General features: G+C 73.7%; 47 protein-coding genes and 2 pseudogenes. 31 read left to right on the top strand and 18 right to left on the bottom strand.

From position 1 onward, the window contains the following. Window positions 1-98: 98 nt before the first annotated feature. The gene (locus tag ACVJO7_RS31320; RefSeq protein WP_491675946.1) at window positions 99-596 is read left to right on the top strand and encodes an ATP-binding protein; all 498 of its coding nucleotides are present in this window, start codon (window positions 99-101) and stop codon (window positions 594-596) included. Window positions 597-707: 111 nt separating this feature from the next. On the opposite strand, the gene ACVJO7_RS31315 is transcribed toward ACVJO7_RS31320, so the two are convergent. Beyond that, window positions 708-998 (bottom strand): transposase, encoded by a 291-nt coding sequence (locus ACVJO7_RS31315; RefSeq protein ID WP_210036866.1) that lies wholly within the window; start codon window positions 996-998, stop codon window positions 708-710. A gap of 80 nt (window positions 999-1,078) precedes the next feature. On the opposite strand from ACVJO7_RS31315, the gene ACVJO7_RS31310 reads away from it, so the two are divergent. From ACVJO7_RS31310 to ACVJO7_RS31280, 7 genes are all read left to right on the top strand, one after another. Beyond that, entirely contained in the window at window positions 1,079-1,345 is a 267-nt protein-coding gene (locus ACVJO7_RS31310) for a metal-sensitive transcriptional regulator (RefSeq protein ID WP_210036863.1), read from the top strand. Window positions 1,346-1,468: 123 nt separating this feature from the next. Next, complete coding sequence (locus ACVJO7_RS31305) at window positions 1,469-2,875, top strand: MBL fold metallo-hydrolase (RefSeq protein ID WP_210036862.1); 1,407 nt, start codon at window positions 1,469-1,471, stop codon at window positions 2,873-2,875. A 128-nt stretch (window positions 2,876-3,003) separates the two neighbouring features. Next, complete coding sequence (locus ACVJO7_RS31300) at window positions 3,004-3,660, top strand: rhodanese-like domain-containing protein (RefSeq protein ID WP_210036861.1); 657 nt, start codon at window positions 3,004-3,006, stop codon at window positions 3,658-3,660. Further along, window positions 3,657-4,439, top strand: a complete 783-nt coding sequence (locus ACVJO7_RS31295; RefSeq protein WP_210036860.1) for a sulfite exporter TauE/SafE family protein — start codon at window positions 3,657-3,659, stop codon at window positions 4,437-4,439. Before ACVJO7_RS31300 ends, ACVJO7_RS31295 begins: the two co-directional genes overlap by 4 nt. Before the next feature lie 58 nt (window positions 4,440-4,497). Then, the gene (locus ACVJO7_RS31290; protein ID WP_210036859.1) at window positions 4,498-4,821 is read left to right on the top strand and encodes a rhodanese-like domain-containing protein; all 324 of its coding nucleotides are present in this window, start codon (window positions 4,498-4,500) and stop codon (window positions 4,819-4,821) included. An 84-nt stretch (window positions 4,822-4,905) separates the two neighbouring features. Continuing rightward, window positions 4,906-5,175 carry an SHOCT domain-containing protein gene (locus tag ACVJO7_RS31285; protein WP_210036858.1) on the top strand — a complete coding sequence of 90 codons (270 nt, stop codon included), beginning with the start codon at window positions 4,906-4,908 and terminating at the stop codon, window positions 5,173-5,175. Further along, window positions 5,172-6,650 (top strand): multicopper oxidase family protein, encoded by a 1,479-nt coding sequence (locus ACVJO7_RS31280; protein ID WP_210036857.1) that lies wholly within the window; start codon window positions 5,172-5,174, stop codon window positions 6,648-6,650. The genes ACVJO7_RS31285 and ACVJO7_RS31280 overlap by 4 nt, the downstream gene beginning before the upstream one ends. 249 nt (window positions 6,651-6,899) lie before the next feature. On the opposite strand, the gene ACVJO7_RS31275 is transcribed toward ACVJO7_RS31280, so the two are convergent. Then, window positions 6,900-7,100 carry a hypothetical protein gene (locus tag ACVJO7_RS31275; RefSeq protein ID WP_210036856.1) on the bottom strand — a complete coding sequence of 67 codons (201 nt, stop codon included), beginning with the start codon at window positions 7,098-7,100 and terminating at the stop codon, window positions 6,900-6,902. 201 nt (window positions 7,101-7,301) lie between these two features. On the opposite strand from ACVJO7_RS31275, the gene ACVJO7_RS31270 reads away from it, so the two are divergent. From ACVJO7_RS31270 to ACVJO7_RS31240, 7 genes and pseudogenes are all read left to right on the top strand, one after another. Beyond that, a complete protein-coding gene (locus ACVJO7_RS31270) occupies window positions 7,302-7,886 on the top strand; it encodes a recombinase family protein (RefSeq protein WP_210036855.1) in 585 nt (194 codons plus the stop codon). Next, window positions 7,883-9,400 (top strand): TnsB C-terminal domain-containing protein, encoded by a 1,518-nt coding sequence (locus ACVJO7_RS31265; protein ID WP_210036854.1) that lies wholly within the window; start codon window positions 7,883-7,885, stop codon window positions 9,398-9,400. The genes ACVJO7_RS31270 and ACVJO7_RS31265 overlap by 4 nt, the downstream gene beginning before the upstream one ends. A 2-nt stretch (window positions 9,401-9,402) precedes the next feature. Continuing rightward, the gene (locus tag ACVJO7_RS31260) at window positions 9,403-10,293 is read left to right on the top strand and encodes an AAA family ATPase (protein ID WP_210036853.1); all 891 of its coding nucleotides are present in this window, start codon (window positions 9,403-9,405) and stop codon (window positions 10,291-10,293) included. Between the two features lie 124 nt (window positions 10,294-10,417). Further along, window positions 10,418-11,002 (top strand): recombinase family protein, encoded by a 585-nt coding sequence (locus ACVJO7_RS31255; protein ID WP_491675945.1) that lies wholly within the window; start codon window positions 10,418-10,420, stop codon window positions 11,000-11,002. A 140-nt stretch (window positions 11,003-11,142) separates the two neighbouring features. Next, the gene (locus ACVJO7_RS31250) at window positions 11,143-13,098 is read left to right on the top strand and encodes a S9 family peptidase (protein WP_491675944.1); all 1,956 of its coding nucleotides are present in this window, start codon (window positions 11,143-11,145) and stop codon (window positions 13,096-13,098) included. Further along, window positions 13,095-13,424 (top strand): annotated as a pseudogene (locus ACVJO7_RS31245) (glutamine amidotransferase-related protein); the annotation flags it as partial. The gene ACVJO7_RS31250 and the pseudogene ACVJO7_RS31245, both read left to right, overlap by 4 nt. A 196-nt stretch (window positions 13,425-13,620) precedes the next feature. Then, the gene (locus ACVJO7_RS31240; RefSeq protein WP_491675950.1) at window positions 13,621-13,803 is read left to right on the top strand and encodes a hypothetical protein; all 183 of its coding nucleotides are present in this window, start codon (window positions 13,621-13,623) and stop codon (window positions 13,801-13,803) included. On the opposite strand, the gene ACVJO7_RS31235 is transcribed toward ACVJO7_RS31240, so the two are convergent. Further along, window positions 13,790-14,572: a hypothetical protein gene (locus tag ACVJO7_RS31235; protein WP_491675949.1), complete on the bottom strand. Its 783-nt coding sequence runs from the start codon at window positions 14,570-14,572 to the stop codon at window positions 13,790-13,792. The two genes, ACVJO7_RS31240 and ACVJO7_RS31235, sit on opposite strands and share 14 nt — an antisense overlap. Before the next feature lie 102 nt (window positions 14,573-14,674). On the opposite strand from ACVJO7_RS31235, the gene ACVJO7_RS31230 reads away from it, so the two are divergent. Further along, entirely contained in the window at window positions 14,675-15,394 is a 720-nt protein-coding gene (locus ACVJO7_RS31230; RefSeq protein WP_491675943.1) for an Rv1476 family membrane protein, read from the top strand. A 180-nt stretch (window positions 15,395-15,574) separates the two neighbouring features. Here the strand turns inward: ACVJO7_RS31230 and ACVJO7_RS31225 are convergent, their stop codons facing one another. Then, the gene (locus ACVJO7_RS31225) at window positions 15,575-17,077 is read right to left on the bottom strand and encodes a PucR family transcriptional regulator (RefSeq protein WP_491675942.1); all 1,503 of its coding nucleotides are present in this window, start codon (window positions 17,075-17,077) and stop codon (window positions 15,575-15,577) included. Window positions 17,078-17,213: 136 nt separating this feature from the next. On the opposite strand from ACVJO7_RS31225, the gene ACVJO7_RS31220 reads away from it, so the two are divergent. The 6 genes from ACVJO7_RS31220 (at window position 17,214) to ACVJO7_RS31195 (ending at window position 24,282) form a co-directional block, all read left to right on the top strand. Next, window positions 17,214-18,074, top strand: coding sequence for an FAD binding domain-containing protein (locus tag ACVJO7_RS31220; RefSeq protein WP_358488706.1), 861 nt, complete (start codon window positions 17,214-17,216; stop codon window positions 18,072-18,074). Then, window positions 18,071-18,559, top strand: coding sequence for a (2Fe-2S)-binding protein (locus ACVJO7_RS31215; RefSeq protein ID WP_491675941.1), 489 nt, complete (start codon window positions 18,071-18,073; stop codon window positions 18,557-18,559). The genes ACVJO7_RS31220 and ACVJO7_RS31215 overlap by 4 nt, the downstream gene beginning before the upstream one ends. Continuing rightward, on the top strand, window positions 18,556-20,907 hold the full coding sequence (locus ACVJO7_RS31210) for a xanthine dehydrogenase family protein molybdopterin-binding subunit (protein WP_491675940.1): 2,352 nt from the start codon (window positions 18,556-18,558) through the stop codon (window positions 20,905-20,907). Before ACVJO7_RS31215 ends, ACVJO7_RS31210 begins: the two co-directional genes overlap by 4 nt. Continuing rightward, entirely contained in the window at window positions 20,904-22,322 is a 1,419-nt protein-coding gene (locus tag ACVJO7_RS31205) for an amidohydrolase family protein (RefSeq protein WP_491675939.1), read from the top strand. The genes ACVJO7_RS31210 and ACVJO7_RS31205 overlap by 4 nt, the downstream gene beginning before the upstream one ends. 53 nt (window positions 22,323-22,375) lie before the next feature. Next, window positions 22,376-22,540 carry a hypothetical protein gene (locus ACVJO7_RS31200; RefSeq protein ID WP_491675938.1) on the top strand — a complete coding sequence of 55 codons (165 nt, stop codon included), beginning with the start codon at window positions 22,376-22,378 and terminating at the stop codon, window positions 22,538-22,540. A 542-nt stretch (window positions 22,541-23,082) separates the two neighbouring features. Further along, entirely contained in the window at window positions 23,083-24,282 is a 1,200-nt protein-coding gene (locus tag ACVJO7_RS31195; RefSeq protein WP_491675937.1) for a tyrosine-type recombinase/integrase, read from the top strand. 45 nt (window positions 24,283-24,327) lie between these two features. Here ACVJO7_RS31195 and ACVJO7_RS31190 read toward each other — a convergent pair whose 3' ends face one another. After that, a complete protein-coding gene (locus ACVJO7_RS31190) occupies window positions 24,328-25,932 on the bottom strand; it encodes an alanine/glycine:cation symporter family protein (RefSeq protein WP_491675936.1) in 1,605 nt (534 codons plus the stop codon). A gap of 139 nt (window positions 25,933-26,071) precedes the next feature. Here ACVJO7_RS31190 and ACVJO7_RS31185 point away from each other — a divergent pair, with 139 nt between their 5' ends. Continuing rightward, a complete protein-coding gene (locus ACVJO7_RS31185) occupies window positions 26,072-26,710 on the top strand; it encodes a class I SAM-dependent methyltransferase (RefSeq protein ID WP_491675935.1) in 639 nt (212 codons plus the stop codon). Window positions 26,711-26,720: 10 nt separating this feature from the next. Here ACVJO7_RS31185 and ACVJO7_RS31180 read toward each other — a convergent pair whose 3' ends face one another. The 6 genes from ACVJO7_RS31180 to ACVJO7_RS31155 all read right to left on the bottom strand — a co-directional run bounded on the left by ACVJO7_RS31180 (window position 26,721) and on the right by ACVJO7_RS31155 (window position 32,368). After that, window positions 26,721-27,740 carry a ferrochelatase gene (locus tag ACVJO7_RS31180; RefSeq protein ID WP_491675948.1) on the bottom strand — a complete coding sequence of 340 codons (1,020 nt, stop codon included), beginning with the start codon at window positions 27,738-27,740 and terminating at the stop codon, window positions 26,721-26,723. 106 nt (window positions 27,741-27,846) lie between these two features. Further along, entirely contained in the window at window positions 27,847-28,623 is a 777-nt protein-coding gene (gene fabI, locus ACVJO7_RS31175; protein ID WP_491675934.1) for an enoyl-ACP reductase FabI, read from the bottom strand. Window positions 28,624-28,646: 23 nt separating this feature from the next. Next, window positions 28,647-29,357, bottom strand: coding sequence for a 3-oxoacyl-ACP reductase FabG (gene fabG, locus ACVJO7_RS31170; RefSeq protein WP_344017403.1), 711 nt, complete (start codon window positions 29,355-29,357; stop codon window positions 28,647-28,649). Between the two features lie 58 nt (window positions 29,358-29,415). Next, on the bottom strand, window positions 29,416-30,405 hold the full coding sequence (locus ACVJO7_RS31165) for a VWA domain-containing protein (protein ID WP_491675933.1): 990 nt from the start codon (window positions 30,403-30,405) through the stop codon (window positions 29,416-29,418). Beyond that, window positions 30,402-31,325, bottom strand: coding sequence for a DUF58 domain-containing protein (locus tag ACVJO7_RS31160; protein ID WP_491675932.1), 924 nt, complete (start codon window positions 31,323-31,325; stop codon window positions 30,402-30,404). Before ACVJO7_RS31160 ends, ACVJO7_RS31165 begins: the two co-directional genes overlap by 4 nt. Beyond that, a complete protein-coding gene (locus ACVJO7_RS31155) occupies window positions 31,322-32,368 on the bottom strand; it encodes an AAA family ATPase (protein ID WP_344017400.1) in 1,047 nt (348 codons plus the stop codon). The genes ACVJO7_RS31160 and ACVJO7_RS31155 overlap by 4 nt, the downstream gene beginning before the upstream one ends. Before the next feature lie 120 nt (window positions 32,369-32,488). On the opposite strand from ACVJO7_RS31155, the gene ACVJO7_RS31150 reads away from it, so the two are divergent. The 6 genes from ACVJO7_RS31150 (at window position 32,489) to ACVJO7_RS31125 (ending at window position 38,463) form a co-directional block, all read left to right on the top strand. After that, complete coding sequence (locus tag ACVJO7_RS31150; protein ID WP_491675931.1) at window positions 32,489-34,216, top strand: dihydroxyacetone kinase family protein; 1,728 nt, start codon at window positions 32,489-32,491, stop codon at window positions 34,214-34,216. Continuing rightward, complete coding sequence (locus tag ACVJO7_RS31145) at window positions 34,210-34,977, top strand: triose-phosphate isomerase family protein (RefSeq protein WP_491675930.1); 768 nt, start codon at window positions 34,210-34,212, stop codon at window positions 34,975-34,977. Before ACVJO7_RS31150 ends, ACVJO7_RS31145 begins: the two co-directional genes overlap by 7 nt. Next, entirely contained in the window at window positions 34,974-35,684 is a 711-nt protein-coding gene (locus tag ACVJO7_RS31140) for a GntR family transcriptional regulator (protein WP_491675929.1), read from the top strand. The genes ACVJO7_RS31145 and ACVJO7_RS31140 overlap by 4 nt, the downstream gene beginning before the upstream one ends. A 96-nt stretch (window positions 35,685-35,780) precedes the next feature. Beyond that, on the top strand, window positions 35,781-36,716 hold the full coding sequence (locus ACVJO7_RS31135; RefSeq protein ID WP_491675928.1) for a sugar phosphate isomerase/epimerase family protein: 936 nt from the start codon (window positions 35,781-35,783) through the stop codon (window positions 36,714-36,716). A gap of 11 nt (window positions 36,717-36,727) precedes the next feature. Further along, window positions 36,728-37,696: a 3-hydroxyacyl-CoA dehydrogenase family protein gene (locus tag ACVJO7_RS31130; protein WP_491675927.1), complete on the top strand. Its 969-nt coding sequence runs from the start codon at window positions 36,728-36,730 to the stop codon at window positions 37,694-37,696. After that, window positions 37,693-38,463: an SDR family NAD(P)-dependent oxidoreductase gene (locus ACVJO7_RS31125; RefSeq protein WP_491675926.1), complete on the top strand. Its 771-nt coding sequence runs from the start codon at window positions 37,693-37,695 to the stop codon at window positions 38,461-38,463. Before ACVJO7_RS31130 ends, ACVJO7_RS31125 begins: the two co-directional genes overlap by 4 nt. A gap of 82 nt (window positions 38,464-38,545) precedes the next feature. Here ACVJO7_RS31125 and ACVJO7_RS31120 read toward each other — a convergent pair whose 3' ends face one another. Continuing rightward, on the bottom strand, window positions 38,546-39,691 hold the full coding sequence (locus ACVJO7_RS31120; RefSeq protein WP_491675925.1) for a M20 family metallopeptidase: 1,146 nt from the start codon (window positions 39,689-39,691) through the stop codon (window positions 38,546-38,548). Between the two features lie 87 nt (window positions 39,692-39,778). On the opposite strand from ACVJO7_RS31120, the gene ACVJO7_RS31115 reads away from it, so the two are divergent. Next, the gene (locus ACVJO7_RS31115) at window positions 39,779-40,015 is read left to right on the top strand and encodes a PLDc N-terminal domain-containing protein (protein ID WP_491675924.1); all 237 of its coding nucleotides are present in this window, start codon (window positions 39,779-39,781) and stop codon (window positions 40,013-40,015) included. 16 nt (window positions 40,016-40,031) lie between these two features. Here ACVJO7_RS31115 and ACVJO7_RS31110 read toward each other — a convergent pair whose 3' ends face one another. Both ACVJO7_RS31110 and ACVJO7_RS31105 read right to left on the bottom strand, forming a co-directional pair. Continuing rightward, window positions 40,032-40,259 (bottom strand): hypothetical protein, encoded by a 228-nt coding sequence (locus ACVJO7_RS31110; RefSeq protein ID WP_344017390.1) that lies wholly within the window; start codon window positions 40,257-40,259, stop codon window positions 40,032-40,034. Window positions 40,260-40,299: 40 nt separating this feature from the next. Beyond that, a complete protein-coding gene (locus tag ACVJO7_RS31105; RefSeq protein WP_344017389.1) occupies window positions 40,300-41,052 on the bottom strand; it encodes a sulfite exporter TauE/SafE family protein in 753 nt (250 codons plus the stop codon). Window positions 41,053-41,158: 106 nt separating this feature from the next. On the opposite strand from ACVJO7_RS31105, the gene ACVJO7_RS31100 reads away from it, so the two are divergent. Beyond that, window positions 41,159-41,809 (top strand): TetR/AcrR family transcriptional regulator, encoded by a 651-nt coding sequence (locus tag ACVJO7_RS31100; protein ID WP_491675923.1) that lies wholly within the window; start codon window positions 41,159-41,161, stop codon window positions 41,807-41,809. Here the strand turns inward: ACVJO7_RS31100 and ACVJO7_RS31095 are convergent. The 4 genes and pseudogenes from ACVJO7_RS31095 to ACVJO7_RS31080 form a co-directional block, all read right to left on the bottom strand. Continuing rightward, window positions 41,806-43,080, bottom strand: coding sequence for an RNA polymerase sigma factor (locus ACVJO7_RS31095; protein WP_491675922.1), 1,275 nt, complete (start codon window positions 43,078-43,080; stop codon window positions 41,806-41,808). The two genes, ACVJO7_RS31100 and ACVJO7_RS31095, sit on opposite strands and share 4 nt — an antisense overlap. A gap of 89 nt (window positions 43,081-43,169) precedes the next feature. Further along, window positions 43,170-43,541 (bottom strand): YciI family protein, encoded by a 372-nt coding sequence (locus tag ACVJO7_RS31090; protein ID WP_491675921.1) that lies wholly within the window; start codon window positions 43,539-43,541, stop codon window positions 43,170-43,172. Between the two features lie 290 nt (window positions 43,542-43,831). Next, window positions 43,832-45,427 (bottom strand): ATP-binding cassette domain-containing protein, encoded by a 1,596-nt coding sequence (locus tag ACVJO7_RS31085; RefSeq protein ID WP_491675947.1) that lies wholly within the window; start codon window positions 45,425-45,427, stop codon window positions 43,832-43,834. A 796-nt stretch (window positions 45,428-46,223) separates the two neighbouring features. Continuing rightward, window positions 46,224-46,453: pseudogene (locus tag ACVJO7_RS31080) on the bottom strand (hypothetical protein); the annotation flags it as partial.

Genomic DNA, 46,453 nt, shown 5'->3' with positions numbered 1-46,453 from the left:
CCGCCGCAACGCCCTCGGCTTCCGCAACCTGATCAACTACCGCATCAGATCGCTGCTGCACTGCGGAGCCCTTGCACTCTAGATCCGGAAGAGCCGGATTGGATCGTCACGTTCTTGCTCAGCTGGGCACGTGCTCGTTCATCGAGCGTCAGCAGAACGTGGTCTTCCAAGGCTTCACCGGTTCCGGAAAGTCCTATCTGGGCTGCGCGCTGGCGAAGCAGGCCTGTCAGCATCGGATTCGAGCTCATTACATTCGTATGCCGGATCTTGAAGAGGCGTGGGCGCAGGCGTTGGACAAGCCGCAGGGCACGACGAAGTTCCTTCGCAAGTACGCGGCCTTCACTCTTCTGGTCATCGATGAGTGGTTGCTCGATCATCCGGATGAGTCGATGCGCAGCATGCTGCCGGAGTTGCTCGAGCGTCGCTACGACAGCACGTCGACGGTGTTCTGTACCCAGTACGCGAAGAAGGATTGGCATCAACGACTCGGGTCCGGGGTCCATGCTGATGCGATCATGGACCGCATCGTGCACAACACCATCTGGGTCGATACCGGCACCCACAATATGCGCGAACAAGCGCTACTGAACCAGTAGGAAGGCTGTCGGCGGGGGCCGGTGGCCCCCACCGACACCACCCCTGGTCCCCGAGGGCAATATCGCTGGTCCCGGGAGGCGATATCGAGTGGCCTTCAAGCCTTCAAATACTCATCCCGGCAGGTTCGCCTGGGAGAGGTAGGCCGCGGCACGGCGGAGGACCTCGTTCTCCTGCTCGAGCAGCCGGATCCGCTTGCGCGCATCGCGCAGCTCGACCGAGTCCTCCCGGGTCTTGCCGGGCCTGTTGCCGTCCTCGACGTCGGCTTGACGCATCCAGTTCGTCAGGCACGACTCGGATATTCCGAAGTCACGCGCGATCTGGGAGAGCTTCTGGCCAGGTTCGCGGTTCCTCGCGACGCGGACGACGTCGTCACGGAACTCCTGGGGGTAGGGAGCAGGCATGATGCACATCCTTCCCTGCAACGCTCCTCAGCGCCGCAGATCATGTGACGCCTACCCGCGCATCAGTCCCGGAGACGGCGATGCAGGTTCAGGTCAGTGAGTTGAGCGAAGTGGTGAGTCGCCTGCGCCGCGTGGAGGGCCAGATCAGCGGGATCATCCGCATGATCGAGGACGGGCGTGAGTGCAAGGACGTGGTCACCCAGCTCGCCGCTGCCGCCCGGGCACTGGACAAGGCCGGCTTCAAAATCATCGCGACCGGTCTGCGGCACTGCATGACCGAGAACGACGAGGGAGTGCGGGCGGTCGACGTGGCCGAGATGGAACGACTGTTCCTGTCCCTGGCCTGACGGGGCCGATCCGCGGCGGTTCGAGGGACCGGCGTCGGAAGTAGGGCACGCCATCGCCGACTACTGACCAAGCACGACGATCGAGCAAACGGTAGGAGATACCCTACCGGGTAGGGAACTATGATGATCGACATTCAGACGATCGCGACGTCCGGGCTGGGTGATCGCAGCTACCTGGTAACCGACGGCGAGGTGGCGGTGGTGATCGACCCGCAGCGCGATATCGACCGGGTTCTGGATCTGGCCGCTGATCTGGGTGTGCGGGTCGCCCTGGTCGCCGAGACCCATATCCACAACGACTATGTGACCGGGGGGCTCGACCTCGCGCAGCGCACCGGTGCGGCGTACCTGGTCAACGCCGCGGACGAGGTCGGATTCGACCGCACACCGATCGCCGACGGCGACGAGGTCACGGCCGGGTCGATGCGTCTGCGGGCGATCGCGACACCCGGGCACACCCACCATCACCTGTCCTACGCCCTGCTCGACACCTCCACCGGCGAGGCCCCCGGTGGAGCTGTGGTGGCGGTGTTCACCGGTGGGTCGATGCTCTACGGCACCACCGGGCGAACCGACCTCGTGTCGCCGGCGGACACCGTCGAGCTGAGCCACGCCCAGTTCCACTCGGTGCGTCGGCTGGTCGACCAGCTGCCCGCCGAGGCCGCGGTCTACCCGACCCACGGGTTCGGCAGCTTCTGCGCCAGCACCCCGGCCAGCGGCGCCGATGGCTCCACCGTCGGCCAGGAGGCCAGCACCAACCCCGCGCTGACCCAGGACGAGCAGGACTACGTCGACGCGTTGATCGCCGGGCTGGGGGCGTTTCCGACCTACTACGCCCGCATGGGGCCGGCGAACGCCGCCGGCCCCGCCCCGGTCGACCTGTCGGCCCCGGAGCCGGTCGATCCTGCTGAGCTGCGGCGCCGCCTCGAGGCCGGGCAGTGGGTGGTCGACCTGCGCGGACGCACCGCGTTCGCCGCTGGGCACCTGCCCGGCTCGCTGGGATACGAGCTCTCGACACCGTTTGTCACCTACTTCGGGTGGACGTTCGACTTCGACGCCGAGGTGACCCTGATCGGCGACGATGCGCGGCAGGTCGCCGACGCCCAGCGTGAACTGGTCCGCATCGGCATCGACCGCTTCGCCGGCGCCGCCACCGGCCCGATCGAGTCCCTCACGGCCGGACAGGGCCTGCGCTCCTACCCGGTCTCTGACTTCACCGGCCTGGCTGCGGCCCGAGCGCAGCGCGGCCAGGACGGGCCCTTCGTCGTCGATGCCCGCCGCGACGAGGAGCGCGCCGCCGGTGGGGTGGCGGGTTCGGTGCACATCGCGCTGCACGAGCTGCCCGCCCGCCGCGACGAGGTCCCCGACGGCGAGGTCTGGGTCTACTGCGGCTCGGGCTACCGCGCCTCGATCGCCGCCTCGATGCTCGACCGCCCCGGCCGTGACGTCGTCCTGATCAACGACGACTGGCCCCGGGCCGCCGACGCCGGGCTGGCCATGACCGACGAGCCTGCCACCACCGGCAGCTGACCCGCGCTCGCCAGCGACCCCCATCGCGGTGCTGCCCACCCGCGATGCGGCGGTGCAGCACCGCGCACACCCAGGCGAATCCGCTCGGGCAACGAGCGAGACGTCGATCGAGAGAGGACCTTCCCCGCATGACCGCGACCCCCGCCCCCGAGCTCGCGACCTCTGAACTCGAGATCCCGGAGGTCGGGCGCGCCGTCGATGCCCGCGTTGTCGTCGCCTGGCAGAGGGCGCACGACGGCGACGAAAGCGGCGCGCCGATGGTCGTCGACGTCCGCAGCGCCGCCGAGTACGAGGCCACGCACGTCCGCGGCTCCTACCACGTGCCGCTGGCCACGCTGGCCGAGCACACCAGCGACCTCGCCACCCACCTCGAAGGCCCCGTGGTCCTGGTGTGCCAGTCCGGTGTGCGCGCCGAGCAGGCCCGCCACCACCTCGCCGCGGTCGGGCTGGACCGCGCCCACGTCCTCGACGGGGGCCTGCCCGCCTACACCGCCGCCGGTGGTGACGTCGTCGTCGGCGCCAGGGTCTGGGCGCTGGAGCGCCAGGTCCGCCTGGTCGCCGGTGTCCTCGTGCTCGCCGGGCTCACCGCGGGTCGGTACCTCACTCCGAAGGGTCGGCTGGTGGCCGGCGGGATCGGCGCCGGTCTGACGTTCTCCGCGCTGTCGGACACGTGCGCGATGGGCGCCGCTCTAGCGCGGCTGCCGATCAACCGCGGCGTCACCGAACCGGGCGCCGCCGACACCCTCGCCACCCTGCGCGCCGGACCGCGGGGGCGAGCGCGGTGAGCGTCCTCGCGGCAGGGTTCGGGCTGGTCATCGGCGCCCTGCTCGGCCTCGTGGGCGGCGGGGGCGGCATCCTCGCCGTCCCCGCCCTGGTCTACGGGCTCGGGCTGCCGCTGGCCGAAGCAGTCCCGGCATCGCTGGTGGTGATCGGGCTGGCCTCCGCCGTCGCGGTCGCCCCCAGGGCACTCCGCGAGGTCAACTGGCGCCTCGCCGCGGTTATCGGTGTCGCCGGTGTCCCCACCGCGATCGCCGGAGCCGTGGTCAATCACCTGTTCGATCAGCGCTGGCTGATGCTGGCCTTCGCCGCGATCATGGTCGCCGCTGGGCTGCGGATGCTGCGCGGCACCGACGAGGCCGGCGGGGTGTGCGAGCTACCCGGCGGCGGCGTCGCCTGGCGACGCTGCCTGCCGCGCGCGGTCGCGGTCGGCCTGCTGGTCGGGTTCCTCACCGGCCTGCTCGGCGTCGGTGGCGGGTTCCTGCTCGTTCCCGCCCTGATCGTCGCCCTGGGCCTGCGGACCCCGACCGCGGTCGCGACCTCGCTGGTCGTCATCGTCGCCAACTCCGCGGCCGGGTTGCTGCCCTACCTCGGAGCGAGCGCGGCGGGCATGAACTGGTCGGTCATCATTCCGTTCGCCGGCGCGGCGATCGTGGCCTCGCTCCCGGCGGGCCGGCTCGCCCGACGACTCACCGCAGCCACCCTGCGGCGCGGGTTCGCCGTGCTGGTGCTCCTGGTCGCCGCCGGTGTCACCGCCCAGACCGTGACGGCGCTACTCACCACCTGACCGCTCGACCGACCCGACCGCTCGACCGACCCGACCGATGATCGAAGGAGAACGAACCATGGCTATCCGCGAGACCTCCGTCGACGAGTTCGCCGCCGCCCGCGACGCGGGCGAGGTGACCCTGATCGACGTCCGCAACCCCGACGAGTACGCCGAGGGCCACATCCCCGGCGCCCACCTCGTCCCGCTGCCCGAGCTCGCCCACCGGATCGGCGAGATCCCCACCGGCGCCACGGTGCACGTGGTCTGCCAGTCCGGAGGTCGCAGCGCCCAAGCCGCCGAACTGCTCACCCAGACCGGCATCGATGCCGTCTCCGTCGCCGGCGGCACCCAGGGCTGGATCACCTCGGGCCGCACCACCGAGACGGCCCCAAATAGGTAAGAAGACACCGCGGGCGCCGGTGACGAACGGGTACGCGGCGAGAGCCACACGTCCACAGGCATACACCTGCAGGAGGGCAGAACCATGATGGGAAACTCGATGATGGGCTGGGCCTGGATCTGGCCGGTCCTGGTACTGATCGGGATCGTGCTGCTGGGCTATGTCGCGGTGCGGCTCACCCAGAACCGCCGCAGCCTCGACCAGGCGGCGGGTCCGCGCCGCGAGTCCCCGCCTGCGCAGGCAGCCTCGTCGGCCGATGCCTCGTCCTCGGCCAGGAGCATTCTCGACGAGCGATTCGCCCGCGGTGAGATCGACGACGAGGAGTACCGGCGGCGCCGCGCGGAGCTGGCATGACCCCGGCTCCGATCAGCCGCCGCCGCGCGATCATCCTCGGTGGGCTCGGTGCGGCCAGCCTCGCCGCCGGCGGCACCGGCTGGATCGCTGCTGGCCCCGGTGTCGGGACGAGTCGGCTTGAGCCCGCCGACACTGGAGCCGAACTGCATCAGCCGCCTGTCCTGGACAGCCGCGACGGTCGGCTGCAGGTCGAACTCACCGCCGCTGCAGGCGCGCGGCTGGGCGGCGTCGACACCCAGGCGCTGGGTTTCAACGGCACCTCGCCCGGACCGACGCTACGGGTCCGGGCCGGGGACGAACTCGAGGTGCGCCTGACCAACCGGCTCGATAAGCCCACCAATCTGCACACCCACGGGCTGCGGGTGTCCCCGCAGGCCAACAGCGACAACCCGTTCCTGCGCATCGATCCGGGCACCTCGTTCGACTACCGCTACCGGATACCGCCCGATCATCCCGCGGGGACGTTCTGGTATCACCCGCATCACCACGGCATGGTGGCCGATCAAGTCTTCGGCGGGCTCGCCGGCGCGCTGCTGGTCGACCCGCCACTTGGGAACGGCCCGGACCTGCCCGTAGTCGAGGACCGGGTGCTGCTGGTCACCGACACCACTCTCGACGCCGACGGCCACCTCCTCGAGGCCAGCGCGATGGACCGGGCGATGGGCCGCCAGGGCGAGCTGGTGCTGGTCAACGGCCAGCACCAACCCACCATCCCCGCCGCTCCCGGGGCGACGCAGCGCTGGCGGATCATCAACGGCTGTGTCTCCCGTGTGCTACCGATCCGCCTCGACGGGCACGACCTGATCCAGGTCGCCCACGACGGCACCTTCTTGCCCGCGCCGGCAACGAAGGACCGCGTGCTGCTCGCCCCGGGTAACCGGGCCGACGTGATCGTGCGCCCCACCGGAACCGGCCGTTACCCGCTGATCGCCGACGCCGTCGACCGCGGCGGCATGGAGGGGATGATGGGCGGTAACATCGCCGCCAGCGGGCCGGTCACCCTGGCCACCCTGGTCACCGACGGGCCGTCGGTCACCGCCCCTCCGCTGCCGGCCACCCTGCCCGCTGAGAAGACCGGCGGAGGACCCACGACCGCGCGACGACAGATCACCTTCCAGATGGGCATGAGCGGCAGCGGGATGGGCGGGATGGCCTTCACCATCGACGGCCGCACCTTCGACCCCGCCCGCGACGACCAGACCGTGCAACTCGGTACCACCGAGGAGTGGACGATCAACAACCCCAGCCCACTCGCACACCCATTCCACCTGCACGTCTGGCCGTTCACCGTGCTCGCCACCAGCGACGGCGCCCGGCCGGTCGGGGTGCCCCAAGACGTCGTGCTCGTCCCGGCCCGCGGCTGGGCCCGGCTGCGGATCCCGTTCACCGAACATGACGGGCGCAGCGTGTACCACTGCCACATCCTCGACCACGAAGACGCCGGGATGATGGCCACCATCAACGTCCGGGGCTAGCTCGAACAGCACCACCGGCGCGCGCCCGCTGAAGCTCACGTCTCTAAGAACTCTAGTTTCGCGAACGGACCCGGCAACCCGGGATCATGTCGTAATCGGTCTTGATCTGACACGCCCCGGTCGCTGTGCTCGTGAGCAGCGTTTCCGCAGGTCTCTGGTTCTCAGTACCCGTCCAACTCGCAGCGGGTCGCGGCCGGGTCGCCGCCCGCGGTGTCGCGACGCTACTCGTCCATGCCGAGGGTGATCGCCCTATTGGTGGCCGAGCTGGCGCAGGACCTCGGCCAGTTGGCCGCTGAGCTCGTCGAGCCGGCGGTCGAGCTTCATGTCCAGGGCGCTGACTTTCTCGTCGAGGCTGTCGACCTTCCGGTCGACGCCCTCGACCAGTTCGTAGAGCGAGTCGATGTCGCCACGCTGTTGGCGTACCTGGCGCTCCACCTCGGGCTGGGACACCCGTAGGACGGTAGCTGATCGCTGAGCTTCGGGGGTGCGGGCGTGCCGTCCGGCGACCCTACGGGTCCAGGTGTCGCTGTCGGGTAAGGATCGTTCGCGAGACACTCCACGAGCTGCCGCGTTCTCGCAGGACACTGCTGTAACGGAACCCGTGTCCGCGGCTACGTCACGTCCTCAGGGGTTCGCGATACGGTTCGAGGCATGCGGATCGGCTACGGACGAGTGTCCACCCGTGACCAACACCTCGAGGCCCAGCACGATGCGCTCACCGCGGCCGGCTGCGAGGAGATCTTCGTCGACAAGGCCTCCGGCACGCTGGCCCGCCGACCCGAGCTGGACAAGGCGCTGCTGACCGCCGGCCGCGCAGGCGACCAGCTGGTCATCACCAAGCTGGACCGGCTCGGCCGCTCCCTCGAGCACCTGATCGGGTTGTCCAAGCAGCTGCAGGCCAAGCAGGTCGACCTGGTGGTGCTCGACCAGGGCATCGACACCTCCACCCCGGTCGGGCGGATGTTCTTCCAGATCCTCGGCGCGATCGCCGAGTTCGAGCACGCCCTGATGTCCGAACGCACCATCGACGGCCTGGCCGCGGCTCGGGCGCGCGGGCGCACCGGCGGGCAGAAGCCGAAACTCGGACCCCGCCAGGTCGCCCTGGCCCGCCAGATGTACGAGGAGACCGGCGCCGACAGCAAACGCCGCTACACCGTCGCCCAGATCGCCGCCGAGTTCGGGGTCACCCGCCCCACCATCTACCGGCACCTGAGTAAGCCGGCGGCCGCGTCGTGACCGGCGACGAGACGACGACGGTGGAGGCCACCCCGACCGGATCGGCGCTGACCGCCTCGACGATGACGGAGGCGCAGCGCGAGCTGGCCATGGCTCGGTTCGCGGTGCTGCGCCCGCACCTGGACGACGGCGTCGCGCTCACCGCGGCGGCCCGGCACGCCGGGGTTCCGGTGCGCACCGCGCAGCGGTGGCTGGCCCGCTACCGCGAGGCCGGGCTGGCCGGGCTGGCGCGGCGGTCGCGCGTGGACCGGGGCCGCCGCAGGGTGCCCGAGCAGCTGGTCACCCTGATCGAGGGGATGGCGCTGCGCATTCCGCGCCCGAGCGCGGCCACCATCCACCGCACCATCCGGGCGATGGCCGGCGAACACGGCTGGCCGGTGCCGTCCTATGCCACGGTGTACGCGATCGTCGCCGACCTCGATCCGGCGCTGACCACGCTGGCCCACGAGGGCGCCAAGCGCTACGAGGAGGTGTTCGACCTGGTCGGGCGCCGCGAGGCCGGCGCGCCGAACGAGATCTGGCAGGCCGACCACACCGAGCTCGACATCTGGGTGATCGCCCCGTCCGGCACGCCGGCCCGGCCCTGGCTGACGGTGATCGAGGACGACCACTCCCGCGCCGCGGCCGGCTACGCGGTCAGCCTGGAAGCGCCGAGCTCGCTGAACACCGCGCTGGCGCTGCGCCAGGCGATCTGGCGCAAGCCCGATCCCGGCTGGCCGGTCTGCGGCATCCCCGCCGTGTTCTACACCGACCACGGCAGCGACTTCACCTCCCGGCACCTCGAAGCCGTCGCCGCGGACTTGCACGTCCAGCTGGTGTTCTCCCTGCCCGGCAAACCCCGCGGCCGCGGCAAGATCGAGAGACTGTTCAACACGATCAACCAGATGTGCCTGCAGCCGCTACCCGGCTACGCCCCACGCGGGGTACCCGACCGAGCCGGACGCGCCCAACTCACCCTGGCCGAGCTCGACGCCGCGATCGGTGCCTTCCTCACCGGCGACTACCACCACCGCGTGCACAGCGAGACCCGCCAGAGCCCGAACGAGCGGTGGACCGCCGGCGGGTTCCTGCCCCGGATGCCCGACTCGCTCGAACAGCTCGACCTCCTGCTGCTCACCGTCGCCAAGCCGCGCAAGATCCACCCCGACGGAGTGCGCTTCCACGGCCTGCGCTACCTCGACCCGACCCTGGCCGCCTACGTCGGCGAGCAGGTCGTCATCCGCTACGACCCGCGCGACCTCGCCGAGATCCGCATCTTCCACGACGAACAGTTCCTGTGCCGGGCGATCTGCCCGGAACTGGCAGGGCGCTGCGTTGCCTTGAAAGACCTCACCGCCGCGCGCAACGCCCGCCGCCGCGAGGTCCGGCAAGGCCTGCGCAACCGCGCCAGCGTCGTCGACCAGCTCGTGGCCGTGCACCGACCCGGCCACGACCACCCCGCAGCGGGCACCGCGGCCGCACCCGACGACGAGCCCGTCCCGGCCCGACGGCTCAAGCTCTACCGAGAGGACTGACCGTGACCAGCACCGAGGCATCTCAGTCGGGCGCCCACGCCGAGGCCGACGATGACCGGCCGGCGTCACCGGTCGCATCCGCGACGCCGGCCGAGACCGCGTCGGAGTTCGTCGTCACCAAGCAGCACCGCCGGTTCACCGAGTTCTGCGACGCGGTCCGCCGCGACCGCTACATCGGCCTCTGTCACGGGGCGCCCGGCGTCGGCAAGACCCTCTCCGCCCGCCACTACAGCTGCTGGGACACCGTCGGCGCCGCCATCCGGAGCTACCGCCTCTACGAAGGCGTCGCGCCCGCGGCCGCGATCGAGGCCCGCACGATCTTCTACACCCCGACCGTGCACAACACACCGCGCACCATCGACAAGGACCTCAGCTGGCTGCACACCCGATTCAGCTGGGCGGTCGAAACTGCGCTGCACTCCGACCGCCGCCCACCCGACCTGATCCAACGCAACGGTCCCTACGCCGAGCTCCTGATCGTCGACGAGGCCGACCGGCTCAAGACCCCAGGACTGGAGGCCCTGCGCGACCACCACGACCGCACCGGGATCGGGCTGGTCCTGATCGGCATGCCCGGCATCGAACGCCGCCTCGCCCGCTACCCCCAGCTCTACAGCCGCGTCGGCTTCCTCCACCACTACCAGCCACTCTCAGCCGACGAGCACACCTTCGTGCTCACCCGCCGCTGGCCCGACCTCGCCCTCGACGACGCCGAGGACTACACCACCAGCGAGGCGCGCGCGGCGATCATCCGCACCACCGGCGGGAACTTCCGGCTCACCACCCGCCTGATGGCCCAGGTCCACCGCATCATGGAGATCAACCAACTCAGCACCGTCACCGCCGAGGTCGTCGACACCGCCCGCGAGTCCCTGGTCATCGGCGTCCTCTAACGCCACCCACCACTGAAGAAGCAACGCCAACAAGCGCTCACGATCACAAAGCAGGACGGGGTGTCCCGTAAGACCCGCCCGCGAAAATGCCCGGTGAACCCCAGCTATGCGGGACACTCCGGACATGAGCGAGATGCTGGTCGGCTACGCCCGCTGCTCCACCGACGGCCAGGACCTCACCGTCCAGCGCGATGCCCTCGCCGCTCTCGGCGTGACGCCCGAGCGGACATACGTCGATCACGGGCTGACCGGGACCAACCGCGCTCGCCCCGGCCTGCGCGAGGCCCTTGCCGCCTGCCGAGCCGGCGACACACTCGTAGTGACCAAGCTCGACCGCTTGGCCCGCTCGGTGCCCGACGCGCGCGCCATCGCCGACGAGCTCACCGCCAAGCAGGTGAAGCTCTCGATTGGTGGGGCGGTGCATGACCCGACCGATCCGGTCGGCAAGTTGCTGTTCACGGCGCTGTCGATGGTGGCCGAGTTCGAGGCGGACCTCGCGCGGATGAGGACTCGGGAGGGCATGAAGGCCGCGAAGGCGAAGGGGCGGCTGCGCGGCAAGCAGCCCAAGCTGACCCCGCGGCAGGAAGCTCACCTCGTTGAGCTCCATCGGGCCGGGAAGCACACCAGCGCCGAGCTCGCCGAGCTGTTCGTCGTTGCGCGCTCGACCGTCTACCGTGCCGTCGCCCGAGCCCGCGCTAACGCGTTCTGATCCCTTAGCGCGCCAACTTCATGGCCCCCGCTGCCGTTGGTTTCGCACCGGATGGACCAGCTACCCCGACTTGACTGTGCCGTCGCGGCCGGGTGTCGGATGGGGTGCGACGGACAGCGCAGAGCGGACGGAGCGAACGCATGACCGACACCCAGGGCAGTTTGCCGCCCCTGATCGACATCGAGGACTTCTTCGCCGATCCGGAGTTCGCCGTGCCGACGATCTCCCCGGACGGCACCCGGATCGCCTACCTGGCCCCGGCGCACGGCCGGCGCAACGTCTGGGTGCGCGGGATCGACGAGACCCACGACGACGCCGTCTGCGTGACGCACGACAGCCGGCGAGGGATCACCACATACCACTGGACCGACGACCCGCGCTGGCTGCTCTACCTGCAGGACACCGACGGCAACGAGGACTGGCACCTGCACCGCGTCGATCTCGACGCCCCGGACGAGCCCGCGGTCGACCTGACCCCGCTGGCCCCCGGTTCACGGGTGGCCGGCGTGGACCCGCTGCCCGCGGTGCCCGGCAGCGTGCTGGTCGTCATGAACGAGCGCCCGCTGTACTTCGACATGTTCCGGATCGACGTCGCGACCGGCGCGACGACCCTGCTCCACGAGCAGGACGATCCGGCCGCGACCCTGCACCTCGACGACCGGGGTGAGCCCGTCTTCCACACCACGCTGGCGGACGACGGCACGCTCGAGGTGTCGGCGTGGGACGCGGCGACCGGGCAGAAGCGGTTGCTGCACCGCATGGGTGGAGCGCAGCACCCGATGGGCATCCAGCCACAGCAGGTCACCGCGGACGGGAAGGGTCTGCTCGTCGGTTCCTACCAGGACTCCGACGACCTGCGCCTGGTCCGGATCGACCGGGAGACCGGAGAGGAGAGCGTCGTCGCCGCCGTGCCGGGCCGCAGCCTCGACATCACCGGACTGATGATGCCCGGTGTCCTTCCGCCGGCCGTGTACACGCGCCGCCGCACGGGCGAGGTCCTCGCGGCCCGGTTCGTCGGTGACCGCCCGCACGTCGAGATCGTCGACCCCGACTTCGCCGAGGTGTACGCCGCGCTGTCCACGCTGTCCGACGGCGTGCTCGGCACGGTCTCCTCCGACGACGCCGGTCGCCGCTGGATCGCCACCTTCGTGCACGACCGCGATCCCGGCGTGGCCTGGCTCTACGACCACGCCACCGGGGAGAGCCGCGAGCTGTTCCGGCCCTACCCGCAGCTCGATCCGGCGGCGCTGGCCCCGATGACGCCGGTCGCCTTCCCGGCCCGCGACGGCCTGCCGCTGCACGGTTTCCTCACGCTGCCGGTCGGGATCGAACCGCGCGGGCTGCCGCTGGTGCTGCAGGTGCACGGTGGCCCCTGGTTCAACGACGTCTGGGGCTACAACTCGACCGCCCAGTTCCTCGCCAACCGGGGCCTGGCCGTCCTGCAGGTCAACTTCCGCGGCTCCACCGGCTACGGGCGCCGGCACGTCACCGCCGCCATCGGCGAGTTCGCCGGGGCCATGCACGACGACCTGATCGACGCCGTCGACTGGGCGGTCGAGCAGGGCTACGCCGATCCGGCGCGGATCGGCATCCACGGCGGCTCCTACGGCGGTTACGCCGCGCTCGTCGGAGTCACCGTCACACCCGGCCGCTTCGCCGCGGCGGTGGACTACGTCGGCATCTCCGACCTGGCGAACTTCATGCGGACGCTGCCGCCGTTCACCCGCGCGTTCACCGTGAACAACTGGTTCCGCTACGTCGGTGACCCGGACGACCCGGCCCAGGAGGCCGACATGCTGGCCCGCTCCCCCATCACGATGGTCGACCGGATCCGCACCCCGCTGCTGGTCGCGCAGGGCGCCAACGACGCCCGCGTGGTGCAGGCCGAGTCGGACAACATCGTCGCGTCGCTGCGGGAACGCGGCGTGCCCGTCGAGTACCTGCTCGCCGACGACGAGGGCCACGGCTTCGAGAACCCGGAGAACCGGACCCGGCTCTTCCGCGCGATGGAGCGGCACTTCGCCGAGCACCTCGGCGCCCGCAGCGCCGACCGGCCGGACCAGCCGCCGGCGCGGCAGGAGGTGGGACCACGGTGACCCGCGCGGCACTGGTGATCGGGCACGACCACGTCGCCGGGCTCGGGCTGCTCGGCCCGGTGCTCGCCACGCACGGGTACCGGCCGGAGTGGTTCACGGTCGTCCCGGCCGACCGGTACACCACCCCGGACGTCGACGTCACGTTCCCCGACCCGCGGTCCCGGGATCTCGTGGTGACCCTCGGCGCACCGTGGCCGCGGGACCGGATCCGCGGCTGGGCGGCGGCCGAGACCCGTTTCCTGCGGCACGCGCACGACGCCCGGGTGCCGGTACTGGCGATCTGCTTCGGCGCCCAGCTGCTCGCCGAGGCACTCGGCGGCCACACCCCGTCCGCTGGGCCGGACCCGGATCGGCTGGCAGCCCGTCCGGGCGCTCCGCGACGGCGTCCCGGCGGGCCCGTGGTTCCGGTGGAACGCCGAGCAGCTCGTACCGCCGCCCGGCGCGACCATCCTGGCCGACGGCGACGACGGCTGCGCGGGTTTCCGGCTCGGTCGCAGCGCCGGGCTGCAGTTCCATCCCGAGATGGATCCCGCGCTGCTCGACCGGTGGGCGACCCTCGGCGTCCCGGACGGCCTCGATCTCGCCTGGCTGCGAGCCGACACCGCGCGCCACCACGACCGGTCCGCGGCGGCCGTCGCGGACCTGGTCGCCGCGACCGGCGTGCTGGATCCCGCGCCGCCGGGCGGACCGGTCAGGACCCGCTGATCTCGACCGGCACCGCCCCGGCCGGGCGCGGCTCCTCGCCGCGCCGCAGCGCCTCGGCGACCTCGTCCCGGACCCGGCCGCTCTCCGCCCAGCCGGTGACCTCCCAAGCGTGGATCAGCGGCGCCGCCCGGTTCTCCCGGGCCTCCACCACCCACGGCCGACCGGTCATCGCCCGCCAGGCGATCAGCACCCCGATCAGCAGGAACTGCAGGCCGAGCAGGATCCCGGGGATCACCACGAAGATCGCCAGGAACAGCGCGGCCCCGATCGCCGCCGCGATCAGCACCCACCACAGGACCTTGACCAGCATCGCGCCGGCGCCGCCGGCCCCGGCCATCAGCGCGCCTGCACCGCCTGCGGCCCCGCCGCCACCGCCGCCCCGGTTGCCGCCACCGCTGCCGCCCCGGTTGCCGCTGCCGATCCCACCGCGGTTGCCGCCGCCGGAGGAGCCGCCGGAGCCCGAGCCGCCCCAGCCACCACCCCAGCCACCGGTCGGGACGATGATCGGCGTCGAGCGGCGGCGGCGTGGCCGGTGCCAGTGGCTGTCCACGTCGCGGTACCGCGCGGGCGGCTCGCGGCGGACCGTGTGGTCCGGCGCGGGCCGGTCGCGCGTCACCCGTGGACGGTCCGATCCGGATCCCTCCGCCGCGGACGACCCGGCAGCACCGGTCGGCGGCTCGAAGTACCGGTCACCGCCGCCCATCCCGAACCGGAACCCGCGGTAGCGCGGCGGACCGAGCAGGAACTTGCGCCCGACCACCCACTTCATGCCGTCAGGCGCACTGACGTACCGTTCCCGCACCCGCTCCCCCTCCGCTCACGAACCCGTCATGAGGACCACATGATGCCTGGTCGGACACCGTTGCACGGCGTGCTGTCCCTGCAGCCGCAGGACGCCGACGCGATCCTCGACGATCTCGCCGACAACGGGGTGGCGGCCCCCGGCGACCAGGGCGGGCTCGCCGCGGTCGTGCAGTCCGCCGCCGCGGACCACGATCTCGCGCTGTCCGTGGTCGTGGTCCCGCAGGCGGACAGCCAGGCGGAGCTGGTCCAGCTGGCCCAGACCGTCCGGTCCGAGCGCGGCGGGACCGTCCTGGTGCTCAGCCCGGAGTACACCGCGGCCGCCAGCGACAGTTACAACGACGTCGACGCCTACATCGACGGCCTGCCCGGCAGCGACGTCGCCGCGGCCGAGCAGTTCGTCGGCGAGCTCACCGATCCCGGCCCGCCGTGGCTGGGCATCGGGATCGTCGCGGTGCTGCTGGTCGCCCTCGTCGCGGGCGGCGGGCGGTGGTGGGAGCTGCGGCGCAGGCGCCGCCGGGACGCCGCCGCGCTCGCCGCGGAGGGTGAGCGGCTGCGCGCGGAGGTCGCCGAGATGGCCGACGAGATGCTGTCCATCGAGTCCCGCACCGCCCTGCTCGAGGACGCCGGGCTGGGCACCGAGTACAGCACCGTCGCCGTCGAGTACCGGGACGTGGTGCACCAGGTGGAACGCGATCCGCGCGACCGCCGGGCGGCGAACGCGCTCGCCACCCGGGTGCGCGCGCTGCACGACCGGGTGCAGGCACTGGACCTCGCGACCCGCCCCTGACCGACGCGGCTCGGAACGGCATACGCGGCGCCACCCGACACGGCGCCCACCCGACCCAGCACCACCCGACCCAGCACCACCCGACACAGCGCCGACCGACACAGCGCCGACCGACCGGACCTCACCGACCCGGCGCGACCGACCCGGCGCCGACCGGTCCGGCTCCGGATCCTCCGGCGCTCACCCGGCCCCGACACCCAGCTCGTGCAGCGCGAGCGCCAGCACCAGCGCGGTGTGCCGCTCCGCGGCGTGCACGTCGCCCACCAGCCTGGTGATCCGGTCGAGCCGGGCGTGCAGCGTCTGGCGCCGGATGCCCAGGCCGTCCGCCGCCCGGACCTTCGACGACGCGTGCGCGAGGTAGCAGCGCAGCGTCCCCACCAGGTCCGAGCCGGTCTCCCGGTCGTGCGCCACCAGCGGCCCGATCTCCTCCTCGACCAGGCGCGCCGCGAGCGGCTCCGATCCCAGACCGGTCAGCAGGGCGGGGGCGGTCAGCCGGGCGGCGGACAGCACCCGCTCGGTCAGCCCGAGGACGTCAGCGAGGTCGACGGCCTGCCGGGCCCTGGCCAGCGACTGCCCGGCCAGGTCCAGCCGGGGCACCACCGGGCCCGCCACCACCCGCACCGATCCGGCCGACGCCGGATCGGCGACCTCCACCGCGGCGAGAACCGCCCGGGCCGCGGCGGTGGCCGCGGACGTCCGCGCGACGACGACCACACCGTCGCCGCTCGCGGCGACCAGCGCCGTCCCCGCGGCGAGCGTCCCGCCCGCCGCGCGGGCGGCCGTCACCGGATCGGCGCCGCGCAGGGCCAGGCAGGTGTAGCGGGCCTGCACCGGGAACGACAGCCCGAGCATCCGGGCCCGGCCGACCAGCTCGCCCGGGCCGTCGAAGTCGCCGGCCAGCAGGTCCTCGACGAGCAGCCTGCGCCGGTCGTCGAGATCGCCGGACGCCGCCGAGCGCAGCAGGGCCAGCTCCAGTGCCTCGGCGCCGAAGGTGCACGCGGCGACCACGGCCGGATCGTCGGCGCGGGCCGGCGCGAGCACCGACAGGTGCCCCCAGTGCCGGTCCAGCAGCACGATGTCGCGGCGTGCGGCCGGCCGACCGCGGCGCCGGTCGCCCGCCGGGAGCCCGGCCGAGGCGACCAGCGCACCCTCCCCCGTCGTCAGCACGACCGGCGCCCCGGTCAGCCCGGCGAGCACCGCCGCCAGCTCCTGCGGTCCCGCACCGCCGAGCAGCGCGTCGGTCAGCTGCTCGCGCACGTCCCGGTCCCGGCGCACCCCGGCCCGCTCCCGCTCCAGCAGCGCGCGCTGGACCTGCTCGGTGACCTCGACGAACGGGACGATCTCGCGGAGCACCAGCAGCGGCAGCCCGTGCCTGCGGGCCGCGTCGACCATCGCCGCGGTCGGCTCCGGGTAGGTCCAGCCCACCTCCAGCGCCAGTGCCGCGGCCCCGCGCTCGGCCAGCTCGGTGACGTAGGCGGTCTCGCCGACCGGACCGCGCCCGGCCACGCCGAGCCCGGTCGTCAGCAGCAGCTCACCGCCCTTGAGCAGCAGCGCGGCCTCGGCGAGCTCGCTGGTGTGCACCCAGCGGACCGGCCGGTCCAGCCAGTCGGCGCCGACGACCACCTCCGGCGCGGCCCGCGCGACGGCGTCGAGCTCGAGCACCTCCCGCAGGGTCAACGTCATCCGCCGAGCGCACCACCGGCCGGACGTCCTGTCCAGTCACCATCGCCGCAACATGACGTTACGACCGTGGTGCATGCCGGGCTCCCGGTCCCAGGATGGGCACCGAACGTCGAGCAGGACCCGATCGGAGCCCGCGATGAAACCACCACACTTCGAGTACCGGCGGCCCAGCACCGTCCCCGAGGCGCTCGCCGACCTGGCCGCCCCCGGGGCCCGGGTGCTGGCCGGCGGGCAGAGCCTGCTGCCGCTGCTCAACCAGCGGCTGGTCGACGTCGGGCGGCTGGTGGACGTCAACCGGATCACCGGGCTGGACCGGCTGACCGTCGACGACGACCGGCTGCACGTCGGCGCGACGGTCCGGCAGGCCACCGCGCTGCGCTCCCCCGTCGTCGCGGCCGCCGCCCCGCTGCTGGTCGCGGCGCTCGCCCGCACCGGGCACCCGCAGGTGCGCAGCCGCGGCACCGTTCTCGGGTCGCTGTGCCATCACGACCCGGCCGCCGAGCTGCCCGCCGTGGCGCTCGCCCTGGACGCCGGGATCGTGGTCGCCGACGGGCCGACCGTCCCGGCCGCGGAGTTCTTCGGCGCGGCCTTCGAGACCGCCGTCCCGGCCGGCGGACTGGCGGTCGCCGTGACCTTCCCGGTCGCCCCGCCCGGCACCCGGGCCGGGTTCGCCGAGATCGGCCGCAAGGCCAAGGACCTGCCGCTGGTCGCGGTGGGGGCGCAGATCACCGTCGCGGACGGCCGGATCGTCGCGGCCCGGGTGGCCGCGACCGGCCTCGCCGCGCACCCGCAGCGGATGACCGCCACCGAGCAGGCACTGCTCGGCAACCCGGCCGACGGGCCGGCGATCGCGGCCGCCGCCCGCGCCGCCACCGGGGAGATCGATCCCGACCTCACGCTCCGGGCGAGCGCCGGATACCGCAGGCGGGTGCTGCCCGCCGTGGTGCGGCGCGCCCTGGACGACGCGCTGCCCACCGCCGGGGCGGTGGCGGCATGAGCGAGCTCCTGCCGGTCGTGCTCACCGTCAACGGGGTCCCGCACACCGCCGCCGTCCCGCCGCGGCTGCTGCTCGCCGACCTCCTGCGCGAGCACCTCGGCCTCACCGGCACCCATCTCGGCTGCGGCCACGGCACCTGCGGGTCCTGCACCGTGGTGCTCGACGGCGAGCCGGTCCGCTCCTGCCTGATGCTCGCCGTCCAGGCCGACGGCAGCTCGGTCACCACCGTCGAGGGCGTCGCGGGCGACGGTCCGATCACGCCGGTCCAGCAGGCCATCAACGACAACCACGGCATGCAGTGCGGCTTCTGCACCCCCGGCGTCGTGTGCTCGCTGACCGCCCTGTTCGACGCCGATCCGGCACCGTCCGACGAGGCGATCACCGACACCCTCGACGGCCACCTCTGCCGGTGCACCGGCTACCAGAACATCGTGAAGGCGGCCCGCCAGGCGGCCGGCCGCCCCGTCCCGGAGGTCGCCCCGTGACCGTCACCCCCACCGGTGCACGCCCGGCCTACGTCGGCGGGTCCGTCAAGCGGCGCGAGGACCCGCGGCTGCTCCGCGGCCGCGGCCGCTACGTCGCCGACATCCGCCCCGCAGGCACCGTGCACATGGCGATCGTCCGCTCCCCGCACGCGCACGCCCGGATCGTCGGCGTCGACGCCTCGCGCGCGTTGGCGACTCCGGGCGTGCTCGCGGTGCTGACCTGGGACGACATCGCCGACCAGGCCGGTCCGATCCCGTGCATCGACCTGTACCCGGACTCGCTGCCGACCCTGCAGACCGCGCTCGCCGACGGCGTCGTGCGCTACGTCGGCCAGCCGGTCGCCGCGCTCGTCGCGACCGACGAGTACCTCGCCGAGGACGCACTGGACGGCGTCGAGGTGACCTACGAGCCGCTGCCCGCCGTCGTCGATCTCGACGAGGCCGTCGCCGGGCACACCCTGCTCTATCCCGAGCACGGCACCAACGTGGTCACCACTATCGCCCAGGACGTCGGCGGCGACGCCGCCGTCGACGCCGCCTTCGCCGCGGCCGACCACGTCTACACCGAGACGTTCACGGTGCACCGCTACGTCCCCGCGCCGATGGAGACCCGCGGCGTCGTCGCCGAGATCGACCCGGTCACCGAGCGGCTCACGCTCATCACCTCCACCCAGTTCCCGCACCTGGTCCGCGGCTTCCTGTCCGGGGTGCTCGGGCTGCCGGAGAGCCGGATCCGGGTGATCGCCCCGGACGTCGGCGGCGGCTTCGGCGCCAAGTGCGAGTTCTACTGCGAGGAGATCCTGGCGCCGCTGTTCGCGATGCGGCTGCGCCGCCCGGTCAAGTGGATCGAGGACCGGCGCGAGCACATGGTCGCCAGCTCGCACGCCCGCGAGCAGAAGCACACCGTGCGGGTCGCGGTGTCCGCGGACGGCACCGTCACCGCCGTCGACGCCCGGTCGTGGACCAGTAACGGCGCCGCCTGCTGCACGCTCGCCACCACCCCGGCGTCGATCAGCTCGGCGATGCTGCGCGGCCCCTACCGGATCCCGGTCTACCGGGCCCGGGCGCACTGCGTGACGACCAACAAGACCCCGCTGGCCGTCTACCGCGGCGCCGGTCACCCGCAGGCGGTGCTGGTGATGGAACGGATAATGGACATCATCGCGGCCGACCTGGGCCGGGACCGGGTCGAGCTGCGGCTGCAGAACATGATCACCCCGGCCGAGCTGCCGAACGACCGCGGCACCGCGATCGTGCTGGCCGGGCAGGTCGTGTACGACACCGGCGACTACGGCGCGGTGCTGCGCCGGGCCGCCGGGATGATCGGGCTGACCCCGGACTGGGCGGCCGAGCAGCAGCGCGAACGCGCACGCGGCCGGTACCTCGGGATCGGCGTGGCCTCGCTGGTCGAGGAGACCGCGATCGGCCCCTACGAGTCCGCGGTCGTCCGGGTCGACGGTGCCGGGAAGGTCACCGTGCTGACCGGGTCCAGCCCGCACGGGCAGGGGCACGTGACGACGTTCAGCCAGCTGGTCGCCGACGAGCTCGACATCGACCTGGAGGACGTCACGGTGCTGCACGGCGACACCGACGTCGTCGCCGAGGGGGTCGGCACGTTCGCCTCCCGGTCCGCCGCGATCGGCGGGGCCGCCGCCCGGTCGGCCGCCGCCACCGTCAAGGAGAAGGCGCTCACCCTGGCGTCGCACCTGCTGGAGATCGACCCGGCGGACCTGGAGTGGCGCGACGGCGCCGCCGTCGTCCGCGGGGCGTCCCGGTCGATGTCGCTGGCCGAGCTGGCCGGTGCCGCGACCGCGTGGAACGCGCCGCTGCCCGGCGGTCTGGACTGGAACCTGGAGGCCACCCACCGCCACCAGGCGCCCGGCATCGCGTTCTCGCACGCCACGCACGCGGCGAAGGTCGCGGTCGACGTCACGACCGGCGAGATCGACGTGCTCGACTACGTCGTCGTGCACGACTGCGGCACCGTGATCAACCCGAGCATCGTCGAGGGCCAGGTGCACGGCGGTGTCGTGCAGGGCCTGGGCGGGACGCTGTTCGAGGAGGTGCCCTACGCCGCGGACGGCACCCCGCTGGCCCGCAACCTGGCCGACTACCTGCTGCCGACGGTCAGCGACGTGCCGGTGATCCGGACCGACTCCGCCGAGTCGCCGACCCCGCTGAACCCCTACGGCATGAAGGGCGCCGGCGAGGGCGGTACCACCGGGGCCCCCGGCGCGCTGGTCAACGCGCTGGCCGACGCGCTGGCGCCGTTCGGTGCGCATCTCACCTCGGACGGTCCGTGGACACCGGACCGGGTGCTCGCGCTGATCCCGGAGGAGCAGGCGTGAGCGTCACCGTGCTCACCGGGGGGACGGTCGTCCCGGTGGACCCGCAGCGCCGGGTGCTCACCGAGGGCGCGGTCGCGTTCGCCGGGCCCGGCCCCGGGCCGGCGGACGGCACGATCCTGGCGGTCGGCCCACCGGCCGAGGTGCTGGCCGCGCACCCGGACGCCGAGGTCGTCGACTGCCGCGGGTCGCTCGTCCTGCCCGGGTTCGTCAACACCCACACCCACCTGTTCCAGACGCTGCTCAAGGGCCTGGGTGACGACCGGGTGCTGTCCGACTGGTTCACCGCGATGACCGGGCCGTCCGCGGTCGCGCTGAGCGAGGACGACGTGTACGTCGGTGCGCTGCACGGCTGCACCGAGGCGCTGACCACCGGGACGACCACGCTGCTCGACTTCATGTACGTCCATCCCCGGCCGGGGCTGGCGGACGCGGTGGCGCACGCGATGTCCGACACCGGTATCCGCGGGATCGTCGGACGCGGCTACACCACGACCGGCGCCGACGTCGGGGTGCCGCCGGAGCTGATCGAGCCGCTCGACCTCGCGCTGGCCGACGCGGAACGGCTGATCGGGACCTGGAACCGGCCGGGCGGGCGGGTACGTGCCGGGCTGGCACCGTGCATGAGCTGGACGGTCGACGCCGCGACGCTGCGGGAGACCCGTGCGCTCGCCGACCGCACCGGCGCGCTGGTCACGATGCACCTCGCCGAGTCACCGTTCGATGTGGACGAGTCGCAACGGCGCTTCGGCATGCGGGACGTCCCGTTCGCCGCCGAGACCGGCCTGCTCGGTCCCGACCTGCTGGCGGCCCACTGCGTGCAGTGCGACGACACCGACCTGGACCTGCTCGCCGCCACCGGTACCGCGGTGTCGCACAACCCGTGCTCGAACCTCTACCTCGGCTCGGGTTTCGCGCCGGTGCCTGCGATGCAGCGACGGGGCATCACGGTCGGGCTCGCCTCGGACGGACCGGCGTCGAGCTCGAACCACTCGATGCTGCAGGCGATCAAGTTCGCGGCGCTGCTGCACAAGGGGGTGCACCGCGACCCGGAGATCATGACGGCGGAGAAGTCGCTGGAGATGGCGACCGTCGACGGGGCCGCCGCGCTCGGGATGGCCGATCGGATCGGCTCGCTCGAACCCGGGAAGCGGGCCGACATCATCGTGCTGGACATGTCGAACCTCTGCGTCACACCGGTGCACACCGCGGTGTCGGCGCTGGTCTACAGCCAGCGCGGCGACGAGGTGGACCGGGTCTACGTCGACGGGGAGCCGGTCGTCGACGGCGGGCGTCCGGTGCGGGTCGACACCCGCACGGTCCGGGAGCGGGCGGCCGCGGCGGCCGCCGGGCTGGCGGAGCGGGCGGGTACGGCCCGGTTCGCCTCGCGGCCGTGGCGCTCGGTCGTCACCCGCTGACGCCGGCCCCGACCGGGCCCCGTCGCCGACCTCGGCGGTCTCGCGCAGCACCGGTGGGAAGCGCCCTCGTCGTGCCGGGGGCGGCCGGGAACCGACCGTCGCGATCCGGGTTCACCGCCACCGCCGCGGACCTGTCGGTCGGGTCCGGCGCCGAGATCACCGGGACCGCGCTGTCCGTGCTGCTGGTCCTGTCCGGCAGGGAAACCGCTCGGGGGTGAGCTCACCGGGCACGGTCTCGTGTCGCTGAACCCGCCGCCGGAGCGGTCGCACGTCCGCGACTTCTGCGGGTTCGACGAGAATCACGGTGCGACACTGTCGCGTCCCAGGTGACCTGACACCCGTTCGGTGTACGTTCCCCCGGCAGTCGCCGCTCGCCCGTTGGGCAGCCTCGACGGGTGCGGACACACCCGCCGAGGTTCCTGCGACTGCCGACCTCAGGAGTCGACATGCACCAGAGTACCGCGAGAAGAACAGCGGAGCCCCCTGTCGGAGTGGCACAACGTCGCCGTCGAGTGGACGCCGGAGCACATCAGGGGCTTCATCGACGGCAAGGAGTGGTTCCGCTTCTCCGGCGGTTCCGGTCCGGGCAGACAGAACATCCAGGACATGCCGTCCGGCGCGCTGAAGATCCAGCTCGACGGGTTCCACGGCGCCGGCCGTACCGGCCGGCGCCGCTCGAGGTCGACCGGGTCCGCACCTACGCGATGGACGGGTGAGTCGGTCCCGACCCGGGCACGGACATCGGGCACGATCGGCGGTGATGAGCGATCCCGCCGCACTCGTGCTCGCCGCGCTCGGCCGGCCCACCGACCCGCCGCTGCCGGGGCCGCACGCGGGGCCCGACGCCGACTGGCCGGGCGTCGACGACCCGGCCGCGCTGCGCGCGCTCGTCGCCCGCTGGCTGGCCGGGTACGGCACCGCCCAGACCCGGCGCACCTACGCCTACGCGCTCGGCCTGCCGCCCGGTTGGGCCGACGCCGTCACCGGTGCGGGACCGCGTACGCCGGCCCGTCCCGGCCCGACCGCTCCCCCGCCGGCCCGCCGCGGGCGACTGCACCACCTGGCGTTCTTCCGGTGGTGCGCCGGTCACGCGCTGGACCCGCGGGCGGCGACGGCGGCACACGTCACCACCTGGTTGCACGCGCTCGACGCGGCGGGCGCCGGGAAGCGCACCAGGGCAAGGATGCTGTCGACCGTCTCGTCGCTCTACGCGTTCCTCGCCGAGGACGGCGTCGTCGACGGCAACCCGGCAGCGCTGCACCGGGGACGGCTCGGGCTGGCCGGCAGCTCACGGGAGCCCTCGCCGACGATCCGGCTCACCGCCGTCCAGGTGCGTGCGCTGTGGGTGGCCGCGGCGGAGCTGCCGAACCGCACCCGGCACCGTGAGTTCTACGCGGCCCGCGCGGTCGCCTTCGTCGCGCTGCTGAGCCTCGGCCTGCGCATCTCGGAGGTCACCGGGCTGGACCGCGACGACCTGGTCGTCAGCGGCGGCGAGCGGGTGCTGCGGGTCAGCGGGAAGGGGGGCGGCGTCCGTGAGGTGTTCCCCGGCGACGCCTGCGTGGCGGCGCTCACCGGGTTCCTGGCGCTGCGTGACGGGGAGCTGCTCCCCGTCCGTGGCGCCGGCGCGGCCCGTTCACCAATGCTGGCGACCCGCGCCGGCGGGCGGTGCTCGCGTCACGACCTGTACACGCTCCTGCGCCGGATCGCGCGGCACGGCGGCCCCGACCTCGCCGAGATCGCCGACCGGGTGCACCCGCACGCGCTCCGCCACGCCTACGTGACGCTCGCCCTGGAGGCGGGGGCGGCGATCCAGCACGTCCAGGCCGACGTCGGGCACGCCAGCATCGCCACCACCCGGCATTACGACCGCTCGCTCCGCACGCGGTCGGCGAGCGCGGCCGACCTGGTGTCCGGGCTGGTCACCGGGCAGTCTCGGGGGACGGGGACGGCCGGGGACTGAGGGTAGCGGCGCCCGCCCCCCGGCGGGCGCCGCTCCGTCAGCGGGTCAGAGCATGGACCGTTCGGACGGCTCGACCTCAGTGACCTCGCCGCTGCGCAGCTTCTCCCGGAAGGCCTTGACCTCCCGCTTCACCACCGGCGCGAGGATGTAGAGGCCGATGATGTTGAACACCGAGAGCAGGAAGAGCACGGCGTCGGCGAAGTCCAGCACGCTGCCGAGGCTGAGCACCGCGCCGACGACCACGAACATGCAGAAGATCAGCTGGTAGATCCGCTCGGACAGCAGCGTCTTCCCGAACAGGTATGTCCAGGCCTTCTGCCCATAGTAGCCCCAGGTGATCATCGTCGAGAGCGCGAACAGCGCGACCGCTAGGGTCAGCACGTACGGGAACCACGGCAGCACCGTCTCGAAGGCGTTCGAGGTGACGACGACGCCGTCCGGCCGCTCGGCACCGTCGGAGCTGAACGCGGTCTCCCGTGCCTGTTCCCAGAACGGGGTGCCCGCGATGACGATCGTCAGCGCTGTCATGGTGCAGATGATGACCGTGTCGACGAACGGCTCCAGCAGGGCGACGTAGCCCTCGGTGACCGGGTTCTTCGTCCGCACCGCGGAGTGCGCGATCGGGGCGGAGCCCAGCCCCGCCTCATTGGAGAACGCGGCCCGCTGGAAGCCCACGATCAGCGCGCCGATCGCCCCGCCGATCACGCCCTCGGCGACGAACGCACCGGAGATGATCATGCCGATGGCGGAGGGGACCTCCGCGATGTTCACAGCGATTACGATCAGGCAGGCGAGGACGTAGATGATGCCCATCGCCGGGACGAGCCGGCTGGTGACCCGGCCCACGGACTTGACGCCGCCGAAGATCACCGCGCCCACGACCGCCGCGAGGATGAGGCCGAAGACGAGCGCGGCCCCGGCGCTGCCGAGCATGCCCTCGTCACCGCCGGTGACGTCGCGGAGCTGGGCGAACGTCTGGTTCGACTGGAACATGTTGCCGCCGGCGACGCCGAAGAACAGCAGCATGACCGCGGCGCCGACCGCGAGGACCCGGCCGAGGTAGCGGCCGAACGCGTTCGGGATCCGTTCGGCGACGCCCTTGCGCAGGTAGTGCATCGGCCCGCCGGAGACCGTGCCGTCGTCGTGGATCTCTCGGTACTTCACACCGAGGGTGCACTCCACGAACTTGGTGCACATGCCGAGCAGGCCGGCCACGATCATCCAGAAGGTGGCACCCGGCCCACCGATGGTCACTGCGACACCCACGCCGGCGATGTTGCCCAGTCCCACCGTCCCGGAGACGGCCGAGGTGAGGGCCTGGAAGTGGGTGATCTCGCCCGGCTCGTCCTTGCGCGTGTACTTGCCGCGCACGATCCGCAGGGCCAGTGCGAAGGCCCGGAACTGGACGAAGCCGAAGTAGATCGTGAAGATGACCCCGGCCAGGATCAGCCAGGCCACGATCCACGGGAAGCTGACCCCGAACAGGGACACCTCGTAGAAGACGACGGCGGAGAGCCCGGACGCGAGCGGTTCGAACACCGAGTTGATCGCGCTCTCGACAGCCCCGAGCACCCCGGGTTGCGACGGTGCGGCGAGGACCTCGGTGGGCGGCGGGCCGAAGGCACCGCTCGCATGGGACACGTGCGACATGACCCGGTACCTCACCCGATGCGGGGACCGAGCGCAACATTTCACGCAAACGGTTACTACCTCGTCATCGACGGCGCGTTGACCTCGACCCGACTTCAGCACCCAGCCTGGGCGGTGACACCGGTCCGGAAGGAGCACCATGGACATCACACCGCCCGTCTCCCGCTTCGAGCAGGCCTACCGCGACGGCGACCCGCCGTGGGTGATCGACGAGCCCCAGCCCGCCGTCGTCGCGCTCGCGCGCGCCGGGGCGTTCACCGGGTCCGTGCTGGACCTGGGATGCGGCACCGGGGAGCACACGATCCTGCTGACCCGGCTCGGCCTGGACGTGCGTGGCGTCGACGCGTCCGCCGCCGCCGTCGAGCGGGCCGGGGCACGCGCCGAGGCGGCCGGGGTGCCTGCCCGCTTCGCCGTCGCCGACGCGCTGGACCCGGCAGGGCTCGGCCCGGTTGACACCGTTCTCGACAGCGCGCTGTTCCACCTGTTCGATCCCGCGGACCGGGCCCGGTACGCTCGAACGCTCACCGGGGTGCTGCGCCACGGCGGCACGGTCCACCTGCTCGCGCTGGCCCGCACCGGGGACGGGGCCGAGTTCGGGCCGGTGATCGACGCGGCCGACATCGGCGCGGCGTTCTCCGCGCCGGAATGGGCCGTCGAGCGGGTCACCGCCGTGACCTACCGGGGTGTCGTCACACCGGATCTCGCAGCCGCTCGCGAAGAGCCGGCGGGCGCCCGGGTGGACCTCCCGGCGCACCTCGCCGCGATCCGGCGCACCTGATCCCGGTTCCTCAGGCAGGGCGGCGCCGCGGCGGCAGGCAGCAGTCCACGGCGCACGGCACGCCGTCGCGGGTGCACCCGGCAGCCGGGACCGTCCCGAGGCGGCGCGGAGCAGCTGCGTGCACGTGTTCGGCCACCAGCTCGACCACCATGTCGGCGAACCTCGGGTCCGGGCCCGCGGTTGCGGCGCGTGCAAAGCCCATACCGTGTTCCCCTGCGCGCTCGGCGGCCTCGTTGTCCAGGTCCCAGATGACCTCGACGTGATCGGACACGAACCCCACCGGCGCGACGACGACCGCCGGGACGCCCTTGGCGTGCAGGTCGTCGATGTGGTCGACCACGTCCGGCTCCAGCCACGGCACCTGCGGCGGCCCGGAGCGGGACTGCCAGACGACGTCGAAGTCCTCGATGCCGAGCTCCGCAGCGACCAGCGCGGACGCCTCGGCGACCTGCCGGGAGTACCGGTGCCCGCCCTCGGCCGGGGTCCCGGCGGCGGCGTCGGCGGCGTTCGGGACCGAGTGCGCGGTGAACACCAGCCGCGCCCCGGCGCGCTGCCCGGCGGGCAGCCGGTCCAGCGCTGCCCGGACGGCGTCGGCGTTGGCGCGCACGAACTCCGGATGGTCGTGGAAGTGCCGCAGCTTCACCAGCTCCGGCGCCGACGGCCCGACCGCGTCCCGGGCACGGGCGATGTCCTCGTGGTACTGCCGGCACGCCGAGTAGCCGCCGTAGGCGCTGGTGGCGAACACCAGCGCCCGCCGGACGCCGTCCCGGGCCATGTCCCGCACGGTGTCCTCGGCGAACGGGTGCCAGTTGCGGTTGCCGAAGTAGACCGGCAGCGGGGTGCGGGCCGCGATCGCCGCGACCAGCTCCCGGTTGCGGGCGTTGATCGGGGACACCCCGCCGAAGTGCTGGTAGTGCTCCTCCACCGCGTCCAGGCGTTCCGGGGGCACCCCGCGGCCCCGGGTCACGTTCTCCAGGAACGGCCGGACCTCGTCGGGGGCCTCCGGACCGCCGAAGGAGAGCACCAGGATGGCGTCGGGATCGGCGTCGGGATCGGCGTCGGGATCGGCGTCGGGATCGGCACAGCCCCGTTCGTGGCGGGGCTGTTCGTGGCGGGGCTGCTCGGGCACCCCCCGATTAGACACCCACCGCGTGCACGCCGCCGTCCGCCATGACCATCGAGCCGGTGGTCGTGGGCAGCCAGTCGGACAGCACCGCGCATACCGTCTTCGCCACCGGCACCGGGTCGTTCATGTCCCAGCCCAGCGGTGCCCGCTTGTCCCACACGTCCTCGAACGCGCCGAAGCCCGGGATGGACTTGGCCGCCATCGTCTTCACCGGGCCGGCCGCGACCAGGTTGACCCGGATGCCGTCCGGCCCCAGGTCGCGGGCCAGGTAGCGGGTGACCGACTCGAGCGCCGACTTCGCGACGCCCATCCAGTCGTAGGCCGGCCACGCCTGCCGGTTGTCGAAGTCCATCCCGACGATCGAGCTGCCCGGCCCGAGCAGCGGCTTGCAGGCCACCGCCAGCGACTTCAGCGAGTACGCGCTGACCTGGATGGTGGTGGCCACGTCCGCCCACTCGGCCTTCAGGAAGGCGCCCTCACCGAGTGCCCCGGGCGGGGCGAAGCCGATCGAGTGCAGCACGCCGTCCAGGCGCGGCTCGTCCCCCAGGTGCGGGCTGATCCGCTCGACCAGGGTGGCGAGCTGCTCGGAGTCCGACACGTCCAGCTCGACGACCGGGGCCGGCTTCGGCAGCCGCTGGGCGATCCGCTCGACCAGCCGCATCCGGCCGAAGCCGGTGAGCACCACATCGGCACCCTGCTCCTGGGCGATCTTGGCGGAGTGGAAGGCCAGCGAGGCGTCGGTGATCACCCCGGTGATCAGCAGCCGCTTGCCGTCGAGCAGTCCCATGACGTCCTTTCGGGGGTGTACTTCTAGTGGCCCATGCCGAGGCCGCCGTCGACCGGGACGACCGCCCCGGTGACGTACCCGGCGCCGGGCGAGGCGAGGAAGGTGACCACGGACGCGACCTCGTCCGGGTCGGCGTAGCGGGCCAGCGGGATGGTGCCGAGGATCTCGGCGCGGCGCTTCTCGCCGAGCGCCCGGGTCATGTCGGTGTCGACGAAGCCGGGGGCGACCACGTTCGCGGTGATCCCGCGGCTGCCGAGCTCGCGGGCGACCGAGCGGGCCAGCCCGACCAGCCCGGACTTCGAGGCGGCGTAGTTGACCTGCCCCGCGGAGCCGGACAGCCCGACCACCGACGACACGAAGACCATCCGGCCGCCCTTCGCCCTCAGCATCCCGCGCGAGGCGCGCTTGGCGACCCGGTAGGCCGCGGTCAGGTTGGCGTCGACGACCGTGGTGAACGACTCCTCGCTCATCCGCATGAGCAGGCCGTCGTCGGTGATCCCGGCGTTGGAGACCAGCACCTCGACCGGACCGTGCGCGGCCTCGGCCTCGGTGAAGGCGGCGTCCACCGAGTCGGCGTCGGTCACGTCGCAGTGCACCGGCAGCAGATCGTCGGGCAGACCGTCCTTCCCGGAGCGGTAGGTCACCGCCACCTGGTCGCCCTGGGCCGCGAACGCCGTCGCGATCGCCAGGCCGATGCCGCGGTTTCCTCCGGTCACGAGCACGCTGCGTCCCACGGGGGGTGAACCTAACGCACTACCGACCGGTACCGCGGACCCCGCGTGGGGACGAAGCTCACGGCAGCCGCCTGCCGAGCAGGATCCCGGCGGCCAGCCCGCCGATCAGCAGCGCGAAACCGCCGATCAGCCACGGCCGGCTGGCGTCGACCTCGCGCTCCTCGTAGCCGAGCTCCTCGGACAGGTCGGAGTACACCGCGCGCAACTCGGACTCGGTGGCGGCGGTGAAGAACTGCCCGCCGGAGAGCTGCGCGATGCGCTCCATCGAGGCGTCGTCGACGGCGACCGGGGTCCGGCCGCCGTCCAGCTCGATCGTGCCGTAGCTGGTGCCGAACGAGATCGTCGAGACCGGGATGCCGCGCTCGGCGGCCTCCGACGCGGCGGTGAAGGAGCCGCGCGGCTCGTTCTCGCCGTCCGGCCCGGGCACCGTCTGGGTGCCGTCGGAGAGCAGCACGATCCGGGCCGGCGGCGGCACGCCCTCGGCGTCCGGGCCGCCCTGCAGCGAGCGGGAGAACGTGTCGATCGCCTGCATCGCGGTGAAGATCGCCTCACCGGTCGCGGTCGACTCGGCGAGCTGCAGGTTGTCGACACCGTTCTTCACCGCGGGCCGCTCGGTGGTCGGCGAGACCAGCACCGCGGCGGTCCCGGCGAACGAGACCAGTCCCAGGTTGACGCCGGGGGTCAGCTGGTCGGCGAACTGCTTGGCCGCCGACTGCGCGGCGGCCAGCCGGGTCGGGGCCACGTCGGTCGCCTTCATCGACAGCGAGACGTCGATCACCAGCATCACCGTGGCCCGGTTGCGCGGGACCTTCGCCATCGCCTGCGGCCCGGCCAGCGCAACGGTCAGCACGGCCAGCGCGGTGATCATCGCGATCGCCGGGACGTGCCGCCAGCGCCCGGGGCGCCGCGGCGCGACGGTCTCCAGCAGCTCCAGGTTGGTGAACCGGACGACGTCGCGGCGGCGCCGGCGCAGCAGCCACACGTACCCGGCGGCCAGCGCCGCGACGATCAGCAGCCCGAGCAGCCACCAGGGGGTCGCGAACCTCATGCCGGCGCCCTCCCGGCGCCCGCCCAGGCGTGCCTGCGGGCCACGGCGAAGCGGACGATGTCGGCCACCCAGTCCCGGTCGGTGCGCAGTGTGAGGTGCGCGGCGCCGCAGCGGCGCAACACGTCGGCGACCCGGTCCCGGTGCGCGGAGGCGGCGGCGGCGAACTCCCGGCGCAGCAGCGGCGTGGTGGCGACCTCGCGCTGCCGGCCGGTCTCCGGATCGGCCAGCACGACGGTGCCGACGTCGGGCAGCTCCAGCTCGCGCGGGTCGACGACCTCGATCGCGAGCAGGTCGTGCCGGCCGGACAGGGCGCGTAGCGACCGCTCCCACACCGGCTCGCCGAGGAAGTCCGAGAGCACCGCGACCAGGCCGCGGCGGCGCGGCGGGCGGCGCAGCTGGTCCAGCACGGCGCCGAGATCGCCGCGCACGCCGTCCGGGGCGGTCGGCGTGGTCGCAACCCGCCGGACCAGCCCGCGGGCGTGCACCAGGCCGCCCTGCGCGGGCAGCCGCACGACCTCCGCGCCGTTGCTGACGACGGCGCCGAGCCGGTTCCCGCCACCGGCGGTCAGCTGGGCGACGGCGGTCAGCGCGGCCAGCACCAGGTGCCGCTTGTCGGTGTCGGCGGTCCCGAAGTCGAGGCTGCGGGACAGGTCGACGGCCGCCCAGGTCTCCAGCTCGCGATCGGCGACGGTGTCCCGCACGTGCGGCGCGGTGGTGCGGGCGGTCACCGACCAGTCCATCCGGCGGACGTCGTCGCCGGGCTGGTAGGGCCGCGCCTCCCCCGGCTCCCCGCCGGGCCCCGGCAGCAGGCCGGTGTGGTTGCCCTGCAGCAGCCCGTCCAGCCGGCGGCGGACGGTCAGCTCCAGGGTGCGCAGCGACGCCTCCAGCCGGCCCTGCCCGCCGTCCGGGCCTGCCGTCACGCCGGACCCTGCCCCGCCCCGCCGGGGCGCGCGCTGACCTGCGGCAACGGCACGGTCTGCAGCACCCGGGAGACGATGTGGTCGACCGGGACCTGATCGGCGACGGCGTCGTAGGACAGCACCAGCCGGTGCCGCAGCACGTCCGGCGCGACCTCCAGCACGTCCTGCGGGAGCACGTAGTCGCGGCCGCGGACCAGGGCCAGCGCCCGGGCGCCGGAGACGATGCCGAGCGAGGCGCGCGGCGAGGCGCCGTAGGCGATCCAGGACGCGACGTCGGACAGGCCGTGTTCGTCCGGCAGCCGGGTCGCGACGACCAGGCGCACCACGTAGTCGACCAGTGCGTGGTGCACGAACACGTCGGCGGCGGTGCGCTGCAGGCGGACCAGCTCGGCCGGGGTGAGCACCTGGCCGGCGGTCGGCGGCTCGGAGCCCATCCGGTAGATGATCTCCCGCTCCTCCTCGACGCCCGGGTAGGAGATCATCAGCTTGAACAGGAAGCGGTCGCGCTGCGCCTCGGGCAGCGGGTAGACGCCCTCGTTCTCGATCGGGTTCTGGGTGGCCAGCACCAGGAACGGATCGGGCATCGGGTGGTCCCGCCCGGCCAGCGAGAGCTTCCGCTCGGCCATCACCTCGAGCATCGCGGACTGCACCTTCGCGGGCGCCCGGTTGATCTCGTCGGCGAGCACGAAGTTGGCGACGACCGGGCCGAGCTCGACATCGAACTCCTCGCGCCCCTGCCGGTAGATCCGGGTGCCGAGGATGTCGGCGGGCACCAGGTCCGGGGTGAACTGCAGGCGGGAGAAGCTGCCGCCGACGACGCGGGCGAAGGTCTCCACGGCGAGCGTCTTGGCGACGCCGGGGACGCCCTCGAGCAGCAGGTGTCCCCTGGCGAGCAGGCCGACCAGCATCCGCTCGACGAGCCGGTCCTGGCCGACGATCACCCGCTTGACCTCGAGCACCGCGCGCTCGAGCCGCTCGGCGTCGCGCGCGGGTGTGCTCGGGGAGCCGGACGCGGGGAGGTCGTTCGACGGACTCGTGCTCACCCTGGCATTCGATCGCGGTGCCCGTGTGACGCCGGTGAAGGAGACACCTGACCGGGCTTCCCACATCCTATAGGATTATCCGGAGCCACAGTCTCCGATCCGTTCGACGATGGGACCGCGATGACGCGCCTGTTCAACGACCCCGACGACTTCGGCGCCGAGATGACGGCGGGCTTCGCCGCCGCGTCGGCCCGGTGGGTGCGCGCCCACCCGGGCGGCGTCGTGCGCTCCACCGCCGATCCCGGACCGACCGTCTCGCTGGTGGTCGGCGGCGGCTCCGGGCACTATCCGGCGTTCGCCGGGCTGGTCGGGCCGGGACTGGCGCACGGCGCCGCGATGGGCAACATCTTCGCCTCGCCGTCCACCCAGCAGGTGCACTCGATCGCCGCCGAGGCCGACCAGGGCCGCGGGGTGCTGCTGTCCTACGGCAACTACGCGGGCGACGTGCTCAACTTCGACGCCGCCCAGGAGCGGCTGCGCGCCGAGGGCGTGGACTGCCGGACCGTCGTCGTCACCGACGACGTGTGGAGCGCCGGGTCCGACCGGCGCGCCGACCGCCGCGGCATCGCGGGCGACCTCACCGTCTTCAAGGTCGCCGGGGCGGCCTGCGCCGCCGGCCACGATCTCGACGACGTCGAGCGGGTCGCCCGGCTGGCCAACGACCGGACCCGCTCGCTGGGTGTCGCCTTCGGTGGCTGCACGCTGCCCGGCGCCGGCGAGCCGCTGTTCCGGGTCCCGGAGAACCGGATGGCGGTCGGGCTCGGCATCCACGGCGAGCCCGGCATCGACGAGACCGACGTCCCGACCGCCGCCGCGCTCGCCGAGCTGCTGGTCTCCACTCTGCTCGCGGAGATCCCGGACGGCGCGGGCAGCCGGGTCGTGCCGATCCTCAACGGGCTCGGCTCGGTGAAGTACGAGGAGCTGTTCGTCGTCTACGGCACCGTGCACCGGCTGCTCGCCGAGGCCGGCCTGGACGTCGTCGATCCCGAGGTCGGCGAGTTCTGCACCAGCTTCGACATGGCGGGCGCCTCGCTCACCCTGCTGTGGCCCGACGACGAGCTGGAGCGGCTCTGGACCGCCCCCTGCGACACCCCGGCGTTCACCCGCGGCCGGGTCGACGGGCAGCGGACCCGGTCCGCCGCCGCACCGGCCGCCGGCCCCGCGGCCACCGCCGTGATCAGCGAGGGGACCCCGGAGTCGCAGGCCTGCGGCAGCCGGATCGCGGCCGCACTCGCCGACGTCGCCGCGGAGCTCGACGCGCACGCCGACGAGCTCGGCAGGCTGGACCGGATCGCCGGGGACGGCGACCACGGCATCGGCATGCAGCGCGGCGGCCGGGCCGCCCGGGACGCCGCCGCCGACGCGGCGGACCGCGGGGCGGGTGCCGGGACCGTGCTGCGCCGGGCCGCCGACGCCTGGGGCGACCGGGCCGGCGGCACCTCCGGCGCGATCTGGGCGGCCGCGCTGGACGCGTTCGGCGGCGCGCTGGGCGACGGGGCCGCACCGGACGCGCGCGCCGTCGCCGACGCGGCCCGGGCCGCCGAGCAGGCCGTCGAGAAGTCCGGCGGGGCCGCGGTCGGCGACAAGACGATGGTCGACGCGATCGTCCCGTTCGTCGCCACCCTGGACGAGCGGGTGGCCGCCGGGGACGGACTGGCCGCCGCCTGGGCGGTCGCCGCGGACGCCGCGACCGCGGCCGCCGAGGGGACCCGCGAGCTGCGCGCCCGGCGGGGCCGGGCACGATCGCACGGGGACCGCAGCATCGGCACCCCCGATCCGGGGGCGGTCTCGTTCGCACTGGTCGTGCGGACCGTCGGGCACCGGTTGCGGGAGGAACCCACGTGCTGATCGGCATCAGCTTCAAGACTTGGTTCTCGCACGCGCGCACCCTGGACTGGCTGCGCGCGGTCGCGGCGACCGCCCGCGGGCACGACGCCGTCGTCTCCGGCGCGGTCCGGCTGTTCGCGATGCCGCAGTACCCGACCATCCCGGCCGCCGTCGGGATCGCCGCCCCGGCCGGGATCGCGATCGGCGCCCAGGACATCGCCGAGCACGACGACGGCCCGTGGACCGGCGAGGTCACCGGGCCGGTGCTGGCCGAGGTCGGCGCGACGATGGCCGAGGTCGGGCACGCCGAGCGGCGCGCGCACTTCGGCGAGACCGGTGCCGTGGTCGCCGCGAAGACGCTCGCCGCGCTGCGCAACGGGCTGACCCCGGTGCTGTGCGTCGGCGAGGCCGGGCGGGACTCCCCGGGGCGGGCCGCGGACGCCGTGCGGGCCCAGGTCGACGACGCGCTCGCCCCGGCCCGCGCGGCCGGGACCGGCGGGCCGCTGGTGGTGGCCTACGAGCCGGTGTGGGCGATCGGCGCCCCGGAACCGGCACCGCCGGCGCACGTTCGGGAGGTCGGCGCAGCACTGCGCGCGCACCTGGCCGGCGAGCCGGACGCCCGGGTGATCTACGGCGGAAGCGCGGGCCCCGGCCTGCTCCCGCAGATCGCCGACGGCGTCGACGGGATGTTCCTCGGCCGGTTCGCGCACGACCCGGCGGCGGTCGGCACCATCCTGGACGAGGTGCTGGCCCTCGGCCCGGCCGCGGCGCGGGCCCGATGAGCGCCACCCCGGGTCTGCGCGGCGGGATCGAGCGCCGCGGCCTGCGCGACCACGTCTACGAGCGGATCCTGGAGCTGCTGCTCAGCGGCGGTCTGGAGCCGGGCGCCCGGCTCGGGATCGACACCATCGCCCGCGATCTGGACGTCTCCCCCACCCCGGTGCGGGAGGCGATGGTCCAGCTGGAACGCACCGGCCTGGTCACCCGGGAGGCGCTGAAGGGCTACCGGGTCGCGCCGCCGCTGGGCGCGGACCAGCTCGCCGAGCTCTTCGACGCCCGGCTGATGCTGGAGACGACGGCGACCCGGATGGCCGCCCCGGCCGGTCCCGAGCTGCTCGCCGAGCTGCGCCGCGCGCAGCAGCAGCACGCCCGGATCGGCGAGCGGGTGGCCGAGGCGCTCGACGCCGGCCGGGTCGACCTGCCGCTGACCGCCGAGTACTTCGCCGCCGACACCGGCTTCCACGCCGTGCTGCTGCACCACTGCGGGAACCGCTACCTGCTCGACATGTCCGAGACCCTCGGCGCCCAGCTGCACCGGATGCGGCAGACCGCGCTGCGCGGCGTGCCGGACGTCGAGGAGGCCGTCGCCGAGCACGCCGCGGTGGTCGAGGCGTTCGCCTCCGGGGAGGCCGACGCGCCGGTCGCGGCGATGACCCGGCACCTGCAGAACGTCCGGGAGCGGTCGCTGCGGCTCGAACGCGGGGACTGAGCGCCGGCCGCCCGGGGCTGTCGCACGATTGACGGCGGCCAAGAATCCTATAGGATCTCTGAAAGAGACTCGCACCGCCGCGACCGAGGAGCCGCCGTGACCGCTCGCCCCGATCTCACCGCCGACACCTGGCCGATCGCCGTGTGCATGCACGGCTTCGCCCCGGTCGGCCGGGACGGGATCGCCCTGCACGACGCCCCGGCCGAACGCTGGGACGCGCTGTTCGCCGAGGTGGCCTCGCTCGGCTTCACCGAGCTGGAGCTGGCCGACTCGCACATCCGCCCGGCCGACCTGGAACCGGTCCGCCGGGCCGAGCTGCTCTCGATCGCCGCGGAGCACGGCGTGTCGATCATCTCGGTGCACGTGCAGCGGCAGAGCGTGCTGCAGCCCGGCCGGGAGGACCGCAACCTCGACTACGCGCACCGCACCATCGACGCCGCCGCCGAGATGGGCATGAGCGTGTTCTCCACCGGCCTGCACCATCCGTTCTCCGAGGCCCAGAAGCGGGCGCTGTGGTTCTGGACCGCGCCCGGCTGGAAGGACCCGGACGACGCCGACACCCGCGCGTTCGCCGTCGACCGGCTGCGCGAGCTCGGCAAGCACGCCCAGGACGCCGGGCTGCCGATGGCCCTGGAGATGTACGAGGACACCTACCTGGGCACCGCCGACTCCGCCGTGCAGCTGATCCAGGAGATCGGCCTGGACAACGTCGGCCTCAATCCCGACATCGGCAACCTCGTGCGGCTGCACCGGCCGATCGAGGACTGGCGGGAGATGCACGCCAGGACGCTGCCCTACGCCAACTACTGGCACGTCAAGAACTACACCCGGGACGAGGCGGGCGACGGCTCCTGGTTCAGCTCCACGCCGACCTCCATGGAGCTCGGGCTCATCAACTACCGCCAGGTCGTGCGGGACGCCGTCGAGCTCGGCTTCCGCGGCCCGTTCCTGATGGAGCAGTACGGCGGCGACTCGCTCGGCGTCTGCGCCACCAACCGCGACTACCTGCGCACCCTGCTCCCCCGTCCCTGAGGAGACCCAGCATGACTCTCACCGGAACCCACGCGGTGATCGGCAGCGGCTACATGGGCGGCGGGATCGCCCAGGTACTGGCGCTGGCCGGCGCGCACGTCCGGATCGCCGACGTCGACCCGGCGACCACCACCGCCAACCGGGAACGGCTGATCGCCGAGGCGAAGCAGTTCGCCGCCGACCGGCTGTTCCCCGCGCACGCACCGGACACGATCGCCGAGCGGGTGACCGTCGCCGCGTCCTACGAGGAGGCCGTCGAGGGCGCGACGTTCGTCGAGGAGGCGGTGCCGGAACGGATCGAGATCAAGCACGACGTGCTGCGCCGGGTCTCCGCGGCGGCCGCACCGGAGACCGTGATCGGCTCCAACACCTCGACCATCCTGATCGGCCGGATCGCCGAGGCGGTGCAGCACCCGGAGCGGTTCCTCGGGGTGCACTTCTCCAATCCGGCGCCGTTCATCCCGGGCGTCGAGGTGATCGCGCACGCCGGCACCGACGAGTCGGTCATCCCCGGCGTCGAGGAGATCGTCCGGGCGACCGGCAAGCACCCGGCCCGGATCTCCGACGCCGACGGCTTCGTGCTCAACCGGCTGCAGTACGCGCTGTTCGAGGAGGCGTCGAAGCTGGTAGCCGAGGGCGTCGCGAACGCCGAGGACGTCGACACCATCGTCCGCACCACGTTCGGTTTCCGGCTGCCGTTCTTCGGCCCGTTCGCGATCGCCGACATGGCCGGGCTGGACGTCTACAAGTTCTGCTTCGAGTCGCTGCAGGGCCGCTGGCCGGAGCGCTTCGCCACCCCGCCCGCGCTCGCCGAGCACGTCGAGAACGGCCGGCTGGGCACCAAGTCCGGCGGCGGGTTCCTCGACGTCCCGGCCGACCGGGTGCCGGAGCTGGTCGCCTACCGCAACCGCGCCTACGTGCGGATGCAGCAGCTGCTCGACGAGCTGGGCCCGCCCCCGGTCCAGGAGGCCGGCCGGTGAGTGCGCCGTTCCCCGCGGAGCGCACCGTCGTCCTCACCGGCGCCGGTTCCCCGCGCGGGATCGGCCGCGCCACCGCGTTCCACCTGGCCGGGCTCGGCTGGAACGTCGGGCTGATCGACGTCGACGGCGACGCGGCCGTCGCGACCGCCGCCGAGGTGGCCGCCGCGCACGGCGTGCGCGCCGCCGGGACCGGTGCCGACGTGGCCGACCGGGCCGCCGCGGTGGCCGCCGTCGACGCCCTGGAGGACGAGCTGCCGCAGCTGGTCGCGCTGGTCGCGTTCGCCGGGGTGTCCTCGCCGGTGCCCTACCTGGAGGTCGACGAGGCGGAGTGGCGCCGGGTCGTCTCGGTCAACCTGGAGGGCACCCACTGGGTCACCCAGCGGGTGGCCCGGTCGCTGGTCGGGAACGGCGTCGGCCGGATCGTCGGGGTGTCGTCGGTGTCGGCGCAGCGCGGCGGCGGCACCTACTCGAAGACGCCCTACTCCGCGGCCAAGGCCGGGATCGTCGGCCTGATCCGGTCGGTCGCCCGCGAGCTGGGCCCGCACGGCGTGACCGCGAACGCGATCTCGCCGGGCCCGATCGACACCGACATCATGGGCGGCACCCTCGGCGAGGAACGCAAGGCCGCGATGGCGGCCGACGGCGTGCTCCCGCGGATCGGCACCCCGCGCGACGTCGCGGCCGCGGCCGCCTACCTGATCAGCGCGGACGCCGGCTTCGTGACCGGCCAGACGCTCAACATCGACGGCGGCCTGTACATGCACTGACGGTCCGCGTGGACGACCCCACCGGCACCCGGTCCGCGGCCGGTCGTCCGCGGCAGCAGCGCAGCGGCCGGTGCAGCGGCGTTCAGGCCAGCGCGTGCAGCAGCGCCGCGATCAGCGCGGTCCGGTGCACCATCCCGGAGGCCAGCGCGTGCTCGTGCCGGGCGTGCGCACCGGCGCCGAGCGCCCCGAGCCCGTCGAGCACGGCGATCCCCCGGGCCGCGAGGAAGTTCGCGTCGCTCGCCCCGCCCACGGCGATCTCGGCCAGGTCGGTGCCGATCCCGGCGGCGGCGGTCCGGGCGATCCCGTAGAGCTCCGCGGTGGCGGGTGTCCGCTCCATCACCGGACGGTTCCACTCGCCGGTGACCCGCAGCGCCGCGTCCGGGTGGTGGGCGCGCAGCCCGGCCAGGACGCCGTCGATCCGGGCGGCCTCGGCGTCGTCGGACACCCGGACGTCGATCTCGCACCAGGCGTGCCCGGCGGTCACGTTGGAGCGGGTGCCGCCGCCGAGCACACCGACGTTCACGCTGGTCCCGGCGTCGAGATCGCGGGCGGCGTGCAGCGCCAGCACCGCGCGGGCCAGCTCGTCGACCGCGCTCGCCCCGGCCGTCGGGTCCAGTCCGGCGTGCGCCTCGACGCCGTCGACGTCGAGCCGGAACATCCCGACGCCCTTGCGCGCGGTCTTCACCTCCCCGCCCGGCCCGGCCGCCTCGAACACCAGACCGGCCCGGGCGTCCTCGGCGGCCCGCTCGATCACCGGGCGGGACACCGGCGAGCCGATCTCCTCGTCACCGGTGAGCAGCAGCCGCAGCGGCGGCAGCGCGAGCCCCTCGACGCGGGCGAGCCGGACCGCCCACAGCGCCTGGACCAGCCCGGCCTTCATGTCGAACACGCCCGGCCCGGTGATCCGGTCGCCGTCCACCGCGAACGGCATGGTGTCCAGCGTGCCGAGCGGCCACACCGTGTCGTAGTGGGCGAGCAGCAGCACCGGGGGTGCGGTCGATCCGCCGGTGCCGTCGTACTCCAGCACCCGCACGTCGCCGTACCGGCCGCCGGGCACCAGCGACGACGACGCGGCCGGGCCCAGCCGGTCCCCGACCAGCCCGTCCAGCCAGGACAGTCCCTTCTCCAGGGCGGGCCGGTCGTCGCTCGGGGTCTCGATCTCGACGTACCCGCGCAGGTCCTCGATCATCGCCGGCAACGCGGCCCCGGCCGCCCCCGTCAGGCTCATGGCTGTCCCCTCCCGCTCGTGCTGACACGGTAGGCCCAGCCCGCCGGGCGGCTGACGGGGTGCCTCCCGTCTGCAAGGATCGGGCTCATGACGGCGCGGACCACGGCGCGGACCACGGTGCGGTGGAACGAGCTGGGGACCTCCGGCCGGATCGCGGTGGTGATCGCGGCGGTGCTCCAGCTGGGACTGCTGGGAGCCGCCTGGGCGGACCTGGCGCGGCGCTCGCCGTCCGAGGTGAACGGTCCGCGCTGGGCGTGGGCGCTGGCGTCGCTGGTGAACTTCGCCGGCCCGATCACCTACTTCGCGCGCGGCCGGAAGCGCTGACTCCCCCGGGCCCCGCTCACTGCGCCGGCGGGTCCTGCTCGACGAACCGCAGCGTCATCGCCAGGTAGTCGCGCAGCGACACGGTCCCCGGTGCCCGCCGGAACCGGCCCCAGATCGCGTTGGCCGCGGCCGGGCTCAGCGCGCGCGAGTGCGCGACGGTCGCGCGCACCTCCGCCTCGGCGATGTCGCGGCCGGCCAGCGCCGCGAACGCGGCCACCAGTCCGGCCGCCCGGTCGTCGTCCATGCGCCCAGCAGAGCACGGACCACCGACAGTGACCGGCGCGCTAGTCCAGCAGCAGGAACACGATCGCCGCGACGCCGATCACCACGATCACCCCGCGCAGCACCGCGGGCGGCAGCCGCCTGCCCACCTTCGCCCCCAGCAGGCCGCCGACGATCGAGCTCGCCGCGATGATCCCGACGACCGTCCAGTCGACCGGCGCCACCACCGCGTAGATCACGCCCGCGACCAGGTTCACCACCGCGGCGAGGGTGTTCTTGAACGCGTTGAGCCGCTGCAGCGGGTCCGACAGCAGCAGCCCCAGCAGCCCGACCAGCATGATTCCCTGCGCGGCGGTGAAGTAGCCGCCGTAGATGCCGACCGCGAAGACCGCCAGGTACACCAGCGGCCCGGACGCCCCGGACCGGCCGGCACGATCCTTCAGCCGCCGGGCGAGCAGCGGCTGCACCGCGACCAGCAGCACCGACAGGCCGACCAGGACCGGCACGATCGTCTCGAAGGCGTCCGGTGGCAGGGACAGCAGCAGCGCGGCCCCGCCGATCGCACCCAGGAACGACGCGACCGCGTAGCCGGCGAGCCTGCGCCCGTGCCCGGCCAGCTCCCTGCGGTAGCCGACGGCGCCGGTGATCGTGCCGGAGATCAGGCCGATCGCGTTCGACGTCGTCGCCGTCACCGGCGGGTACCCGAGCGCGACGAGCACCGGGAAGGTCACCAGGGTCCCGGAGCCGACCACGGTGTTGATCAGTCCGGCCCACAGCCCGGCCAGTGCGATGACCGCGACCTCCCACCCCTGCACCCGGAGCACTCTAGGTGTCGCGCCGGCGGACCGGGCGGGTCGGCGCTGCGTATGCCTTACGCCACGTGCGTAGGCGGTTCCACGCACTGCGTGTCATGATCAACAGGTGCCGTCGACGACCTCCGAGGACCCCCGCTGGGCGGCCCCGCCCCGGCCGCCCGGACGCACCCTCGACCGGGCACGGATCGTCGCGACCGCACTGGAGATCGCCGACGCCGAGGGGCTCGACGCCGTCTCCATGCCCCGGCTCGCCCGCGAGCTGGGGTCCGCCCCGATGTCGCTGTACCGGCACGTGCCCGGCAAGGACGCGCTGGTCGCCCTGATCCTGGAGTCGGCGCTCGGTGATCCGCCGGACCTGACCGGCTGCCCGGTGCGGCTCGGGCTGGAGATCTGGGCGACGGCGCTGCGCGAGGTGCTCGCCGAACATCCGTGGGCGGTGCGGCTGATGGCCGGGCCGCGGCAGGCCGGGCCGGCCGAGTGCCGGTGGGCGGAGACGCTGCTCGCGCACGTCGTCGGGGCCGGCCGTCCGCTGGGGACGGCGGTGGAGGTGCTGCACCTGGTGCACGGCTACGTGCGCGGGGCGGCCGCGCTGGCCGGTGACCGGCTGCCGACCGTCGCGGACCTGGAGCGGTCCGGCCGGGCGGACGAGCTCCCACTGCTGGCCCGGCTGCTGGGTGGCGCGGTGGTCCGCGGCCCGGGCGGCGGGGAGCCGCTGTTCGAGAGCGGGCTGCGGCGGGTGCTCGACGCCGCCCGCTAGTCCCCGGCGACGGTCTCCCGGCGCCGGAGGAGGAAGCGCCGCTCGACCGGGTTCGTGGTGAGCGCGAGGGCCGCGTCGTAGGCTGCTGCCGCCTCCGCGGCCCGGCCGAGGCGGCCCAGCACGTCGGCCCGGGCCGCGGGCAGGTACGGGTAGCGGGCGAGCGCCGGATCGCCGGTGAGCGCGTCCAGGTCGGCGAGCACCGCGCCGAGATCGGCGCCCGGGACCCGGCTGCGGGCGGCGGCCCGGTTGAGCGCGACCACCGGCGACGGTGCCACCCGCATCAGCGCGTCGTACATCGTGACGATCAGCGCCCGATCGGTCCGCTCCGGTGACGGCGCGACGGCGTGCAGCCCGGCGACGGCCGCCTGCAGCGCGAACCGTCCGTGCCCGGCGTCCGGACGCAGCGCCGCCGTCGCCAGGGTGAGTCCCTCGGCGATCATCCGGCGGTCCCAGCCGGAGCGGTCCTGGTCGTCGAGCAACACCAGCTCACCGCCGCCGTCGGTGCGGGCCGCGGCGCGTGCCTCGGTGAGCAGGAGCAGCCCGAGCAGCGCCCGCGGCTCCGGCTCGCCGGGCATCAGCCGGACCAGCATCCGGGCCAGCGCGAACGCCCGCCCGGTCAGGTCCGTGCTGGTCAGGGTGGGGCCGGAGCCGACGTGCCCGGCCGTGTAGAGCAGGTGGACGACGGTCAGCACGGTGTCCAGGCGGGCCGGCAGCTCGTCGTCGTCCGGTATCCGGAACGGGATCCGGGCCGAGGCGATCTTGCGTTTGGCCCGGGTGATCCGCGCCGCGACGCCGGCCTCACCGGCGAGCAGCACCGAGGCGATCGCGGCGGTGTCGACGCCACACAGCAGGCGCAGGGTCAGCGCCACCTGTGACTCGCGGGCCGGCGCCGGGTGGCAGCAGGTGAACACCAGCCGCAGCGGATCGGCGGGCTCGGGCTCGGCGTCCGGCCCGGGCCGGGCACCGCCCGGACCGGCACTGCCCGGTCCGGCACCCCGGGGCCCGGCGCTGCCGGCTCCGTCACCGCCGGGGCCGGCACCGCCGGGTCCGGCACCGCCGGGCTCGATGAGCAGCGGGAACCGGCGGCGCAGTGCCGTCTCGCGTCGCAGCCGGTCGAGCGCGATCCGGCGGGCCGTGGTGGTGAGCCAGCCGGTGGGGTTGTCCGGGACGCCACCGGCCCAGGCCGAGAGGGCCCGGACGAACGCGTCCTGTGTGCAGTCCTCAGCGAGATCGAGATCGCGGGTGGTGCGGGCGGTCGCGGCGACCACCACCGGCCACGCCTCCCGGTACGCACGGCGCAGCGCCGCACCCGGCCCGGCCCCGGCAGCCCCGCTCCCAGCAGCCCCGGTCCCAGCCCCGCTCAGGGGGTCGCCGCGTCGTCGTCGCCGGTGTCGAGCACCGGCCGCACCTCGACGGTGCCGGCCGGGCAGATCGCGGCGAGCCGCAACGCGACGTCGAGATCGGCCGCCTCGATCACGTAGAAGCCGCCGAGCGCCTCCTTGGTGTCGGCGAACGGCCCGTCGGTCACCATCGGCGTCGCACCGTCCCCGCGCCGCACCGTAGTGGCCGACGATGAGCGTTCCAGCGCCTCGCCGCCGACCACGCTCGCCCCGGCCGCCCGCACCGCGTCCATGAACTCGTGGTGCAGCCGCATCTCGTCGGCCATCCCCTGCTCGTCGACGCCGTCGTACCAGTCCTCGGAGTCGAACATCAGGAACACGTACCGGGCCATCGTGGCTCCCCTCGGGTGTACGGCTCCGCCGGCCGGTCCGGCGCCGCCACCCACCTGACGAACGGGGCGCGCCGGGATCGACACCATTTTCGCATCCGTTGTGTGATCCGTCTCTCATCCGTCGCGCCATCCGCACCCGACGACGGGCTGCCGGACCGGTTCGACGCGGCCGCGGGCACGCTCCGCGGCAGGTCGGTCGCCCGGCGCCGTACCCAGTGATCAGGGCCCGGTGATCAGTGCCCGGTGATCAGCCCGCCCGGGTGCAGGGCCGGCCGGCGCCGCCCGCCCGGTCAGGGGCCGGACCGACCCGGTCCGGCGGGGCCACCGAGCTCCTGGCGCGGCCAGTCCGCGAGATCACGCAGGAGCTGCCGGTCGTGCGTCGCGACGACGACCGTGGCACCCGTGTCGTGCAGCGCCCCGGTCAGCTCGTCGACCAGCGTCGCGGACAGGTGGTTGGTCGGCTCGTCGAGGAGGATCACCCCGGGCCGTCCGGCGAGGGCCAGCGCCAGGTCGAGGCGGCGGCGCTGCCCCTGCGACATCCGGCCGACCGGCACCGCCGTCGCTTCTCGGTCCAGCAGCCCGAGCGACCCGAGCGGCACCGTATCGGCGTCGGTGAGCAGGCCCCGGGCGACCAGCCGTCCGACGTGCCGGGTGTGCACCTCCCGGGCGGTCAGCCCCGGGTCCCAGGCCGCGGTCTCCTGACCGAGGAGCGCGATCCGCGCGCCGGCCGCGGTCCACACGTGGCCGCGGTCCGGGGCGAGGACGCCGGCCAGGACGGCGAGCAGCGTCGACTTCCCGGCGCCGTTGGGTCCGGTCACCAGCAGCCGGTCGCCGCCGTCGAGGTCGAGCCGGTCCGGCCCGTCCAGCCGCCCGTCGACGGCCACCCCGTGCGCCCGCAGCTGTGGTGCCCCGCGACGGACGCCGGGCTCCGGCCACCGCAACGAGGGCGGTGGCGCCGGCACGTCGAGCCGGTGCGCATCGAGCGTCTCCTGCTGCCGTTTCAGTGCCTGCACGACGCCCGGCGCCCGGGACTGCCGCTGGTGCTTCCCGGCCCCCTTCTCCGGACGCCAGCCGGTGCTGAGCCGGTCCCGGGCACGGGCGACGGCGTCGGCCAGCCTGCGGTGCTCGGCCCGCTGGTCGTCGTGGTCCCGGGCCCAGCGGTCCCGTTCCCGACGCCGGGCGTCCTGCCAGGCGTCGTAGCCGCCGGCGTAGAGCCGGGGCAGGCCGTCGCGGGTCGGATCGAGATCGAGGAACCGGTCGGCGACCTCGCGCAGCAGGGCCCGGTCGTGGCTGACGACGGCGAGCCCGCCGGGATGCTCGCGCAGCGTCGCGGTGAGGAAGTCGAGCCCTGCGGCGTCGAGATGGTTGGTCGGCTCGTCGAGCAGCAGAACGTCGTGCCGGGCACCGAGCAGGCACGCCAGCCGGACCCGGTAGCGCTGCCCGACCGAGAGCGTCGCCAGCTCACGGTCGCGGTCGGTGCAGGCGGCGAGGGCGGCCAGCGCGATGTCGAGCCGGCGCTCGGCGTCCCACGCGTCGAGCCGGGTGGCGGTGTCCAACGCGGCCGCGTACCGGTCGTCGGCGCCGGTGACGCCCTCGACCAGCCCGCGTGTTGCCGAGTCCAGCGCGCGCAGTGCGCGCTGCGGCGCCAGCAGCGCCTGCGCGGTCAGCGTGCCCACCGTCTCGCCGGTACGGGCGGACAGCTCCTGCCGGGCGAGCCCGAGGGTGCCGGTGCGGTGCACGCGTCCCTCGTCCGGTGTGACGATGCCGGCCAGGACGTGCAGCAGCGTCGTCTTGCCGCGCCCGTTCTCACCGACGACGGCGATCCGGGACCGCGCGGAGACGGTGACCGAGAGGCGGTGCAGGATGCGCCGCGCCCCGCGGGTCACGGAGACGCTGTCGGCGCGTAGGTGCGCGGTGCCGCCAGCGGTGCCGCCAGCAGTGCCGTCAGCAGTGCCGTCAGCAGTGCCGTCAGCGGCGTCGGCAGCGGCGTCGTCGGGCGGGTAGGCGGCGGCGAGATCAGGGTGTTCGGGGTGGTGGTTCACGAAGTGCTCCGCAGCTCGCAGTGGAGCCGGGCAGCACAAGATCGCCGCCCGGCGGGCAACCGGAACGGCGGACGCGATCAGAAGGAGAGGTGAGGCGCCGCCGTCAGCGGGCGCTGCGGACCTTCTGCGACCAGATACCTCGTGCCATGGGGTCGACGCTAGCAACGGACCGCACTCCGGACGAGCGGATATGTCCCACAGGACCGGCACCGGCGCAGCGGTCCCGCCGGCAGCGCCGGCGGTCGCGTCAGCCGCACCGGCCGCGGCCGGTCATGTCGTGCGGCCGCGCCGGCGACGCCGACCGCTGCCCGCGCTCATGCAGCCGCGCAGGCGGCTCTCCCACAGCCCGCGTTCGTGCGGCCGTGCCGGGCGCGGCGTTCGGGAACCGCGGCCCCGGACGTGCTGTCGTCGACCCGTGACGGCATCCGGCACCGTCCACGAGAGCCGGCCGTGAGCCGCTCCGGCCCGCTCGCGTGGCACGCTCCGCGGAAGCGTCGCTCTCCGGCGGACCCTCGAAGCCGTCGGCTCTGCCGCCCGAGGCGATCGGCAGCCACGCAGGTGGGTATGTCGGCGCCACTCCGGTGCCTCCCTCAATGCGTTCCCAGGGCACCTTCCCAGGGCACCTTCCCGCGGTGCTGGCTCAGAACGGCGGCACGTCATCGCCACCGTCCCCTGTGGTCTCGCTCCGCCCACTGTCGCCGGACCGTTCCGCCTCCCCGTCACCGGTGGTCGCGGTCCGCGAAGTGCTGCTGCGCAGTGTCGTGCCCGTGTCGCCGAGGTGGGGTCGGTAGTCGTGTGGGTGGGTGGTCTCCCGGTGCCCGCACGGGCTGATCCAGGTCAGTGAGCCGTCGGCTGCGGCGAGGACCTGCC

It is taken from the genome of Pseudonocardia sp. DxW (assembly GCF_058448985.1).
This window is presented reverse-complemented; position numbering and strand designations above follow the sequence as displayed.

Excerpts from the sequence above, each read along its gene's own strand:
- ACVJO7_RS31315 (WP_210036866.1), bottom strand. The coding sequence starts at position 998 with ATGCCTGCTCCCTACCCCCAGGAGTTCCGTGACGACGTCGTCCGCGTC.
- ACVJO7_RS31310 (WP_210036863.1), top strand. The coding sequence starts at position 1,079 with ATGCAGGTTCAGGTCAGTGAGTTGAGCGAAGTGGTGAGTCGCCTGCGC.
- ACVJO7_RS31305 (WP_210036862.1), top strand. The coding sequence starts at position 1,469 with ATGATCGACATTCAGACGATCGCGACGTCCGGGCTGGGTGATCGCAGC.
- ACVJO7_RS31300 (WP_210036861.1), top strand. The coding sequence starts at position 3,004 with ATGACCGCGACCCCCGCCCCCGAGCTCGCGACCTCTGAACTCGAGATC.
- ACVJO7_RS31290 (WP_210036859.1), top strand. The coding sequence starts at position 4,498 with ATGGCTATCCGCGAGACCTCCGTCGACGAGTTCGCCGCCGCCCGCGAC.
- ACVJO7_RS31285 (WP_210036858.1), top strand. The coding sequence starts at position 4,906 with ATGATGGGAAACTCGATGATGGGCTGGGCCTGGATCTGGCCGGTCCTG.
- ACVJO7_RS31280 (WP_210036857.1), top strand. The coding sequence starts at position 5,172 with ATGACCCCGGCTCCGATCAGCCGCCGCCGCGCGATCATCCTCGGTGGG.
- ACVJO7_RS31270 (WP_210036855.1), top strand. The coding sequence starts at position 7,302 with ATGCGGATCGGCTACGGACGAGTGTCCACCCGTGACCAACACCTCGAG.
- ACVJO7_RS31255 (WP_491675945.1), top strand. The coding sequence starts at position 10,418 with ATGAGCGAGATGCTGGTCGGCTACGCCCGCTGCTCCACCGACGGCCAG.
- ACVJO7_RS31250 (WP_491675944.1), top strand. The coding sequence starts at position 11,143 with ATGACCGACACCCAGGGCAGTTTGCCGCCCCTGATCGACATCGAGGAC.
- ACVJO7_RS31240 (WP_491675950.1), top strand. The coding sequence starts at position 13,621 with ATGGATCCCGCGCTGCTCGACCGGTGGGCGACCCTCGGCGTCCCGGAC.
- ACVJO7_RS31235 (WP_491675949.1), bottom strand. The coding sequence starts at position 14,572 with ATGAAGTGGGTGGTCGGGCGCAAGTTCCTGCTCGGTCCGCCGCGCTAC.
- ACVJO7_RS31225 (WP_491675942.1), bottom strand. The coding sequence starts at position 17,077 with ATGACGTTGACCCTGCGGGAGGTGCTCGAGCTCGACGCCGTCGCGCGG.
- ACVJO7_RS31220 (WP_358488706.1), top strand. The coding sequence starts at position 17,214 with ATGAAACCACCACACTTCGAGTACCGGCGGCCCAGCACCGTCCCCGAG.
- ACVJO7_RS31215 (WP_491675941.1), top strand. The coding sequence starts at position 18,071 with ATGAGCGAGCTCCTGCCGGTCGTGCTCACCGTCAACGGGGTCCCGCAC.
- ACVJO7_RS31195 (WP_491675937.1), top strand. The coding sequence starts at position 23,083 with ATGAGCGATCCCGCCGCACTCGTGCTCGCCGCGCTCGGCCGGCCCACC.
- ACVJO7_RS31190 (WP_491675936.1), bottom strand. The coding sequence starts at position 25,932 with ATGTCGCACGTGTCCCATGCGAGCGGTGCCTTCGGCCCGCCGCCCACC.
- ACVJO7_RS31185 (WP_491675935.1), top strand. The coding sequence starts at position 26,072 with ATGGACATCACACCGCCCGTCTCCCGCTTCGAGCAGGCCTACCGCGAC.
- fabI (WP_491675934.1), bottom strand. The coding sequence starts at position 28,623 with ATGGGACTGCTCGACGGCAAGCGGCTGCTGATCACCGGGGTGATCACC.
- ACVJO7_RS31165 (WP_491675933.1), bottom strand. The coding sequence starts at position 30,405 with ATGAGGTTCGCGACCCCCTGGTGGCTGCTCGGGCTGCTGATCGTCGCG.
- ACVJO7_RS31150 (WP_491675931.1), top strand. The coding sequence starts at position 32,489 with ATGACGCGCCTGTTCAACGACCCCGACGACTTCGGCGCCGAGATGACG.
- ACVJO7_RS31140 (WP_491675929.1), top strand. The coding sequence starts at position 34,974 with ATGAGCGCCACCCCGGGTCTGCGCGGCGGGATCGAGCGCCGCGGCCTG.
- ACVJO7_RS31130 (WP_491675927.1), top strand. The coding sequence starts at position 36,728 with ATGACTCTCACCGGAACCCACGCGGTGATCGGCAGCGGCTACATGGGC.
- ACVJO7_RS31120 (WP_491675925.1), bottom strand. The coding sequence starts at position 39,691 with ATGAGCCTGACGGGGGCGGCCGGGGCCGCGTTGCCGGCGATGATCGAG.
- ACVJO7_RS31115 (WP_491675924.1), top strand. The coding sequence starts at position 39,779 with ATGACGGCGCGGACCACGGCGCGGACCACGGTGCGGTGGAACGAGCTG.
- ACVJO7_RS31110 (WP_344017390.1), bottom strand. The coding sequence starts at position 40,259 with ATGGACGACGACCGGGCGGCCGGACTGGTGGCCGCGTTCGCGGCGCTG.
- ACVJO7_RS31090 (WP_491675921.1), bottom strand. The coding sequence starts at position 43,541 with ATGGCCCGGTACGTGTTCCTGATGTTCGACTCCGAGGACTGGTACGAC.